Origin of the sequence: Roseateles noduli, from assembly GCF_050626985.1 — a bacterium.
Taxonomy (GTDB): domain Bacteria; phylum Pseudomonadota; class Gammaproteobacteria; order Burkholderiales; family Burkholderiaceae_C; genus Roseateles; species Roseateles noduli_A.
Genome location: NZ_CP192463.1, coordinates 1,576,235 through 1,631,685, shown reverse-complemented (window position 1 = coordinate 1,631,685; position 55,451 = coordinate 1,576,235). Strand labels below are relative to the sequence as shown.

At 69.3% G+C, this 55,451-nt stretch carries 56 protein-coding genes (1 of these 56 cut by a window edge); 31 read left to right on the top strand and 25 right to left on the bottom strand.

Going from position 1 to position 55,451, the window contains the following annotated elements:
• Window positions 1–104: 104 nt before the first annotated feature.
• From ACQ4L4_RS07270 to ACQ4L4_RS07250, 5 genes are all read left to right on the top strand, one after another.
• Entirely contained in the window at window positions 105–1,076 is a 972-nt protein-coding gene (locus tag ACQ4L4_RS07270; protein WP_431103557.1) for a c-type heme family protein, read from the top strand.
• Window positions 1,073–2,449 (top strand): serine/threonine-protein kinase, encoded by a 1,377-nt coding sequence (locus tag ACQ4L4_RS07265; protein WP_431103556.1) that lies wholly within the window; start codon window positions 1,073–1,075, stop codon window positions 2,447–2,449. The genes ACQ4L4_RS07270 and ACQ4L4_RS07265 overlap by 4 nt, the downstream gene beginning before the upstream one ends.
• Window positions 2,450–2,603: 154 nt before the next feature.
• Window positions 2,604–4,973 carry an ATP-dependent DNA helicase gene (locus ACQ4L4_RS07260; RefSeq protein WP_431103555.1) on the top strand — a complete coding sequence of 790 codons (2,370 nt, stop codon included), beginning with the start codon at window positions 2,604–2,606 and terminating at the stop codon, window positions 4,971–4,973.
• 115 nt (window positions 4,974–5,088) lie between these two features.
• Entirely contained in the window at window positions 5,089–6,171 is a 1,083-nt protein-coding gene (locus tag ACQ4L4_RS07255) for a zinc-binding metallopeptidase family protein (protein WP_431103554.1), read from the top strand.
• Window positions 6,168–7,061 (top strand): transglutaminase-like domain-containing protein, encoded by an 894-nt coding sequence (locus ACQ4L4_RS07250; RefSeq protein ID WP_431103553.1) that lies wholly within the window; start codon window positions 6,168–6,170, stop codon window positions 7,059–7,061. The genes ACQ4L4_RS07255 and ACQ4L4_RS07250 overlap by 4 nt, the downstream gene beginning before the upstream one ends.
• Before the next feature lie 34 nt (window positions 7,062–7,095).
• Here the strand turns inward: ACQ4L4_RS07250 and ACQ4L4_RS07245 are convergent, their stop codons facing one another.
• Complete coding sequence (locus tag ACQ4L4_RS07245; protein ID WP_431103552.1) at window positions 7,096–8,178, bottom strand: helix-turn-helix domain-containing protein; 1,083 nt, start codon at window positions 8,176–8,178, stop codon at window positions 7,096–7,098.
• Between ACQ4L4_RS07245 and ACQ4L4_RS07240 the strand changes: the two genes are divergently transcribed.
• The 8 genes from ACQ4L4_RS07240 to ACQ4L4_RS07205 all read left to right on the top strand — a co-directional run bounded on the left by ACQ4L4_RS07240 (window position 8,177) and on the right by ACQ4L4_RS07205 (window position 15,122).
• Window positions 8,177–9,202 carry an SDR family NAD(P)-dependent oxidoreductase gene (locus ACQ4L4_RS07240; protein ID WP_431103551.1) on the top strand — a complete coding sequence of 342 codons (1,026 nt, stop codon included), beginning with the start codon at window positions 8,177–8,179 and terminating at the stop codon, window positions 9,200–9,202. The genes ACQ4L4_RS07245 and ACQ4L4_RS07240 overlap by 2 nt on opposite strands.
• 11 nt (window positions 9,203–9,213) lie before the next feature.
• Window positions 9,214–9,510, top strand: a complete 297-nt coding sequence (locus tag ACQ4L4_RS07235) for a YciI family protein (protein ID WP_431103550.1) — start codon at window positions 9,214–9,216, stop codon at window positions 9,508–9,510.
• Window positions 9,511–9,699: 189 nt separating this feature from the next.
• On the top strand, window positions 9,700–10,428 hold the full coding sequence (locus ACQ4L4_RS07230) for a GntR family transcriptional regulator (protein WP_431103549.1): 729 nt from the start codon (window positions 9,700–9,702) through the stop codon (window positions 10,426–10,428).
• Window positions 10,429–10,556: 128 nt separating this feature from the next.
• A complete protein-coding gene (locus ACQ4L4_RS07225; protein WP_431103548.1) occupies window positions 10,557–11,531 on the top strand; it encodes a Bug family tripartite tricarboxylate transporter substrate binding protein in 975 nt (324 codons plus the stop codon).
• 96 nt (window positions 11,532–11,627) lie between these two features.
• On the top strand, window positions 11,628–12,998 hold the full coding sequence (locus ACQ4L4_RS07220) for an MmgE/PrpD family protein (protein WP_431103547.1): 1,371 nt from the start codon (window positions 11,628–11,630) through the stop codon (window positions 12,996–12,998).
• Window positions 12,999–13,071: 73 nt separating this feature from the next.
• A complete protein-coding gene (locus ACQ4L4_RS07215; RefSeq protein ID WP_431103546.1) occupies window positions 13,072–14,058 on the top strand; it encodes a zinc-binding dehydrogenase in 987 nt (328 codons plus the stop codon).
• Window positions 14,059–14,310: 252 nt separating this feature from the next.
• The gene (locus ACQ4L4_RS07210) at window positions 14,311–14,541 is read left to right on the top strand and encodes a DUF2789 domain-containing protein (RefSeq protein WP_377155107.1); all 231 of its coding nucleotides are present in this window, start codon (window positions 14,311–14,313) and stop codon (window positions 14,539–14,541) included.
• A 119-nt stretch (window positions 14,542–14,660) separates the two neighbouring features.
• On the top strand, window positions 14,661–15,122 hold the full coding sequence (locus ACQ4L4_RS07205) for a DUF421 domain-containing protein (RefSeq protein ID WP_431103545.1): 462 nt from the start codon (window positions 14,661–14,663) through the stop codon (window positions 15,120–15,122).
• Window positions 15,123–15,212: 90 nt separating this feature from the next.
• Here the strand turns inward: ACQ4L4_RS07205 and ACQ4L4_RS07200 are convergent, their stop codons facing one another.
• Window positions 15,213–15,599 (bottom strand): response regulator, encoded by a 387-nt coding sequence (locus tag ACQ4L4_RS07200; RefSeq protein WP_431103544.1) that lies wholly within the window; start codon window positions 15,597–15,599, stop codon window positions 15,213–15,215.
• A gap of 64 nt (window positions 15,600–15,663) precedes the next feature.
• Entirely contained in the window at window positions 15,664–16,647 is a 984-nt protein-coding gene (locus tag ACQ4L4_RS07195) for a YihY/virulence factor BrkB family protein (protein ID WP_431103543.1), read from the bottom strand.
• A 219-nt stretch (window positions 16,648–16,866) separates the two neighbouring features.
• Here ACQ4L4_RS07195 and yqhD point away from each other — a divergent pair, with 219 nt between their 5' ends.
• The 8 genes from yqhD (at window position 16,867) to ACQ4L4_RS07155 (ending at window position 23,789) form a co-directional block, all read left to right on the top strand.
• A complete protein-coding gene (gene yqhD, locus ACQ4L4_RS07190; RefSeq protein ID WP_431103542.1) occupies window positions 16,867–18,030 on the top strand; it encodes an alcohol dehydrogenase in 1,164 nt (387 codons plus the stop codon).
• Between the two features lie 98 nt (window positions 18,031–18,128).
• Window positions 18,129–19,046, top strand: coding sequence for an AraC family transcriptional regulator (locus ACQ4L4_RS07185; protein WP_431103541.1), 918 nt, complete (start codon window positions 18,129–18,131; stop codon window positions 19,044–19,046).
• 77 nt (window positions 19,047–19,123) lie between these two features.
• Window positions 19,124–19,450, top strand: a complete 327-nt coding sequence (locus tag ACQ4L4_RS07180) for an ArsR/SmtB family transcription factor (protein WP_431103540.1) — start codon at window positions 19,124–19,126, stop codon at window positions 19,448–19,450.
• 12 nt (window positions 19,451–19,462) lie between these two features.
• The gene (locus tag ACQ4L4_RS07175; RefSeq protein ID WP_431103539.1) at window positions 19,463–19,957 is read left to right on the top strand and encodes an arsenate reductase ArsC; all 495 of its coding nucleotides are present in this window, start codon (window positions 19,463–19,465) and stop codon (window positions 19,955–19,957) included.
• Window positions 19,958–19,960: 3 nt separating this feature from the next.
• Complete coding sequence (locus tag ACQ4L4_RS07170; protein WP_431103538.1) at window positions 19,961–20,449, top strand: arsenate reductase ArsC; 489 nt, start codon at window positions 19,961–19,963, stop codon at window positions 20,447–20,449.
• Between the two features lie 9 nt (window positions 20,450–20,458).
• On the top strand, window positions 20,459–21,538 hold the full coding sequence (gene arsB, locus ACQ4L4_RS07165) for an ACR3 family arsenite efflux transporter (protein ID WP_431103537.1): 1,080 nt from the start codon (window positions 20,459–20,461) through the stop codon (window positions 21,536–21,538).
• A complete protein-coding gene (arsH, locus tag ACQ4L4_RS07160; protein WP_431103536.1) occupies window positions 21,531–22,253 on the top strand; it encodes an arsenical resistance protein ArsH in 723 nt (240 codons plus the stop codon). Before arsB ends, arsH begins: the two co-directional genes overlap by 8 nt.
• A gap of 66 nt (window positions 22,254–22,319) precedes the next feature.
• Entirely contained in the window at window positions 22,320–23,789 is a 1,470-nt protein-coding gene (locus ACQ4L4_RS07155; RefSeq protein WP_431103535.1) for an NAD(P)-binding domain-containing protein, read from the top strand.
• A gap of 71 nt (window positions 23,790–23,860) precedes the next feature.
• Here the strand turns inward: ACQ4L4_RS07155 and ACQ4L4_RS07150 are convergent, their stop codons facing one another.
• Window positions 23,861–25,621: a methyl-accepting chemotaxis protein gene (locus ACQ4L4_RS07150; protein WP_431104896.1), complete on the bottom strand. Its 1,761-nt coding sequence runs from the start codon at window positions 25,619–25,621 to the stop codon at window positions 23,861–23,863.
• Window positions 25,622–25,972: 351 nt separating this feature from the next.
• Between ACQ4L4_RS07150 and ACQ4L4_RS07145 the strand changes: the two genes are divergently transcribed.
• Window positions 25,973–26,755 carry an ABC transporter substrate-binding protein gene (locus tag ACQ4L4_RS07145; RefSeq protein ID WP_431103534.1) on the top strand — a complete coding sequence of 261 codons (783 nt, stop codon included), beginning with the start codon at window positions 25,973–25,975 and terminating at the stop codon, window positions 26,753–26,755.
• 239 nt (window positions 26,756–26,994) lie between these two features.
• Here the strand turns inward: ACQ4L4_RS07145 and ACQ4L4_RS07140 are convergent, their stop codons facing one another.
• From ACQ4L4_RS07140 to ACQ4L4_RS07125, 4 genes are all read right to left on the bottom strand, one after another.
• Window positions 26,995–32,169 carry a hypothetical protein gene (locus tag ACQ4L4_RS07140; RefSeq protein WP_431103533.1) on the bottom strand — a complete coding sequence of 1,725 codons (5,175 nt, stop codon included), beginning with the start codon at window positions 32,167–32,169 and terminating at the stop codon, window positions 26,995–26,997.
• Window positions 32,170–32,282: 113 nt separating this feature from the next.
• A complete protein-coding gene (locus ACQ4L4_RS07135; RefSeq protein ID WP_431103532.1) occupies window positions 32,283–33,425 on the bottom strand; it encodes a hypothetical protein in 1,143 nt (380 codons plus the stop codon).
• A gap of 192 nt (window positions 33,426–33,617) precedes the next feature.
• Window positions 33,618–34,316 (bottom strand): hypothetical protein, encoded by a 699-nt coding sequence (locus tag ACQ4L4_RS07130; protein WP_431103531.1) that lies wholly within the window; start codon window positions 34,314–34,316, stop codon window positions 33,618–33,620.
• A 9-nt stretch (window positions 34,317–34,325) separates the two neighbouring features.
• Window positions 34,326–35,882 (bottom strand): helix-turn-helix domain-containing protein, encoded by a 1,557-nt coding sequence (locus ACQ4L4_RS07125; RefSeq protein ID WP_431103530.1) that lies wholly within the window; start codon window positions 35,880–35,882, stop codon window positions 34,326–34,328.
• 501 nt (window positions 35,883–36,383) lie between these two features.
• Between ACQ4L4_RS07125 and ACQ4L4_RS07120 the strand changes: the two genes are divergently transcribed.
• The 9 genes from ACQ4L4_RS07120 (at window position 36,384) to ACQ4L4_RS07080 (ending at window position 44,724) form a co-directional block, all read left to right on the top strand.
• The gene (locus ACQ4L4_RS07120; RefSeq protein WP_431103529.1) at window positions 36,384–37,130 is read left to right on the top strand and encodes a GNAT family N-acetyltransferase; all 747 of its coding nucleotides are present in this window, start codon (window positions 36,384–36,386) and stop codon (window positions 37,128–37,130) included.
• A 3-nt stretch (window positions 37,131–37,133) separates the two neighbouring features.
• Window positions 37,134–38,243 (top strand): type III secretion system export apparatus subunit SctU, encoded by a 1,110-nt coding sequence (gene sctU / locus ACQ4L4_RS07115; protein WP_431103528.1) that lies wholly within the window; start codon window positions 37,134–37,136, stop codon window positions 38,241–38,243.
• The gene (gene sctV / locus ACQ4L4_RS07110; protein WP_431103527.1) at window positions 38,240–40,306 is read left to right on the top strand and encodes a type III secretion system export apparatus subunit SctV; all 2,067 of its coding nucleotides are present in this window, start codon (window positions 38,240–38,242) and stop codon (window positions 40,304–40,306) included. The genes sctU and sctV overlap by 4 nt, the downstream gene beginning before the upstream one ends.
• A gap of 118 nt (window positions 40,307–40,424) precedes the next feature.
• Window positions 40,425–41,216: a type III secretion HpaP family protein gene (locus tag ACQ4L4_RS07105; RefSeq protein ID WP_431103526.1), complete on the top strand. Its 792-nt coding sequence runs from the start codon at window positions 40,425–40,427 to the stop codon at window positions 41,214–41,216.
• Window positions 41,213–42,385 (top strand): FliM/FliN family flagellar motor switch protein, encoded by a 1,173-nt coding sequence (locus tag ACQ4L4_RS07100; RefSeq protein ID WP_431103525.1) that lies wholly within the window; start codon window positions 41,213–41,215, stop codon window positions 42,383–42,385. Before ACQ4L4_RS07105 ends, ACQ4L4_RS07100 begins: the two co-directional genes overlap by 4 nt.
• A complete protein-coding gene (gene sctR / locus ACQ4L4_RS07095; protein WP_431103524.1) occupies window positions 42,363–43,031 on the top strand; it encodes a type III secretion system export apparatus subunit SctR in 669 nt (222 codons plus the stop codon). The genes ACQ4L4_RS07100 and sctR overlap by 23 nt, the downstream gene beginning before the upstream one ends.
• Before the next feature lie 102 nt (window positions 43,032–43,133).
• The gene (gene sctS / locus ACQ4L4_RS07090) at window positions 43,134–43,397 is read left to right on the top strand and encodes a type III secretion system export apparatus subunit SctS (RefSeq protein ID WP_088404105.1); all 264 of its coding nucleotides are present in this window, start codon (window positions 43,134–43,136) and stop codon (window positions 43,395–43,397) included.
• Complete coding sequence (locus tag ACQ4L4_RS07085) at window positions 43,394–44,272, top strand: hypothetical protein (protein ID WP_431103523.1); 879 nt, start codon at window positions 43,394–43,396, stop codon at window positions 44,270–44,272. The genes sctS and ACQ4L4_RS07085 overlap by 4 nt, the downstream gene beginning before the upstream one ends.
• Entirely contained in the window at window positions 44,269–44,724 is a 456-nt protein-coding gene (locus tag ACQ4L4_RS07080) for a CesT family type III secretion system chaperone (RefSeq protein WP_431103522.1), read from the top strand. Before ACQ4L4_RS07085 ends, ACQ4L4_RS07080 begins: the two co-directional genes overlap by 4 nt.
• Before the next feature lie 20 nt (window positions 44,725–44,744).
• On the opposite strand, the gene ACQ4L4_RS07075 is transcribed toward ACQ4L4_RS07080, so the two are convergent.
• The 17 genes from ACQ4L4_RS07075 to ACQ4L4_RS06995 form a co-directional block, all read right to left on the bottom strand.
• Window positions 44,745–45,110, bottom strand: a complete 366-nt coding sequence (locus ACQ4L4_RS07075; RefSeq protein WP_431103521.1) for a hypothetical protein — start codon at window positions 45,108–45,110, stop codon at window positions 44,745–44,747.
• A complete protein-coding gene (locus tag ACQ4L4_RS07070; RefSeq protein ID WP_431103520.1) occupies window positions 45,100–45,222 on the bottom strand; it encodes a hypothetical protein in 123 nt (40 codons plus the stop codon). Before ACQ4L4_RS07070 ends, ACQ4L4_RS07075 begins: the two co-directional genes overlap by 11 nt.
• Before the next feature lie 244 nt (window positions 45,223–45,466).
• Entirely contained in the window at window positions 45,467–46,150 is a 684-nt protein-coding gene (locus ACQ4L4_RS07065; protein WP_431103519.1) for a PEP-CTERM sorting domain-containing protein, read from the bottom strand.
• 108 nt (window positions 46,151–46,258) lie between these two features.
• Window positions 46,259–47,242, bottom strand: a complete 984-nt coding sequence (gene sctT, locus ACQ4L4_RS07060; RefSeq protein WP_431103518.1) for a type III secretion system export apparatus subunit SctT — start codon at window positions 47,240–47,242, stop codon at window positions 46,259–46,261.
• The gene (locus tag ACQ4L4_RS07055; protein ID WP_377155137.1) at window positions 47,239–47,772 is read right to left on the bottom strand and encodes a hypothetical protein; all 534 of its coding nucleotides are present in this window, start codon (window positions 47,770–47,772) and stop codon (window positions 47,239–47,241) included. The genes sctT and ACQ4L4_RS07055 overlap by 4 nt, the downstream gene beginning before the upstream one ends.
• Window positions 47,772–49,121: a type III secretion system ATPase SctN gene (gene sctN, locus ACQ4L4_RS07050; protein WP_377155138.1), complete on the bottom strand. Its 1,350-nt coding sequence runs from the start codon at window positions 49,119–49,121 to the stop codon at window positions 47,772–47,774. Before sctN ends, ACQ4L4_RS07055 begins: the two co-directional genes overlap by 1 nt.
• An 89-nt stretch (window positions 49,122–49,210) precedes the next feature.
• A complete protein-coding gene (gene sctL / locus ACQ4L4_RS07045) occupies window positions 49,211–49,918 on the bottom strand; it encodes a type III secretion system stator protein SctL (RefSeq protein WP_431103517.1) in 708 nt (235 codons plus the stop codon).
• Window positions 49,912–50,550: a type III secretion protein HrpB4 gene (locus ACQ4L4_RS07040; protein ID WP_431103516.1), complete on the bottom strand. Its 639-nt coding sequence runs from the start codon at window positions 50,548–50,550 to the stop codon at window positions 49,912–49,914. Before ACQ4L4_RS07040 ends, sctL begins: the two co-directional genes overlap by 7 nt.
• Window positions 50,547–51,461 carry a type III secretion system inner membrane ring lipoprotein SctJ gene (gene sctJ / locus ACQ4L4_RS07035; RefSeq protein ID WP_431103515.1) on the bottom strand — a complete coding sequence of 305 codons (915 nt, stop codon included), beginning with the start codon at window positions 51,459–51,461 and terminating at the stop codon, window positions 50,547–50,549. The genes ACQ4L4_RS07040 and sctJ overlap by 4 nt, the downstream gene beginning before the upstream one ends.
• Window position 51,462: 1 nt before the next feature.
• Window positions 51,463–51,849 carry a hypothetical protein gene (locus ACQ4L4_RS07030; RefSeq protein WP_431103514.1) on the bottom strand — a complete coding sequence of 129 codons (387 nt, stop codon included), beginning with the start codon at window positions 51,847–51,849 and terminating at the stop codon, window positions 51,463–51,465.
• Window positions 51,850–51,858: 9 nt separating this feature from the next.
• Complete coding sequence (locus ACQ4L4_RS07025; RefSeq protein ID WP_431103513.1) at window positions 51,859–52,335, bottom strand: HrpB1 family type III secretion system apparatus protein; 477 nt, start codon at window positions 52,333–52,335, stop codon at window positions 51,859–51,861.
• 201 nt (window positions 52,336–52,536) lie between these two features.
• The gene (locus ACQ4L4_RS07020; protein ID WP_431103512.1) at window positions 52,537–53,763 is read right to left on the bottom strand and encodes a hypothetical protein; all 1,227 of its coding nucleotides are present in this window, start codon (window positions 53,761–53,763) and stop codon (window positions 52,537–52,539) included.
• A gap of 55 nt (window positions 53,764–53,818) precedes the next feature.
• Window positions 53,819–54,034 (bottom strand): hypothetical protein, encoded by a 216-nt coding sequence (locus ACQ4L4_RS07015; protein WP_431103511.1) that lies wholly within the window; start codon window positions 54,032–54,034, stop codon window positions 53,819–53,821.
• Between the two features lie 69 nt (window positions 54,035–54,103).
• Window positions 54,104–54,301 (bottom strand): hypothetical protein, encoded by a 198-nt coding sequence (locus tag ACQ4L4_RS07010; protein WP_377155147.1) that lies wholly within the window; start codon window positions 54,299–54,301, stop codon window positions 54,104–54,106.
• A 158-nt stretch (window positions 54,302–54,459) separates the two neighbouring features.
• A complete protein-coding gene (locus ACQ4L4_RS07005) occupies window positions 54,460–54,885 on the bottom strand; it encodes a hypothetical protein (RefSeq protein WP_431103510.1) in 426 nt (141 codons plus the stop codon).
• Window positions 54,886–54,903: 18 nt separating this feature from the next.
• Entirely contained in the window at window positions 54,904–55,167 is a 264-nt protein-coding gene (locus tag ACQ4L4_RS07000; protein ID WP_297524110.1) for a hypothetical protein, read from the bottom strand.
• Window positions 55,167–55,451 carry the 3' end of a hypothetical protein gene (locus ACQ4L4_RS06995; protein WP_431103509.1) on the bottom strand. It continues 762 nt past the right edge of the window, so 285 of the gene's 1,047 nt are visible here — the last part of the coding sequence; its start codon lies beyond the right edge, outside the window — the gene reads right to left on this strand; the stop codon is at window positions 55,167–55,169. Before ACQ4L4_RS06995 ends, ACQ4L4_RS07000 begins: the two co-directional genes overlap by 1 nt.

Genomic DNA, 55,451 nt, shown 5'->3' with positions numbered 1-55,451 from the left:
GCCTGAAAGACTTTCCGCGTTGCCTGCATCCGTCCGGCGGCCGCCTCCGTAAGTCCCTGGGTTGAGACCGAACGCCCACCCTTCGGTCCGAACCCAGGACACCCATGAGCCGCATCGACACCCCCACCGGAACCCGTCCCACGGTCCCTCCCTCGCGGCGCGTCCCCGCGCGCGCCCTGCCCTGGTACCGCCTCCCGCACTTGAGCCTGCTGGCGAAGTTCAACCTGATCTTCCTGGCGGTGTTCCTGGTCGGACTGGCGGCCACGGGCTTCCTGGCGCGGCGATGGCTGCAGGACGGCGCGCAGGAGCAGGTCGCCGACCGCGCCCGGCTGCTGATGCGCAGCGCGGGCGCCGTCAACCAGTACACCGCGGACCACATCCGTCCGCTGCTGGAGGGCCAGCTGCGCGAGCGTTTCGTGCCCGAGGCCGTCCCTGCGTTCTCCGCGCACGAGGTGCTGGCCACGTTGTCCAAGGCCTATGAGGACTACAGCTACAAGGCGGCCATGCTCAATCCCACCAACCCGCGCAACCGGGCGGTGAGCTGGGAGGAGGACGTGATCTCGCAGTTCGCGCGCCGGCCCGCGCTGACGGAGTTCATCGGACGCCGCGAGACGCCCAGCGGCGAAGCGCTCTACATCGCGCGACCGATCCGGATCGGCAACGCGGCCTGCCTCGGTTGCCATGCGTCGCCGCAGACCGCGCCGCCGACGCTGGTGGCGCGCTACGGTCCTTCCAACGGCTTCGGCTGGCGGCTCAACGAGACGCTCGGCGCCGAGGTCGTGAGCGTGCCCATGACGCTGCCGCTGAAGCAGGCGTCGCAGACCTTCTGGCTGGTGATGGGCGCGCTGACGGCAGCCTTCCTCGTCATGGGCGCGGCGCTCAACCTGATGCTCTGGCACCTGGTGATCCGGCCGGTGACGAGCCTGGCGCGGATCGCGGTCCGGGTGTCGCTCGGCGAGGACGCACCGCCCTTCGAGGCCCGCTCGAATGACGAGATCGGCGTGCTGACCGTGTCCTTCGCGCGCATGCGCCGCAGCCTCGATCAGGCGATGGCGATGCTGGAGGGCGGCGCATGACGCGTTCGAACACCCCCGGTAGCAGCGACGTCGATCCTGGTCCGGAGCGCGGCGCCCAAGGCGGTCCTCAAAGCGGCTCACGAAGCGGCTCACAAAGCGGATTTCAAGGCGCCCCCGAGAAGGGCCCGGCCCGCATCGGCAAGTACCTGATCCGCGGCCGGCTCGGCGAAGGCGCGATGGGTGTGGTCTACCGCGCCTTCGATCCACACATCCAGCGCGAGGTCGCCATCAAGGTCCTGCGTCGCCAGTTCGAAGACATCGTCGGAGAGACGCCGCCCGAGGATTCGATCACCGCGCGCTTCCGCAACGAGGCGCGCGCGGTCGGGCGCATCGCGCATCCCGGGGTCGTGACCATCTACGACTTCGGCGAGGTCACCGAGGCGGCGGCTTCATCTCCGAATGCCGGCTCGGCTGCTGACACGGCGGCCAATGCCGGCGCGAGCATCGTCGCGGGTGCCGGCAGCTTCGCCTTCCTCGTCATGGAGCTGGTCGATGGCCGCGGGCTCGATCAGATGCTGAAGATCGCGCGGCCGCCGCTGGCCTGGTCGCTCGACGTGATGGACCAGTTGCTGGATGCGCTGGGCTGCGCGCACGATCGCGGCGTCTGGCACCGCGACATCAAGCCCGGCAATCTGCTCATCACGCGCGACAACCGGGTGAAGCTGACCGACTTCGGCATCGCACGCATCGCGGACCGGCACCTCACGCAGGTCGCCTCGCAGATCGGGACGCCGGGCTACATGGCGCCGGAGCAGTACCTGGGCGGTCCGATCGACCACCGCGCCGACCTTTTCGCCTGCGGCGTGCTGCTGTACCGGCTGACGACCGGACGCACGCCCTTCAGCGGCGCGCCCGAGGCGGTGATGTACCAGACGCTGCATCAGGAACCCGCAGCGCCGAGCGCGCTGCGTCCGGGAGAACTGCCACCGGCGCTCGATGCCGTCGTGCGGCGCGCGATGGCCCGGGACCCGCGTCATCGCTTCGCCGATGCGGCGGCCATGCGCGCCGCGCTCGCGGAACTCGCGATCGGCGGTCCGAGCACCGGGGCCGCCGACAGCTTCGACGATCGCACGCTGGTCCAGCCTCGCCACGGTTCGGCTGCAAACCCGATCGCAACGCCGACGGGAGGGTCCGGCGCAGGATCGAGCACAGGGCGCGGTCTCGATGCGGCCCTCGTCTCCCAGGTCGAGCGCGCCCTCGCGACGCACATCGGACCATTGGCCAGGCACCTCGTCTCGCGCGACCTCGCGCACAGCGCCAACGTCGAGGAACTCTCGCGATCCCTCGCGCGCCACATCGCCGACGCGCCGGAGCGGGAGCAGTTCATCGCGACTGCTGCCGCGCTGGCGGCCGCAGCCGGCAAGTCGCCATGAGGCTCCATGAGCGACCCTGAGAGTCCGCGAGGGGCGTGAGGCACGAGGCACGAGGCACGAGGCACGAGAAGGGCTTGGCAGAGACCGTGAACAAGGACAAGCGCCGATTTGAGATACTGTATGCATCAACAGTGATCAAGCCTGACCCCTCCCCGTGCCCTACACCGTCGCCGTCCGCGAGCTCTGCGAGTTCACCGCCAAGCAAGGCGACCTGGACCTGCGCTTCACGCCCGCGCCGACGGCGCAGGAAGGCATCGCCGGACATGCGCTCGTGTACGAGCGCCGGGGACCGAGCTATCGACGGGAACTGACGCTCAGCGGCGAGTTCGGCGAACTCCGCGTGCGAGGCCGCGCCGACGGCTTCGATCCTGATCGTCGACGCCTCGAAGAGATCAAGACCTTCCGCGGCAGCCTCGATCGCCAGCGGCCCACGCATCGCCGACTGCATTGGGCCCAGGCCAAGGTCTATGCCTGGCTGCTGTGCCAGGCCGAAACACTGCCCGACATCGAGGTCGCGCTCGTCTACCTCGACCTCGGCAGCCAGGAGGAGACGCTCCTGACCGAACGCTGCAGCGCGGAGGAACTGCGCGCGCACTTCGAGTCCCTGTGCGAGCGATTCCTCGCGTGGGCCGTCCTCGAGCTCGCACACCGGCAGCAACGCGACGCGGCGCTCCAGGCGCTGCGGTTCCCGTTCGGGGACTTCCGCGTCGGACAACGGCCGCTGGCCGAGGCGGTCTATCGCGCCGCCGCGACGGGCCGCTGCCTGCTCGCGCAGGCGCCGACCGGCATCGGTAAGACGATGGGCACGATCTTCCCGTTGCTGAAGGCCGCGCCTGGGCAGCGCATCGACAAGATCTTCTTCCTGGCGGCGAAGACCTCGGGACGGCAGACCGCGCTGGATGCGGTCGAGCGGCTGGTAGAGCGGCGGATCGAGCGCGACGACGCCTCGAAGCCATCGGTGCCGCTGCGCGTGCTCGAACTCGTGGCTCGCGACAAGTCCTGCGAGCACCCGGACAAGGCCTGCAACGGCGAGTCCTGTCCCCTGGCCAAGGGCTTCTACGACCGCCTGCCCGCAGCCCGTTCGGCCGCGCTGCAGGTCGACCGGGCGGCCGGCAGTGACGCCGGCGTCGCACTGACGCGGACCGCCGTGCGCGAAGCGGCCTTGGCACACGAGGTCTGCCCGTACTACCTGAGCCAGGAACTGGCGCGCTGGGCCGACGTGGTGGTCGGCGACTACAACTACTACTTCGACCACGGTGCCCTGCTGTACGGACTGACGCAGGTGAACCAATGGCGCATCGGCCTGCTCGTCGACGAGGCGCACAACCTCGTCGAACGCGGCCGCAAGATGTTCAGCGCGACGCTGTCGCCGGAGCGGCTGTTCCAGGCGCGACGGTCTTCCGGCGCGACGGCGTCGCCGCTCGTGCGCAAGGCGCTCGACAAGGTGCGTCGCGGCTGGCGCGCGATCGACAAGGCGCAGGCCGAGCCCTACGCGGCCTACGAGGCCTTCCCCGAAGCCTTGCTGAGCGCGCTCCAGCACAGCATCGGCGTGGTCTCGGAACACCTGCCCGCCCATCCCGACGAGATCGATCCCGCGCTGCTCGACTTCCATTTCGAGACGCTGCACGTGACCCGCGCGGTGGAGTCCTTCGGACCGCACTCGCTGGTGGACGTCCAGAAGCCGGCGGGCTTCGGCGCCAAACCGGGTCCGTCGGTCATCTGCATCCGCAACATCGTCCCCGCGCCGTTCCTGAAGCCGCGGCTGGCGGCCGCCCACACGAGCACGCTGTTCTCCGCCACGCTGCAGCCGCAGGCCTTCCACGCGGACCTGCTCGGGCTGCCGGAGAACCACGTGAGCATCGAGGTGCCCTCGCCCTTCGACGCGAGCCAGCTGCAGGTGCACGTGGCCTCGCACATCTCGACGCGCTACCAGCATCGGCGCGCCTCGCTGCAGCCGATCGCCGACCTGATCGCGGCGCAGTACCGCGTCGCGCCCGGCAACTACCTGGCCTTCCTCAGCAGCTACGACTACCTGGAACAGGTGGCGGAGCTGCTCGCGGAACGTCACCCGGACGTGCCGCAATGGCGCCAGTCGCGCCGCATGAGCGAGGGCGAACAGCGCCAGTTCCTCGATCGCTTCACCGACGAGGGTCGCGGCGTCGGCTTCGCGGTGCTGGGCGGCGCGTTCGCGGAGGGCGTCGACTTGCCGGGGCGCCGGCTCATCGGCGCTTTCCTGTCGACGCTCGGCCTGCCGCAGGTCAACGCGGTCAACGAGCAGATCCGCGCGCGCATGGACCGGCTCTTCGGCGCGGGCTACGACTACACCTACCTTTACCCCGGTTTGCAGAAAGTCGTGCAGGCGGCCGGCCGGGTGATCCGCACGACCGAGGACCGCGGCGTGGTCCACCTGATCGACGACCGCTTCGCGCGGGCGGAGGTGCAGCGGCTGCTGCCGGCGTGGTGGGCGCAAAACCATCGTGGGACCCCGACCTCCCTCCTCTCGCGCAAGCAGGAGAGGGAGTAAGAGGGCTTCGCGCACTTCCACCGCCGCTGGCCCTCACCCCCGCCCTCTCGCGCAAGCGGGTGAGGGGCATCCGCCCGCACCGGTCAGGCCCCATGCTTGCCAAGGGGAGGCTGACATGACCTCCCCCCGCGTCTACCGCTGCACCTGCGGCCACCGCCTCTACTTCCGCAACAGCGCCTGCCTGATGTGCAAGGCGCCGCTCGGCTTCCTGCCCGACGACCTGGTGCTGCACGCGCTGCTGCCCGGCCCGACCACCGCGACCTGGTGCATCGACGGCGTGGACGGCGTCTTCACCCGCTGCGCCAACTTCCACACCGCCGCCGGCTGCAACTGGCTGCTCCCGCTGGATGACCGGCGCAAGGGCCCGTTGTGCGTCGCCTGCGCGCTGAACCGCACCATTCCGAACCTATCGGATCCCATCAACGCCGAACTCTGGGGACGCATGGAGCGCGCCAAGCGGCGGCTGGTGTCGCAGCTCCTCGGGCTGCGCCTGCCGGTGGTGCCGAAATTCGAGGCACCGGACCGCGGGCTCGCCTTCGACTTCCTGCGCACCCTGCCCGGCCAGCCGCGCGTGATGACGGGACACGCCTGGGGCGTCATCACCATCAACATCGAGGAGGCCGACGACGCCAAGCGCGAAGCCGCCCGGCAGCGCATGGGCGAGTCCTACCGGACGCTGCTCGGGCATTTCCGCCACGAGATCGGTCATTACTACTGGGACCGGCTGGTCTCGGGCACGTCCTGGCACGAGCCCTTCCGCGCGCTGTTCGGCAACGAGCGCCAGCCCTACACCGACGCGCTTCAACGTCATCACCGCACCGGCCCGCCGCCGGACTGGTCGCAGCGCTTCATCACCTCGTACGCCAGCGCGCATCCGTGGGAGGATTGGGCGGAGACCTGGGCGCACTACCTGCACCTGCGCGACACCATCGATACTGCCGGCAGCTTCAAGCTGCTGAGCACCGTCGACGAGATGCGGCCCTGGCCCTACGGACTCGACGACCTCTGGTCGCCGGGCCACGCCACCGGACCCGCCTTCCTGCGCCTGCTGCGCGACTGGCTCGCCATCACCAGCGTGATGAACGAGATGTCCCGCGCGATGGGCCAGCCCGACTTCTACCCCTTCGTGCTGCAACGCCGGGTCGTCCCGAAGCTGCACTTCATCCATTGCGTCGTCGAGAACGGCAGGACCCCATGATTCGCCTCGATCTCCACTTCGAACTGGACTACCGGATCGACTCGCCGCACGGCGACTTCGTGTTCAACATCCAGCCGGCGCACACGGCGGCGCAACACGTCCTGCAGGAGAGCGTCGTCCTGACGCCCGAGGTGCCGTGGCGTTCGGAGACGGTCGCCAGCACGCGCAACCGCCTGCTGCGCCTGCGCGCGCCGCAGGGCGATCTGCACCTGACCTACACCGCCAGCGTCACGATCGAGCACGGCATCAGCGAACCGGCCTTCATCGACGAATGCCCGATCGATCAGTTGCCCGTCGAGCTGCTGTCCTACCTGGCGCCCAGCCGCTATTGCGAATCCGATCGCCTCATCCCCTGGGCCGAGGCCGAGTTCGGTCATCTGCCCTCGGGCTACGCGCGCGCCGCCGCGATCGCGGCGTGGGTGCAGCGGCACATCGCGTATTCCTCGTACGGATCGACCACGCAGACCACCGCGCTCGACACGCTGACGGACCGGGTCGGCGTCTGCCGCGACCAGGCGCACGTGATGATCGCGCTCTGCCGGGCGCTCTCGCTGCCGGCGCGTTACGTGACCGGCACCGACTACGGCGCCGACCCGACCAAGGCGCCGGACTTCCACGCCTACGTGGAGGTCTATCTCGGCCGGCGCTGGTACACCTTCGATGCGTCGGGCACCGGCATCCCGATGGGCTTCGTGCGCATCGGCACCGGACGCGACGCGGCGGACGTGCCGTTCGCCACCTTGTACGGCCAGGTCCAGGCGCCGTTCGCGCCGCTGGTGCGCGCGAGCGCGTGCGAAGGGCCGGGGCTGCGGCTGCCCGTCCACGTGAGCAGCGCCTTGTCCACCGATGGCGATTCAGCGGGGTGTCACCTCGCGCCCGCGGCCGCGTGATCGCCTTCGGCCGGCCCCCGTTTCCGCGCGGGTTTCACGCCTCGTTCGCCGCGCCCACGGACGCCAGGAAACTCGATCGCACCGCATGCGGCGTGCTGCCCGTCCAGCCTTGAAACGCACGGATGAAGGAATTGGGATCCTCGAAGCCCAGGAGGAAGGCGATCTCCGCGCCTGACAGCGAGGAGTTCTGAAGGTAGTGGTGCGCCAGCGCACTGCGCAAGCTGTCCAGGGTCTGCTGGAAGCTGCTGCCTTCTTCCTGGAGTCGCCGTTGCAACGTGCGGCTGCTGACCCCCAACTTGCGACAGATCGCCTGCATCGACAACTCCCCGGCGGGCAGCGCCTCGAGCAGCGCACTACGCACCCGCTCCGCGGTGGTCGCGTGCCGGTCCAGATCGGCGAGGCGTTGCCGCAAGGCGGGCTCGAAGAAGGACCACATGCCGTGATTGGCGGTCAGGAATGGACGTCGCGCGTCCTCTGCCGAGAACACGACCGTGGGCACCGGTGTTCTTTCGACCGGGACGCCGAAGTAGTCCGCGTAGGCCAGCGCCTCCGGTGCCGACTGCGGCGGCTGGGGCCATCCCACCCTCACCACGTGCAGCGGGCTCCGAGTGGCCAGTCGCGCCAGTTGGACGAGGAAAACAATCTTGAAGGCCATCAGCACGGGCGGGGGCGCCAAGGCGCGGTCCAGGAACTCCAGCTCCGCCGTCGTGCGACGCTCGGTGCGCTCGACATGCAGCGCCATCGGGCCACTCAGGCGTTTGTACTTGGCCAGGCGTGCGAGCGCGCCATCCATGTCGTCGCTGCACAGCGCCACGAAGAGTTCAGGCTCGAACCAGTCGGACGACATCCTCTGCGCCAGGCGCAAGGGCACGGGCAGTTGCCCGACCGTCGCCTCTGCCTCGATCGCCGCCCATAGCTTGAAGTAGGTCTCGGAGTCGAGGCGCGTGCTCGCGCGCCCGAACAGATCGCCGGGCAACTGGGCCCGGCGCAATACGTTGGCGCCATTGACGCCCGCGTCGTGCATCAGCAGCAGCCAGCCCGGCCAGATGGCAAAGGTGCCTGCGTGCGCCAAGCGGCTCCCTGGCAGTTTGGGGGCGACGGCGTTGTCGTCTTTCATGACTTCAGTTTACGAGCGGCCTTCGCCGGGCACACCAGCGGAACGCGCCAAGCTGCGCGGTCTTGCTGGCGGGTTTCGCATGTCGATTGGCGCGATGAGCGAGTGCGTTGGCGCCGATGCCTGGGCACAGTGGCCCTGTTCCTTGAACTCGTCCCCGGGCCCGTCGCCCGTCCACCCCACCGCTGGCAGAAGCCGACGGCTCGGCAGCAAGAAAGCAAAGACCATGAAAAAGACCGTTTTGATCACCGGCGCCTCGTCCGGCTTCGGCCTGATGCTCGCGACACGCCTGCATCAACAGGGTGTCGAGGTGATCGGCACCAGCCGCGATCCGGAGAAGGCGGCCAAGCTGCCGTTCAAACTGCTGCGGCTGGACATCGACGATGACGCGTCCATCGAGGCCTTCACGCGCGAGTTGTTCCGGCACGCCCCGCGGGTGGACGTGCTCGTGAACAACGCCGGCTACATGGTGACCGGCCTGGCTGAAGAGACGCCCTTGGCGCTCGGACGCCAGCAGTTCGAGACGAACTTCTGGGGCACGGTCAAGGTGACCAACGCCTTGCTCCCGCACTTCAGGGCGCAGAAGGCAGGCCAGGTCATCACCGTCAGTTCCATCGTGGGACTGATCGGTCCGCCGAATCTGTCCTACTACACCGCCTCCAAACATGCGGTGCAGGGCTATTTCAAATCCCTTCGCTTTGAACTGGACCAGTTCAACATCAGGGTCAGCATGGTCGAGCCCGTGTGGTTCAAGACCAATCTGAGTCACAACGCCGTCGCGGCCAAGACCGGCAGGATTGCGGACTACAACGACTATCGCAAGCAGGCGAACGCCGCCACGCAAAAGGGCATCGACGACGCGCAGTCGCCCGCCCCCGTCGTCGCGACCATCGAAAGGCTGATCAATACCCGGCACCCGAAGTTCAGCAACCCGGTCGGCAAGATGACGGGAATGATTCTCTTCCTGCAAAGCTACATGCCGAAGATGTTCGAGAGCGAGATTCACAAGAGCGTCCGCACGGCTTGATCGGGACCACGATGAAGTACTACCTCTGCAAATTCATTCCGCCGCGCACGGATTTTCTCGCCACGATGTCGGACGTCGAGAAAGATCTGATGAAGCGTCACGGCGCTTATCTGAACCGCCTGTTGGCGGAGGGATTGATCGTTGCGCACGGCCCGGTCATGGATCCGGCCGGCGGCTATGGCGTCTCGCTCTTCCGGATTGCCGACGAGCAGACCATCGAGGCCCTCACTGCCGAAGATCCCATCGTCAAGAACGGCGTGGGCCACTATGAGCACCACGTGATGCTCAGTCTGGCGGTGGGCGCCTGAGCTTTCATCGCCATCGATCACACGGACCCAAGCGCGACCCAGGCACCGTCGTGTGCCCCGCTGCCACGTGATCGTCGCGCGCCGTCGCGCCATGGCGCGCGGCGGCGCCGCAGACCGCAGTTCGCACCGTGACAGGCAAGGCCTGGATCCTGGCCTTGTCCATTTCGTCTGATCGTATACGATAGACGAATGCTGCCCTGGATCACCGACACCTCCCCCGACCTGCTCGCCGATGTGCGGGACACGTCGCTCGCCAAGCTCGTCCGCGACGAGGTGCTGAACGCCATCCTCCGCGGCGACCTGCCGCCGGGGCAGCGCATCAACGAACCCGATGTCGCGGCGCGCCTGCGCGTTTCCCGCGTCCCCGTGCGCGAGGCGCTGCGCGAGCTCGAAAGCACCGGCCTGGTCGCCGCGCGCAAGCACGCCGGCGTCTTCGTGCGCGTGCTCGATCCCAAGGAAGTCGCCAACCTCTACGAGCTGCGCAGCCTGCTGGACGGCCACGCCGGCCGCCGGGCCGCGGCGCTCGACCGCCCCCGGCGCGACGCGCTCGTGAAGCGGCTCGTGACGCTGGGCCGCGAGATGAAGTCGAATGCGCGCCGCCGCGACGTGCAGGCCTATTACGCCGCCAACCTGGCCTTCCACTGGGCCATCGTCGAGGCCACCGACAACGAGCCCCTGACGCGCACCTACCAGGGCATCGTCCAGCAGCTGCACCTGTCGCGGCTGCGGAACCTGTCGCGCGACGTGGGCATGAAGGTCTCGATCCTGGAGCACGACCAGATCGTCGCCGCGCTCGACGACGGCGACACCGCGCTGTGCCAGCGGCTGCAGGAACACCACGTCAACGCGGCGCACGGTCGGCTGCTGGAGACGGAAGGAAAGGGCGAGGACGCCAGCGGGAGCAACAGCAAGAGCTAGCAAAGGCCAGCCGGAGCAGGCAAGACCTGGCGCCAGCCTCCATCAAAGCAAGAACGAGGGCCGTCACAAGAGCCCCGCCCTACCCCGCCCTACCCCGCCTTACCCCGCTTCACCCCGGAGACAAACCGATGACCAACCGACGATCCGTGCTGATCGCCGCCCCCGCGCTGCTGCTCACCGCAGGACGCTCGTGGGCGGCGGACAGCTTCCCCAGCAAGCCGATCCGCTACATCGTGCCCGTGGCCGCGGGCGGCGGCAGCGACTTCATCGGCCGCGCCGTCTGCGAGCGCTGGGGCCATGCGCTCAACCAGACCTTCCTGGTCGACAACATCGGTGGCGGCGGCGGCGTGATTGCCACGCAGGCCACGGCCAAGGCGCCGCCCGACGGCTACACGCTGATGCAGGGCTACGTCGCCACGCACGGCACCAGCCCCGCCACGCGCAAGCTGCCCTACGACGCGGTCAAGGACTTCAGCCCCATCGGCATGATCGGCGGCACGCCCAACGTGCTGGTCGTCAACAGCGCGGTGCCGGTCAACGACCTCAAGGGCTTCATCGAGTACGCCCGCAAGAACCCCGGCAAGCTGAGCTACGGCTCCTCGGGCGTGGGTTCGCTCACGCAGCTCGTGATGGAGCTGTTCAAGCAGCAGTCCGGCATCTTCATGCTGCACGTGCCCTATCGCGGCATCTCGCCCGCCTTCACCGACCTGATGGGCGGCCAGACCCACGCGATGTTCCCGGGACTGGCCGCGGCGCTGCCGCATATCCGCTCGGGCCGCGTGAAGCCGCTGGCGGTGACCGGCACCGCGCGCAACCCGACGCTCAAGGACGTGCCCACGCTGATCGAGGCCGGCTTCAAGGGCTTCGACGCGATGCAGTGGTACGGCGTCGTCGGGCCGGCGGGCATCCCCGCGCCGCTGGTCAAGCAGCTCAACGCGACGCTGAACACGGTGCTCAAGGCGCCGGACATGCGCGACAAGCTGGCCGCCGAGGCCGTCGATCCGACGGCCATGAGCCCCGAGCAGTTCGGGCATCACATCCAGGCCGAGGTGGCCCGTTGGACCGCGCTGGCGCGCGACCGGAAGATCCACGTCGACGACTGACACACCCGATGAACAGACGGCTCCAAGCCGATCGGACCGCCGACCGGACCACCGACTGAAGAGCCCCCCTACACGACTGAAGGACGATTGAACCCCATGGCACGCAATACCCAGGTCGCCGCCGACCACAACGCCCCGCCCATCACCCAGATCCTCGCCCGCTACGTGGCCACGCATCCGTCGCGCGGCTGGAGCGACGCGGTGGACCACGAGGCCCACCGCACCTTCATGAACTGGGCGGGCTGCGCCGTCGGCGCCGCCGGTCACGAGGCGATGCACGCGGCGCTGGCCGCCGTGCAGATGCTCGAACCGTCGGCGCAGGCGAGCATCCTCGGCCGCGCCGAGAAGGTCGACATGGCCGGCGCGGCGCTGCTCAACGGCATCAGCTCGCACACCTTCGACTTCGACGACACCCACCTGAAGACCATCATCCATCCGGCGGGCCCGGTGGCCTCGGCGGCGCTCGCGCTGGCCGAGCACCTCGGCCTGTCGGGCCGGCAGCTGATCGACGCGATGGTCCTGGGCATCGACGTGTCCTGCCGCATGGGCAACCTCGTCTATCCCGAGCACTACGACCGCGGCTGGCACATCACCGGCTCCACCGGCACGCTGGGCGCCGCGGCGGCCTGCGCGCGGCTGCTGGCCCTGGACGAGCACCAGACCCGGATGGCGCTGGGCATCGCCGCCTCGCAGCCCGTGGGCCTGCGCGAGCAGTTCGGGACCATGACCAAGCCCTTCCACCCGGGCGGCGCGGCGCGCGCCGGGCTGCTGTCGGCGCTGCTGGCCAAGCACGGCTACACCGCCAGCCCGCGGGCGCTGGAGGCGCCGCGCGGCTTCGCGCAGGTCGTCTCGACGAAGTACGCCTGGAACGAGGCCACCGATGAGCTCGGCCAGCGCTTCGAGATCTCCTTCAACACCTACAAGCCCTTCGCCTGCGGCATCGTCATCCATCCGAGCATCGACGCCGCCGTGCAGCTGCGCGAACAGGGCGTGCGGCCCGAGGACGTCGAGCGCATCGAGCTGAAGGTGCACTCGCTCGTGCTGGAGCTCACCGGGAAGAAGGAGCCGGCGGACGGCCTGCAGGGCAAGTTCAGCGTCTATCACGGCGTGTCGGCCGGCCTGATCTTCGGCCGCGCCGGCGAGCCCGAGTACGACGATGCGATCGTCAACCGCGAGGACGTCGTGGCGCTGCGCCGCAAGGTGGTGGCGACGGTGGACGACGGCATCGACGAGGCCTCGGTCGACATGACGGCGGTGCTGCGCGACGGCCGCCGCGTCCACGTGTTCGTCGAGCATGCGATCGGCTCGCTGCACAAGCCGATGAGCGACGCGGCGCTGGACGCGAAGTTCCACTCGCAGTCGGATGTCGTCATCGGCGCCGCGCGCAGCGACGCGTTGATCGCAGCCTGCTGGCGGCTCGGCGAGCTGGCCGACGTGCGCGAGCTGACCGCGCTGGCGCGGCCTTGAGGCCGCGTTCCCAGGTCAGTACACGAATCACGACACGCGTCACGACACGCGTCACATCACCGGCGACGACACGATGCGCGGCTACTGCCTCCAGCACCGGGACGGCCACGCGGAGCTGCTGCTCCGCGACGACCTGCCCCGCCCTTCCCCCGGTCCCGGTCAACTGCTCGTCCGCGTCCGCGCGGCGGGCTTGAACCGCGGTGAATTCCTGGCCGGCCATGGCCTTCACGGCGCCGGCGGCGCGCCGAAGCCGGTGGGCGCGGAAGCGGCCGGCGACGTGGTTGCCGTCGGTGACGGCATCCAGGGCTGGCGGCCCGGCGATCGCGTGATGGGCCGCTGCGCCGGCGGCTTCGCCGACTTCGCGCTGATCAGCGAGGCGGAGGCGCTGCATGTGCCCGAGGCCCTCGATTGGGCCGAAGCGGGTGCGATCCCGCTGACCTTCCTCGTCGTCTACGACATGCTCGTGGTCCAGGGCCGGCTGAAGGCGGGCGAGACCCTGCTCGTGGCGGGCGGCAGCTCTGGTGTCGGCGTCGCGGCGCTGTCGGCGGCCAAGGCCATCGGCGCGCGCGTGATCGCCACCTCGGGCAGCGCGGCCAAGCTGGCGCGGCTGATGACGCTGGGCTTGGACCTGGGCCTCGAGACCCGCGCGCCGGACTTCGCGGCCGCAGTGCGCGAGGCCACCGACGGTCGTGGCGCGGACCTCGCGATCGACACCGTCGGCGGCAGCGTGTTCGCCGAATGCGTGCGGGCGCTGGGCTTCCAGGGTCGTCTCGCGATGGTGGGCTACGTGGATGGCGTGCTCCAGGCCGAGCTCGATCTCGAAGCGCTGCATGCGCGGCGTCTCCATCTCTTCGGCGTCTCGAACAAGCTCCGCACGCCGCAGCAGCGCGCGGAACCCGTGCCCGGCTTCCGGACCGACTGGCTGCCGCTGTTCGCCGACGGCCGCCTGCGGCCGGTGGTGGACCGCGTCTTCCGCTTCGAGGACCTGGCGCAGGCCAAGGCCTCGATGGAGCAGGCCGAGCACCTCGGCAAGATCGTGCTGGCGGGCAGCGAGGATTGATCAACCCCAAGGACATCGACACGAACGTTCAACGTCGTGAACTCTGCGCGGCGTGTCGGCCGACCTCGCGCGAGGCGGCTCGTCGACTGGGCGTGAACATCGAGCTCGTCGCATGAGATCGAAGGCGCGCTCGTGGCGCCGCCGAGGTAACAACAGCGGTGTCCTGAATGGAACACTGTCCTACACCGTCGCGATTCGCTTGGCGTTAATCTCAAGGGCGACAGTACCTGACAGTACCTTGAAGGAGCCCCCATGGAAGCGACCAACCACCAGTTCCACGAGCTGTTCGACCAGCTCGGCCTGCCCTCCTCCGAGGCCGAGATCCGCGAGTTCATCGGCCAGCACCGCCCCCTGCCCGGCGACGTCAAGATCACCGAGGCGCCGTTCTGGTCCGAGCAGCAGTCGCGCCTGCTCAAGGAGCTGCTGCTGCAGGACGCGGATTGGGCGGAGGTCGTCGACCAGCTGAACGTCGCGCTTCACTGAACTTCCGGGGCCACGCGCGTCGCTGGTCTCGACGGGCTCAAGGCGATCGACGCGATCGGCCCCTCGCGCTCCGAGCGCCCGCCTCCGGAGCGCCGACGAATCGCAAGGAGGCATGCCTCATGTTCGACCTGCACGTCCCATGGTGGGAGCTGCTCGCCCGCGCGGCGCTCATCTACCTGGCGCTGTTCCTGATGGTGCGCTTGTCGGGCAAGCGGACCATCGGGCAGTTCACCCCGTTCGACCTGCTGGTCGTGATGCTGCTGAGCGAGGCCGTGAGCAACGGCCTGAGCGGCGGCGAGGACTCGGTCACCGGCGCGTGGGTCCTTGCCGCGACCCTGATCGTGATGAACGCCTTCATCGGCTTCCTGGGCTCCCGGAGCAAGCGCCTGGAGGCGCTGCTGGAAGGGTCCCCCGTGCTCATCGGACGCGACGGTGAATGGTTCCCGCAGGCGCTCCGCCGCCATCGGCTCGGCACGGCGGATGTCGAGAAGGCGCTGCGCGAGGCGGACTGCGAGCTCGAGGAGCTGCACATGGGCGTGCTCGAAAGCGATGGCAGCATCAGCATCCTCAAGCGCAAGTAGATTTGCCTGAACTTCGGCATGCCGAGTGCGGCAACCCCCGACGTCTCAAGTCCGCCTTCCGGGCTGGCGCCTGCGCTGATCCGCTGCCGTTCACCGATAGGCGGCCTCCGCCAGCTCGCACAGCTGCCCGCAGCCGATGGGCTTGCTGACGTGCAGATCGAAGCCGGCGCTGGCGACCAGGACGCGGTCGCTCTCCTGGTTCCGGGCGGTCAGCGCAACGAGCCTGGCGGGCGCCCGATCCTCGGTGCCCCGGATGCACGCCGCGGTCTCGTAGCCGTCCATGCCGGGCATGTCGATGTCGAGCAGGACCAGGCGGGGCCGCAGCAGCTCCGCCAGCAGCACGGCCTCGCTGCCGCTGTAGACGGCGCAGGCACAGAAGCCGTAGGCGTCCAGCAGCGCGACGAGGGTATCGGCCGCATCCCTGTTGTCGTCGACCACCAGGATGCGGCACGGGGCGGTCGAATGCTTGGGATCCATGCCTCCACAGGGCAAGGCGCGGGCCACGCCCCGCCGCTCGCGAAGCCGGCCGGCACGGAAGCGATCAAGGCGCTGATGGCGTCGAACGTCCCGGGGCCGTGCGATCCCGCGCGGCCACACCCCGTCGCGAGCCCAGCCGCTGCGCATAGAGCCAGGTGAATTCGGCGCCGACCAGGAACACCTGGGCCGAGTAGTAGACCCAGACGAACACGACAGCCACGGAGCCGGCCGCGCCGAAGCCGCTCGCCACGCCGGTCTTGCCGATGTACAGGCTGATGAGGATGCGACCGATGGTGAACAGCGTCGCCGTGACCGCGGCGCCGACCCAGACGTCCGACCAGGCCACCTTCACGCGCGGCATGACCTTGTAGATCAAGGCGAAGACCGCCGCGGTCATGGCGAAGCCGACGACGGCGTTGAGGCTCTGCAGCAGCCATTCCCAGCCGCCGAACCAGCCGCCCCACCACTTGCCGAGCGCCGCGACCACGGCGCCGGTCACCAGCGAGACCAGCAGCAGGAAGGCCACGCCCACGATCATCCCGAAGCTGAGCAGACGGGCGCGCACCAGCGTCCACACGCCGCTCGTCCCATGGCGCACCGGCGCGCGCCAGATCCGGTCGAGCGCGTCCTGCAGTTCGCCGAAGACGGTCGTCGCGCCGATCAGCAGCACCCCGACGCCGAGCACGGTGCCCAGGATGCCGGTGCTGGGCTTGCTGACGTTGCTGAGCACCTCCTGGATGCCCTTGGCCGCCTCGGGCCCCATCACGCCCTCGATCTGGCCGAACAGCTCGCCGCGCACGGCGTCCTCGCCGAAGACCAGCCCCGCGATCGAGATGACGATCACCAGCAACGGCCCCAGCGAGAACACGGTGTAGTACGACAGCGCCGCCCCCATGCTGGGCGCGTAATCGTCGATCCAGGCCGACAGGGAATCCGCCATCAGCGACCACCAGGTCTTGAGCGACCGGCCCGACCAGGAAGGGACGGCGTGCGCGGCGCCCGCGGCATGGCGGATGTCCTCGGCGCGCGCGGCGTCCGCGATGTTCACGGAGAGGGGCGATGGGTCCGGCGATGGCGGCGTCATTCCTTCCCCCGGCAACGGGCGCGCCCAGCCTGGACCTCGGTCGATTTCTTGCCCATTCATCGCCTCCGCAGCAGGATTGGGCAAAAAAAAGGCAGCATCGTGCGTTGCCCCGGGAGCGGGCGGCGACGAACAATTCATCCCATCGACACGAATCCTCGTTCACCCCTTGCGGAGCCGACAGCCATGAACAACTTCAGCCTCAACACGCCCACCAAGATCCTGTTCGGGAAGGGCCAGATCGCCGAGCTCGGCCGGGAGATCCCCGCGGACGCCCGCATCCTCGTCACCTACGGCGGCGGCAGCATCAAGAAGAACGGCGTGCTCGACCAGGTGCGTCAGGCGCTGGCCGGCCGCACGGTGGTCGAGTTCGGCGGCATCGAGCCCAACCCCACCTTCGAAACGCTGATGAAGGCCGTGGAGGTCGTCAAGGCCGAGCGGATCGACTTCCTGCTGGCCGTCGGCGGCGGCTCCGTCGCGGACGGCACGAAGTTCATCGCCGCCGCCGCGCTGTACGACGCGGCCCGCGACCCGTGGGAGATCCTGCTGACCCGCGGGGCCAAGGTCACCGGCGCCGTGAAGATGGGCGTCGTGCTGACGCTGCCGGCCACGGGCTCGGAATCCAACAACGGCGCCGTCATCAGCCGTCAGGCGACGGGCGACAAGCTGCCCTTCTTCTCGGCCTTCACCTACCCGGTGTTCGCGGTCCTCGACCCGGTGACGACCTACAGCCTGCCCGCGCGCCAGGTGGCCAACGGCGTCGTGGACGCCTTCGTCCACACGGTCGAGCAGTACCTGACCTACCCGGCGGAAGGCCGGATCCAGGACCGCTTCTCCGAAGGCATCCTGCTCACGCTGATCGAGGAAGGTCCGCGGGCGCTCACCGAGCCGGAGAACTACGACGTCCGCGCCAACGTGATGTGGAGCGCGACGCAGGCGCTGAACGGCCTGATCGGTGCCGGTGTTCCGCAGGATTGGGCAACGCACATGATCGGCCACGAGCTGACCGCGATGCATGGGCTCGACCATGCGCAGACGCTGGCGATCGTGCTGCCGTCGGTGCTCGAGTACAAGAAGGAACAGAAACGCGCGAAGCTGCTGCAATACGCGGACCGCGTCTGGGGCCTGCGCGACGGCAGCGAAGCGGCGCGCATCGACGGCGCGATCGCGGCCACGCGGGCCTTCTTCGAGCAGCTGGGCGTCGGCACGCGCCTGTCCGCTTACGGGCTGGACGGCAGTTCCATCCCGGCGATGATCGCCAAGCTGAAGGAACACGGCGGCACCGCGCTGGGCGAGCACCAGGACATCCGGATCGAGGACAGCCAACGCATCCTCGAAGCCGCCCGCTGATCGCCGGCTGACACCTCACCGAGCCTTCGCTGGCTCCCCTGCTTTCGTGGCGCACGCGGCCTGCAGACCGCGTGCGCCCGAAGCCTTTTGAAGCACCCATGGCGACCACCCTCAACGACAGCATCCGCCAGCGGATCATCGACGCCGCGACCCGCTACCGGTCGACGTCCTTCTCCACGCCGTCGCCGGTGGCCGGCGTCCGGATCCTTTATTCCGAGACCTCTCACCCGCGCACGCCGGTGCTCTACGAGCCGTCCATCGTCATCGTGGCGCAGGGCGCGAAGGTGGGTTTCGTCGGCGAGAAGACCTTCCGCTACGACGCGGACAACTACCTGCTGCTGACGGTCCCCCTGCCCTTCGAATGCCAGACGATCGCGAGCAAGGCCAAGCCCTTCGTCGGCGTATCGATCGACATCGACACGGCGGTGCTGCAGGAGTTGCTGATCGACCTCGAGGACGAGGGCCTCGACCGCCGCGCGAGCCTGGAGTGCACCGGCGTCAACAGCGCGGCGTTCACCGAGGAAGTGCTCTGCGCCATCGAACGCCTGTTCGACGCGATGCACCAGCCGCGCGACGCGAAGGTGCTGGGCAAGCTCATCCTCAAGGAAATCATCTATCACGTGCTGTGCGGCGAGAGCGGCGCGGCGCTCCAGGCGCTGGCCAACCGGCACACGCATTTCGCGCAGGTGACGAAGGCGCTGCAGCACATCGAGTCCCACTACGCCAAGCCGCTCAGCGTCGAGCAACTGGCGGGCCTGGTGAACATGAGCGTGTCCGCCTTCCATCACAACTTCAAGGCGGTGACCAACACCTCGCCGCTGCAGTACGTGAAGAGCTACAAGCTGCACAAGGCGCGCCTGATCATGCTCAACGAGGGCGTGAAGGCCGGCGTCGCGGCCACGCGCGTGGGCTACGAGAGCCCGTCCCAGTTCAGCCGCGAGTTCAAGCGCTACTTCGGCGCCACGCCGGTGGATGAGGTGGCGCGGCTGAGGGCGTTCAGTCCGTCGGTCAGTTGACCCGCAAGCGCTAGCGCCAGCAAGCGGCCTTCGCCAAGCCCTTGCCATTCATTACAAGTTTTGTTGTAATGTCAACCATGGACAAGACCACCGCCCTGGCCGGACTCGGCGCACTCGCTCATCCCATTCGACTCGACGCGTTCCGCGCCTTGGTGGTGGCCGGCGAGCACGGCCTGACCCCGGGCGCCCTCGTCGAGATGCTCGGCATCGCCTATGCCAAGCTGGGCTTCCATCTGAAGGACCTCGCCGAGGCGGGGCTGGTGACCTCCGAGCAGGTCGGACGCAACGTGGTCTATCGGGCCGTGTACCCGCAGATGAACGCGCTCCTGGCCTACCTCACCGAGAACTGCTGCCAGGGCGCCGCGTGCGCCGTGGACTCCACATCGACCAGCTGCGACTGCTGAAAGGAAATTTGCATGGCATCGAAGGTCTACAACGTGCTGTTCATCTGCACGGGCAACTCCGCTCGGTCCATCCTCGCCGAGGGCCTGCTCAACCACCTGGGGCAAGGTCGCTTCCAGGCGTATTCGGCGGGCAGTCATCCCAAGGGCGAGGTCCATCCGCTCGCGCTGAACGAGCTGCGCAAGCTCGACATCCCGACGGACGGCTTCCGCAGCAAGAGCTGGGAGGAGTTCGCCAAGGCCGGCGCTCCCGAGATGGACTTCGTGTTCACCGTCTGCGACCAGGCTGCCGGCGAGGTGTGTCCGATCTGGCCCGGACAGCCTCTCACCGCGCACTGGGGCATGCCGGATCCGGCGGCCGTCGAGGGCGGCGAAGACACGAAGCAGCAAGCCTTCCGCGCCGCTGCCGTGACGATGAAGCGCCGCCTCGAACTGATGATGTCCCTGCCGCTGCAGAGCCTGGACGCCATGGCCATCCACAGGGAAGTCAAAGACATCGGGACCCGCTGAACCATGACCACCAACGTTCTCATCTTGTGCACCCACAACTCGGCGCGAAGCGTGCTGAGCGAGGGCATGTTGAATCATTGGGCCCACCGCCTGGACAAGGACATCAAGGCCTTCAGCGCCGGTAGCGCGCCGAGCGGCCGCATCAACCCGTACGCCCTGCAAGCGCTGGGCAGCGCGGGCATCGACACGAGCGCCTGTCGCAGCAAGAGCTGGGACGAGTTCGTGGCCGACGGCGCGCCGGAGATGCGTGTCGTCATCACAGTGTGCGACAGCGCCGCGGCTGAGCAATGTCCGTACTGGCCTGGCAGCCCGGTCAAGGTCCATTGGGGCTACGCCGACCCGTCGAACGCGCCCGAGGCCGACAAGCCACAGGCGTTCGAATTGACCCGGCAAGCCATCGGCTACCGGATGCTCCAGCTGGCGCAGCTGCCGCTGGCATCCATGAGCAATGCCGAGCTGCAGCAGGCGCTGGATGCCATCTCGAAGTCCTGAAGCCCTGCCATGACCACCGCAACTCTCAAGTCCTCCGCCGGCGTGGCGAAGCCGGCCATCAGCTTCTTCGAGCGCTACCTCAGCGTCTGGGTGACCCTGTGCATCGTCGTGGGCGTCGCGCTGGGACAGTTCTTCCCCGGCGCGTTCAAGGCGGTCGCCGCGCTCGAGGTGGCCCAGGTCAACATTCCCGTGGGCCTGCTCATCTGGGTGATGATCGTCCCGATGCTGCTGAAGATCGACTTCGCGGCGCTCGGCCAGGTCAAGGCGCACGCCAGGGGCATTGGCGTCACGCTCTTCATCAACTGGGCGGTGAAGCCCTTCTCCATGGCGCTGCTGGGCTGGATCTTCATCCGCCACCTGTTCGCCCCCTGGCTGCCGGCGGATCAGCTCGACAGCTACATCGCCGGGCTCATCCTGCTGGCCGCGGCGCCGTGCACGGCCATGGTCTTCGTGTGGAGCCAGCTCTGCAAGGGAGACCCCTACTTCACGCTGTCCCAGGTGGCGCTCAACGACGCCATCATGATCGTCGCCTTCGCGCCGATCGTCGCGCTGCTGCTGGGCCTGTCCGCCATCACGGTGCCCTGGGACACGCTGATGACCTCGGTCGGCCTGTACATCGTCGTCCCGGTCATCCTGTCGCAGCTGTGGCGCAAGCTGCTGCTGACGCGTGGCGTCGGCCATTTCCAGGCCGTCGCGGCGAAGCTGGGCCCGCTCTCCATCTCGGCGTTGCTGCTGACGCTGGTGCTGCTGTTCGCCTTCCAGGGTGACCGCATCATCGAGCAGCCGCTGGTCATCGCCTTGCTGGCCGTGCCGATCCTCATCCAGGTCGTCCTGAACTCAGGCCTGGCCTACTGGCTCAACCGGCGGATGGGCGTGCAGCACTGCGTTGCCGGTCCGTCGGCGTTGATCGGTGCCAGCAATTTCTTCGAGCTGGCCGTGGCCACCGCCATCAGCCTCTTCGGCTTCCAATCCGGCGCCGCGTTGGCCACCGTGGTCGGCGTGCTGATCGAAGTGCCGGTGATGCTGGCGGTCGTCGCCATCGTGAACCGCTCGCAAGCCTGGTACGAACAAGGAGCGCAACGTGCTTGAGCTGGACCCGACCTTCCCGGCGCTGCAGTCGGACCTCTTCGATGTGCCGGATCAGCAGCGGCTGACGGTGCGCGAGCCGTCGAAACATCGCCCGCGCTTCCTGATGCTGTATGGCTCGCTGCGCGACCGGTCCTACAGCCGGCTCCTGAGCGTCGAAGCGGCCCGCCTGCTGGAGGCCATGGGCGGCGAGGTGCAGATCTTCGATCCGTCCGGTCTGCCGCTGCCGGACGACGCGGCCGACACCCATCCCAAGGTCCAGGAGCTGCGCCGGTTGGCCGACTGGTCCGAAGGCATGGTGTGGTGCTCCCCCGAGCGCCACGGCGCGATGACCGGCGTGATGAAGGCGCAGATCGACTGGATCCCGCTCACCTCCGGCGCCGTCCGGCCGACGCAGGGCAAGACGCTGGCGGTGATGCAGGTCTCGGGCGGCTCGCAGAGCTTCAACGCGGTGAACCAGATGCGCGTGCTCGGCCGCTGGATGCGGATGCTGACCATCCCGAACCAGTCGTCGGTCGCCAAGGCCTTCGCGGAGTTCACCGAGGAGGGACGCATGAAGCCGTCCGCGTACTACGACCGCGTGGTCGACGTGATGGAGGAGCTGTTCAAGTTCACGCTGCTCACGCGCGACCTGGGCGACTACCTGGTCGATCGTTACAGCGAGCGCAAGGAGACGGCGGAGAAGCTGTCCGCGCGAGTCAATCAGAGCGCCATCTGAGCGCTGGAACACGGGGCTTGGCCCCATACGCTTCCTGCCGCACCCCGACGCCAAGGACATCAGATCATGTTGCCGAACACGAACATTCCCCTGCGCCAGGCCACGCCAGCTGACTCGGGACTGCCGGTCGCCGTACTTGGCGCGGGCCCCGTCGGTCTGGCGGCTGCAGCGAAGCTCATCGAGCGAGGTCTGCCGTTCGTGCTGCTTGAGGCCGGCAGCCGTGTGGGCAGCAGCCTGGAGGACTACGGCCATGTGCGGCTGTTCTCGCCCTGGCGCTACAACATCGACCATTCGATGGCCGCACTGCTGAAGCCGACCGGCTGGACCGCGCCGCAACCTGACGGCCTGCCATTGGCAAGGGACGTCGTGCGGCAGGTGCTGGCACCGTTCGCGAAGCTGCCACAGATCGCGGCGGCACTGCAGCTCCACACCAGGGTCCTGGCCGTGAGCCGGGAAGGCTTCGACAAGGTCAAGAGCGTCGGCCGCGACCGGGCCCCTTTCGTCATCCGCGCACAGCGGGGTGCCGAGCGCTTCCAGATTCGGGCCCGCGCCGTCATCGACGCTACCGGGACGTGGGGAACGCCCAACCCGCTCGGTGCCGACGGCCTGCCAGCCCTCGGCGAGGCCGAGGCCGCCTCGCGTGTCTTCTATGGCATCCCTGATGTGCTGGGTGCGCATCGCCATCGCTATGAGGCCCGGCGCACGCTGGTGGTCGGCGCGGGGCATTCCGCTGCGAACGCGCTGCTTGCGCTGGCTGAGCTCGCCAAGACCGTGCCGAGCACCAGCCTCGCTTGGGCCGTGCGCTCGCCTGTGCTCACCCGCGTCTTCGGCGGAGGCAATGCTGACGCGCTCCCAGCTCGCGGGCAGCTCGGCGCATCGCTTCGGCGCCTGCGCGACGCCGGGCAGTTGGAGTTCTTCGGCGGTCTGCGCATCACGGAGGTCCGCGAGCAGGACGATGCGGTTACGGTGATCGGGTTGGACGCCGACGGCCGACAGGTCCAGGTGGATGGCGTTGATGAGATCATCTGCGCGACCGGCCAGCGCCCCGACCTGTCGCTGACCAGCGAGCTGCGGGTCAAGCTCGATCCCTGGCTGGAATCGACCGAGGCGCTCGGCCCGCTGATTGACCCGAACGTTCACAGCTGCGGGACGGTTCGACCCCATGGACATCGGGAGCTCGCACATCCAGAACCAGGCTTCTACACGCTGGGGGTGAAGAGCTACGGCCGCGCGCCAACCTTCCTGATGGCGACGGGCTTCGAACAAGCGCGGTCCGTGGTGGCCGCGATTGCAGGCGACGTCGAAGCGGCCGATCGCGTGGAACTCGATCTGCCCGAGACGGGCGTCTGCGGCATCGGCGTGCCGGGCATCGCGGCCGCGGGCGGTGATTGTTGCGGTGAACCGGCCCAGCCGGCGACACAGCAGGCGACACAGCCGGCGGCGCCTGCGACGATCACGCGCGGCGGCTGTGGGCCGAAGTCATGCGGCCCTGCCGCCCAGCCTCCGGTCCCCTCCGCACCGCGCTGCTGCGGCTGAGACAAGGGCCGTTCAGCGGATTGCGGAACGCCGCCCACCTGCACTGAACGCGCGCTCCCGTCCACGCCCTGTCAGAAGTCGCTCCATTCATCGCTGGCGCCTGCCGCCACTGCCGTGCGGCGGGGTGTCGGGGCGTGGTGTGACGCCCCCGACTGCCGGACAGCCTGAGGCAATCGCGCCGGCCCCGAGTGACGATCGATGGCAAGCTGCCCCCTGCGATTCGACTGCTGCGTCGCACGGTCCGCGACCGACGGACGTCCGCCCTTGTCCAGCGAGAAGACCGAGACGGCCTGCACCAGTTGAGAGGCCTGGACGCGCAGGCTCTCCGCGGCCGCGGCGCTCTGCTCGACCAGCGCGGCATTCTGCTGGGTCACCTGGTCCATCTGGGTGACGGCCTGACCCACTTGACCCACACCGGCGCTTTGCTCATGGCTGGCGGAGCTGATCTCGCCCACGATGTCGCTGACCCGTCGGACGGCTCCGACCACCTCTTCCATCGTCTGTCCCGCGCGATCCACCAGGATCGAGCCCTGCTCGACCTCATCGACGCTCGCGGAAATGAGGGTCTTGATCTCCTTCGCCGCCTGCGCGCTGCGCTGGGCGAGATTGCGGACCTCGCTGGCCACCACGGCAAAACCGCGCCCCTGCTCGCCAGCCCGGGCGGCCTCGACGGCCGCATTGAGCGCCAGGATGTTGGTCTGGAACGCGATGCTGTCGATCACCCCGATGATGTCCGAGATCTTGCGGGAGCTCTCGTTGATGCCCTTCATCTTGCTGACGACCTCGCTGACCACCTCGCCCCCCTTGATCGCCACGGTGGACGCCCCCAGCGCCAGCTGGTTGGCCTGGTGCGCGTTGTCCGCGTTGTTGCGCACCGTGGTGCCGAGCTGGTCCATCGTCGCCGCCGTCTGCTGCAGGGCGCTCGCCTGTTCCTCGGTACGCTGGCTGAGATCCGCGTTCCCGGTCGCGATCTCCGACGACCCGTTGGCAATGGAGTCCGACACGTCGCGCACCTGCGCGACGATGGCCGAGAGGCTCGCCTGCATGGCGCCGAGCGAGGCCAGCACACTGCCCGCCGGCGCCACGTCCGCGCCGACGACCGGACTCAGATCGCCCTCGGCGACCTTGCGCGCGGCGATGCTCAGATCGGCCGGTTCGGCGCCAAGGGCGCGCGACAGGCTTCTGACGATGAACAGGCCGGCAAACGCCGCCGCCGCGAAGGCGATGGCACACGCCACCAGCAACAGGTTCCTCTCCATGTCGAACTGCCGCGCGGCCGCCTGAATCATCTGCTCCGCGCGTCGCTCCGTGTACTGGGAATACGCGTTCGTCTCGTTGACCAAGGCGGCCAGGAGAGGACGGCATTCCTCATTCATCTTGAGCACCGCCTGCTCCGTCTGCTTCTTGAGCGCAAGATCCACGATCGCGAGGGCGACCGGTGCGTACTTCTCCTCGATGCGGACCATGCCCTGGACGAGGTCGTGCGCCTTGTCCGACACGCCCTCCGCCGCGCCCATCTGCACCAGCTTGGCCATGTACTCGGTGACGTCCTTGTGAGCCCGCAGGACGTCGTTCTTCTCTGCCTCGAGATCCTCGGGCTTGGTCACCAGCACCAGATTGCGGGCGGCGATGGCACGCCGATCGACGGCGGTGCGCACGTGTTCCGCCACGGCGGCCCGGGCATTGATGCCCTGGACGAAGCTGACGAAGTGCTGGTTCGCGTCATGGAGCGCCTTCAGCGACAACCCGGCCACCAGCAGCATCAGCAGCGCGAGGCCAGTGAATGCCGCGATCAATTGCGTCCGTACGGTCAGATGCCTGCGGCCGACCATCGTTGAATCCGACGTCATTTGTTGCGCTCCTCTTTCGTTTCGATGGGCGCCAGTGTCCGACGCTACACAATGGAAATAAAGCGTTTCAATCACTTTCAATGTGATCAATTCGATACTTTCTCACACCAGAGAGCGCCTGAAGACGGAACCCATATCGCAATCGGGCATCGCACAGGACAAGCGACTGTCCCTCGCTTACGCGAGAATTACGGGGAACCACGGCGGATTCGGGCCGTTTTCAACGCATCCTGTGCGAACCTTCTATCAATCGCCAATGACCACGTCATCCCGGCGGTTGAATGCTAAAACTGAAACCCCTACAGTGCATTCACGGCATGAAGGAGGTGGGGAATGAAGAAGCTCCTGATGGTGATCTCCTGGTGCTTCGCCGCGGCATCGGCCGCGCAGGCCGACTCGACGCTCTCCAAGGTCCGCGAGTCGGGAGAGCTTCGCGTGTGCATCTGGCCGGACTACTACGGCATCACGTTCCGGCATCCGCGCAGTGGGCAACTGGTCGGCATCGACATCGACCTCTCCGCGGAACTGGCCAAGGACCTGTCGGTCAAGCTCCGATACGTGGAGTCGTCCTTCACCGCGCTGATCGACGATGTCACGCAGGGCCGTTGCGACGTGGCGATGTTCGCGGTGGGCATCACGTCTCAGCGCCGCGAGAAGCTGGCGTTCAGTGCGCCCTACCTTCAGAGCGACATCTATGCGATCACCACCCGATCCAACCGCGTCGTCAAGCGGTGGGAAGACATCGATCGACCGGGCGTCGTGGTCGCGGTGCAGGCGGGCACCTTCATGGAACCCGTCATGGCCTCGCGCCTGCGCCACGCCAGCTTGCAGATCGTGCGACCGCCCGCCCGGCGCGAGGCGGAACTTGAATCCGGCCGGGTCGATGTCTTCATGACCGACTATCCGTACAGCAGGCGCCTGCTGGACAACGCCGACTGGATGCGGCTGCTGACGCCGCCGACGCCGTTCCACGTGCTGCCGTACGGGTATGCGGTGAGATTGGGGGACCCGGCCTGGCTGTCACGCATCGACGAGTTCGTCGCGGCGATCAAACGCGATGGCCGACTGGCGTCGGCGGCCCGCCGCCACGGTCTGACGGACATCGTGGTGCGCTGAAGCACGCCGCTGACCTTCACCCCATCGACCCGGTTGACGCGCTCGGTCCGGCTGACTGGGGGACTGCTGGCGCTTGCGGCGTTGCCGGGCATGGCGCTCATCCCCTGGAAGACCAGGTCGAACGCCCTCGAGGTGGCCACCGGCCGGCCCCGCCTGCTGGCTCGCGTGCTGGAAGACCAGGCCACGCGCACCATCGACTCCGCGGCGTCCGACCGGGCCCGGGACCGCGTCCCGCCGCCTCAGAGCCTCACCGGCTGCGCATCGATCGTGATCAGGTCCCGCCCGCCGTGGGCGGTGTTGATCTTCCCGCCCAGCGTGACCTTGCCGCCGCCGAGGAAGCGTTCCGCGAAGCCTTGCGGGCCGGCCTCCTTGTCCTCTGCCGCCTTCGGCGTCGCGCGGAACTCGCCGCTCGCCACCGACGAGTCCCGCGCGCGCTGATTCAACTCGTTGACGAACAGCCGGAACGGCTGCCAGCTCGCCTCCGCCTCGACATGCGCCGCGATCTGCTTCTGCAGGTCCTTGATCTGCGTCGCCGCGCCCTCGTCCACCGGCGCGCCCGGCCGCTGCAGCACGTTGATCCGCTCCAGGCAGGCGTTGATCGTGTCCGCCGCCTCCGGCGTCAGGCACTTGCGTTCGATGAACAGGCGGTTGTTGCCCGGCGGCAGGTTGACCATCTGCTGGAGGAAACCCTTCAGCGCCTCGTCGCCGCCGCGCAGCACGCCGTCCGGGCCGCGCTGGCCCAGCCGCGCCTGCCACTGGCCGCTCTCCTTGTTCACCAGCTTGATGAAGTCGTCCTGCACGGCGTATTCGCGGTGCTTGTACGAGATGTTCGGCTTGACCTTGCCATCCTCCGTGGTGATGCGCACGAAGCCGTTCTTCGCCTGGATCACCAGCTCCGTCTCCACGCCGACCTTGTGCCGCGCAAAGGCGCCGACGTCGGGCTGGTCGTCGCGCTTGATGGTGGGATGCGAGACGCCGAAGCTCGCCGCCGCGCCCACCGAGGTGCGCGAGCCGCTGCCTGCCTGCACCGTCCGCGTCGCGCCGGCCACGTCCTTGGCCTTGCTGCGGGTCGCGACGTGCTTGAGCCCGATGCCGAGCGTGCCGGACGCGCTCCACGACCCGGGCGTGTCGACGAACTTGCCGCCGCCCGCACCGTCCACCCCCAGCGATGCGCTGAACTGATGGGTCTTGCCCTCGTTCCAGCCGAATGAAATGTCCCGGTAGTCGCCGACCTTGTCCACCATCTGCGCCCACATCTCGCCGCCGTTGGCAGGCTTGCGCGGGCCGCCATTCGCGCCGTCCCGGGCAGCGAGCTCGAAGACCGAGTTCACCACCAGTTCGCTCATGCGCTTCCAGCTGCCCTCCGGCGCCCGCATGTGCTGCGTCTGCGCCTCGGTCAGGTCCTTGTGCTCCACGCCCGTCTTGTTGGTGCGGATCATCAGCCCCTTGCTGAACAGGTGCGATCCGCCGAGCCGCGCCATCGCCTGCACCGAGCCGCCCAGGTCCCCCACCTTGGCGCCGATGCGCACGCCGCCGCCCAGCATCTCGCTCACCTTGGTCTCGTTGCCGAGGAAGATCACGCCGGTGTTGGAGGCCACCCCTGCCTTCAGCACCGCCGTGCGAGTGTGATCGACATTGAATTCGCCCACCGGCGTGATGCCGGTGGTCACGTCGGCGATCCCCTTCACGCTGGCCACGCCGTAGCCGAACACGCCGCCGATGCCGTTCTTGCGGCCGTCGCTGTAGTCCGTCATGTCGCCGCCGGCGACGACGGAGTTCATCACCTGCCTCAGGATCTCCGGGCGCTGCGCCGGCTCGTTGTCGAAGCGGGACTGCAGCGCCGCCAGCTCACTGTCCATCGCCGCCTTGCCGCGCAGGATCTTCAGCTTGTCCCGGAGCGCGGCGGTATCCGTGGCCGCCTGTGCGCGCGCCGCCGCCAGCGCCTCGGGCGCAATCGCTGCAGTCCCTGCAGTGGGCGCATTTGAGGGCTCCGCCGGAATTGCCGGATCCGTCGCCGGCGCGCTCAAGTGGCCTTCCTTGATCCATCCGTTCAGCGTGTCGGGCATCAGCCTCTGGCCCGCATGCGCGCCCACCGCCGCGTCGACGATCCCCGGGGTCAGCGCTGGCGCGGCCGGCTGGGGCGCGCCCTGCGCGGAGGGTGCGGACGCCGTGGCAAGTTCCGTGTTGATGCGGGTGGCCGCCGCGCGGATCTCGGCGTCGGTGACGCGCGTGCCCTGCGTCAGATCGATCAAGGGATCGGCCCCCGCCGGCACCTTGGCATTCCAGGCTTCCATCACCGCCAGTCGCATCACCGCGCGGGTACGGTCATCGGCGCCCATGCCCGCGAGGTTCCGGTTCAGGTCCTCCCGCAGCAGCCGGCTGCTCTCGTTCAGGGCGCCCTTGAGCCGCTTGGCGTGTTCGCCCGGCACGGTGCCCAGCTCGGAACCGAGCGGCCCGGCCTGCAACAGCGTCTTCAACGGCGTCTTGTCCTTGCCCACCAGGCGCCGCGCCATGCTGACCATGTTGAATGCGCTGGGCCCGGAGGTCTTGGACTTGCAGGCGAGATCGATGTAGGTGGTGAACTTGTGCAGCCGCTTGGCCATCAGGTGGAAGTCGGTCTTGGCCCCGCTTTCCGTGAAGCCGTTGCGCAGCGCGACGTACGCGGGTTTCATCGCCGGGTTGCGGTCCGGCGTGGTCCGCGCGCGCAGCAGGTTGTCGTCGGCGTAGAGGAAGGCCTGGGCGGGCAGCGTGGACTTGTGCTCCGCATTGGGACCGCGTCCCGGCGGGCGCGGCTTCGTGCCGCTGCCCAGCCGGCTCGGCTCGTTCAAGGCGGCACCGTGCGCGACGATGGCATTGCGGAAGTCCAGCGGCGTCTGATCGCCGCCCACTGCCAGCCCCTGGCTCAGCAACGCCGTCTCGGCGCGCAGGCCCAGCTTGTAGTGCTCCACCGCCTGCTCGGCGTGCTTGCGATCCGCCGTGGCCGTCGCGGCCGCCGCGACGATCGCCTCCGGCGCATCCGGGGCCGGCGTCGGCGGCAGCGGCGGAAGGCTGAGCCCCTGAAGATCCAGCAGGGCCTGCATGCCGCCGGCGGTGGCCGCCAGCGCACGCTTGGCGGCGTTGACCTGCCTGGGCAAGTCCCTGTCGGGCGGCGCCGTCGTCACCTGGGCCAGCGGCGACGCTGTCGCGTCGCGCCGTTCCATGCCCGGCAACTGCGGCCCGCCGCTGCTCCAGAGCGAGTTGTAGATCTGCGCCGCGACGTGCGGGTCGCTGGTCACCGAACGCAGCGTCGTGGCGATGAGCAGGGCCTGCTCGTGCCGCAGCGGGTGTCCATCGGGTCGCCCGGTCGGGTCGGGATTGGGATGTTGCAGCAGCGCCTGTGCCAGCACCGTCGCCACCGGCGTGGATTCGGCGGCATGCGCCGGACCGGCGAACATGCGACCGATCTCGGCGCTGAAATCCTTGGCGCTGCCGAAGGCCGTCGGCGTCTGCGCCGCGCGGTGGGTCCGGATCGACGCCTCCGCGAGGAGGTTCGCCGCCCCGGCGCCCGCCACGCCCGCGTGCTTGTCGACCGCCTTCAGGCCCTTGTCGCTCAAGACCTTCGCGGTCGGCCGCTGCACCGGCGGCAGGCCGTCGTGGAAGCCGGTGGGGGCCGAGCCGCTCCTCGATCCGCTCAGCGGCCCCACGCTGAAGTCGACCTTGAGCGGCGCTGTCCGGTTCTGCAGCGTGGCCAGAGGCTGCCGCCACAGCGTGTCCTTCGCCCGATCGCCGGTCGTGCGCTCGTCCCGCTCCGGGACCGCGGGCGCAGGGAGCAAGACCTGGCACAGGCGATCCACGGCTTGCCCGATCTCACGGTGCGCCTCGTCGGCGGGAGCTTTCAGCGCGTCACGCTTCCCGGCCAGGTCGCTGGCGGCGTCGTCGGTCCTCTTGGCGTGGTCGGCGCGGGTCGTGCGCTGGCGGATTGCCGCGGTCTCTGCCGGCTCCGCGCGCTCCAATGCCGTGCGCTTCGCCTCCAGCGATGCGGTTTCCGCGTCGAGATGCCTCTGCTGGCGATTCAGCTCCTCGCGTTGAGTCTCGACATCGCGCCGGGCGTTCGTCAACTGCTGTTCGGCCCACCTCCTCTGCTGGCGTTGCAGGGCCGTCGGCGGCGGCACGGCCGCGCCTGGGGTGGACGCGGGGGCCAGCGCGTCCCCGGCGTGGCCCACGGCTTGCTCGAGCGGCCCCACGCGTGCCTCGAGGGATCGGAGTTTTCTGTGCGCGGCCTCGCAATGTTCCGTCGCCGTGTCGACCCGGGCCTGCAGCGTGCGCACCTCGTCGCGCAGCGTCGCCGCCGTGCGGGTGTGCTCGGCGGCCGTCGCAGTCGCTTCGGCGAGCTCCCGCTGCGGCTGCAGGGTCGCGGTCGCGGCGGTCAGCGCCTCGTCTGCCGCCTTCTCGTGGCGCTGCAGGGCTGGTTCATGGTGATTGGAGGCGTCGGTCAGCGCTCGTCGGGCATCGACCAACTGCTTGACGGCGGCGTTCGCAGCAGTCAGGCGCTGGTTCGCGGCGGTATGGGCGTCTTTCCCGGCCTGTTCGTTGCCCTCGGCCGCCTTCAGATTGCCCTCGAGCGTGAGGAGGCGCTCTTCGTGGGTCTTCAGCGCTTCTTCCCTCAGGGTCACGGCCTTGTTCAAGGATTCAACCGCCGGAGCTGTCCGTGCCAACCGTTCCCGCGCACCGGCGATCAGCTCGCTGCGGGTTGGCGGTACGGGCTGCGCCTGCCCGCCTGCGGTGGCAGGTTGCGCCCTGGCCGGCGGCGCCGTCTCGGGCAGGCGCTGGGCGGCTTTCAGATCTTCGACTGCCTTTGCGTGGTCCTGGAACTGGACACTGTCATGACGCGCCTGCTTCGCCGCGGCCACCGCGCGCTCCAGCGGCTCGGTGTCGAGCCGCGCGGCCGTCAACTGCTCTCCATGGTGCCTGACCTGTTCATTGAGTCCGGGCAGCGCGTCGCGCGTGTGCTGCTCCGCCGCAGCAGCGGCCTTCTGCTCGGCGTCGCGGACGAGATGCTCCGCGGCAGCCGCGTTCTCCGCGCCGCTGGTGCGCTGCCGGAGGGCCTGGGTCGACTGCTGACGCGTCCTCAATGCTGCACGCGCGGAAGCGTCGCCATCGACGCGCGCAGCCACCTCCTGATGCGCCTGGTGGGCATCGGCGAGCGCATGAGCGATCTCGGGCAGGACCGGCGGCGGTCCGGGGCGCGTCAGGCCGGCCAGCCGCGGGCGCTGGCTCTGCCTGGCGGCCGCGTTGCCGCCGGCGGCGATGGGCAGGATCGGGATGGCTTGGGGCGTCGCGGCGGTCCCCGTGGCGCTGGTCCCGTTGCCGGAGTCGTTGCCGATCGTGTTCGGCGTGGGTTGAGCTGAGCTTCTGCGGGCGAAGAAGTTGACCATCGACCGTCCCCTGATGTGTTTCACAACACTGTGGGGCGCAGTCCGTTCGGGCCATCTCCTCGAGCCGAAGCGTCGATCGACGAAGCGAAGCGCCTCGGGGAGTGGCGCCGCGATCAGGCCCGGGGCAGCAGATCGGTCAGGACCTCGCGCAGCCGGTGGATCGCCCGTTCGATCGTGGCCGCGGCCACGTCGGCCGTCTCGCGCCGGTCGTCGAAGACCCGCGCGCTGATCTCGGCGCGTTGGTCCGCCTTGGCCGCCGCGCCCCGGCGCGCGGCTCGGTTCTGGACGGCCGCGACCTCGGCGCCCTGGTGGCGCATCAGGTCGTTGCGCCGCATCACCACGACGATGTGCTCCGCGTCGACCTCGCCGGCGAGGCGGCGGATCCCCGCCCGCTGCATCGCGATCGCCGCCCCGCAGTCCTGCGCCTGCCACTGCAGCCGCGCGCCGGGCGCGATGGCGGCCACCGCGTCGGCATGCGCCCGGACGCAACGCGCGTGTTGCGCCAGTTGCGCCGTCAACGCGTCGCTGGCCGCGTCGGTGTGGCCGATGTCCTCGACCACCCGCGCCGCGGCGCCGACCGCGCGACGGTGCTCGGACAGCGCCTTCCTCGCATCGTCGAGCGCGATCTCGGCCGCGCCGCCCAGCGCGGCCAGGGCCAGCGAATGCGGGCGGACCGTCCGGTTCATCGCGCCGATCGCGTCGCGCAGCCGCATCTCCGCCGCCCGCGCCGCGTCACGACGCGTCAGCGCGGCCGCCTGCGCTTCCCGGTAGGCGCCGGTCGCCCGCGCCAGCGCGGCGGCATGTTCGGACAGCGCGGGCGAGCGCCGGCGCATCCGTTCCTCGCTGCGCCGCAGGCTCCCGGCGGCGTCATCCAGGGCCTCCTGGGCCTTGTTGCTCACGGCCTGCCGGGCGGCCAGTTCAGTCGCGGCGGCGGCGAGCGCGGCCGTCACCTGCTGCTGGATCGCCAGGATCGCGGCCTCGCAGTCGGCCTGGGCGGCTTCGGCCGCCAGCACCCGATCCATGCGCAGCGGCAGCGCCTGACGGGCGTCGCGCATCGCCTCGATGGCGGCGGCCAGCTCCTTCACGCGTGCCGCCTTGCGGGCCTGCAACGCCTGTGCGGCCTGCCGCGCGCGCAGCCGGGCGCTGACGGCGGGCTGCGGCGTATTGGAAATGACGAAGAGTTCCGCGGCGTCGGTTCCCGCCGCGCCGCCCGGCATCGGCAGCGGCTGCGCACGCCCCTGGTAGACATCGAACATCAACCTTCCTCCTGATACGTTTTCACACCACTGTGGAGGGATTCGCATCGGGAGGTAACCGCGGAACGAAGGGCCCTTCGACGATGCGAAGGGGGTCTCCCGCTTGCGGAAGAGGAAGCAAGAAGAGCATCGATCGAACGCCCTCTCCCGCTTGCGGGAGAGGGCGGGGGTGAGGGCCAGCGGACTCGGCAGTCAACGGGCCTCGCCATTCGGGTGACTGATACGGCCGCTCTCCCCGGCCGCCTCGTCGGACGATCCATGAGGCGCGATGTCCAGCCAGCCCGCCGCGATCATCACGACCAGCGCCGCGACCGCCGCCAGCACCGCGCCCCAGCTCGCGATGCGCATGCGCGGCGATCGGCCGACGCGCTCCGTCGCCTCGGGCCGCACGCCCTCGATGCGCGCCGTGCTGCGCCCCGGCTGGATGCGAGATTCGGGACCGACGACGCGACCGGTGCCATCCGCCGCGTCGACGCTCTGCGCCCACACGTCGTCCTCCGGCGGCGGGCGGCGCGCCGACGACGCGCCGCGACGCACGACCGGCCCCGGCGTTCCGCGCGGCGGCGCCTTGCCCTTGCCGCCCCCGGCCGACGCACGCGCGCTCGCTTTCGCGACGCCGTCCGACCCCGAGTTCGGCGCCGCCGGTGCCAGGTCTGAACCCCGGTCGTGCGAAGCGTCTCCGGCGACGCGTTCCTCCTCGTCATCGAGCAGATGCCGCGTCACCACGCCCATCAACCGGCTGGCCGAGGCCTGGCGACGACCGCTGGCCTCATCGCGCCGGCGTGCCGACGGATCTCCGGGCAGCGGACGGACCTCCTCGGCCGAGGCCGCCGAGGAACTGGCCGACGCCGATGCCGGCCGCGCCGGGAGCCGTGGCGGATCGCCGCGCATGGCGCGTGCTCAGACGCCGTCGACGGAGAACACGCGTCGACCGGCGTCGGCGCTCATCCCCACGCCCGTTCCCGAGCCGCTGCCGGCGACCGCCGCCGCCACGGTGGCCGCGATGGACGGCAGCTCCGCGAAACTCGGCAGGCTCGCCGTGGCGCTCGGGGTCTCGCCGAACTGCTGGCGATAGTTGTGGGCCAGCGTCGAGCGATTGGCCATGCCCCATCGCGCCGCGACCGCCAGCACGCTGTCGCGCCCGGCCATCTGCTGCAGCTCGGTCCGGATGCAGGCCATGCGCAGCTTGCGGATCACCTCCGCCGGCGTCAGGGCGAGGTTGGCGCGGAAGGCCATCTGCAGCGCGCGCTCGGTGACGTCGATCTCCGCGGCGATGCGACGGACCGACAACGCCCGGTCGTGCAAGTGGTCCAGGATGAATTGATAGGCGCGGCGATAACGCGGGGGCAGGCGCAGCTGATCGGCGTCGGCCTGCTCGGCGCGCTCCTGTTGCTCGAGGAAGCGCGAGTACGGCACCCGCGTCAGCTCGAAGCGCAAGCGCGCCAGCGACAGCTGCGCATGCTGGCGATAGCAGCGCAGCGCGTCGGAGTGACGGCCGTTCATCGCATGCAGCTTCGACGCGCAGTAGCGCAGCTCGATCGCATGGCGGTGGTGGAGCTGGCGCGCATCGTCGATGGCCAGCGGACCCAGGATGTCGTAGGCCGTGCGCGCCTGGCCGCGGTCCAGCAGCGCCAGCGCGGCTTCGACGCGGGCGCGCTCTTCCATCGGTGCGAGGCGGCGGTCGCGATACCAGCGCACGCCGTCGAAGAGACCATCCACGCTCTCTCCGCCCTGCCCACCCTGGCCGCCGATCAACGCGGGCTCGGGCGCCACCAGCGCGACCAGGAACTCGAGTCGCGCCACCACGCCCGGCAGCGCCGCCAGCGCGAGCGCCGACGATCGCAACGCCGCGCGCACGTCGCGGTCCCGCGGCAGCTCTGCGCCGGCGAGGTCGTCGTAGTGCCGCAGCGCGCGGCAGACCTGGACCTCCAGCTCGATCGCCGTCAGCAGCGGCATCATCAGCGCGGGCGCGTCCATCGCGTCGGCCAGCGCCATCGCGAAGGCCAGCGTGCGCGCCGCGCGGCGGTGCTCGCCCATGGACTGCATCGCCTGCGCCATGCCGGCCAGCGCCTCGACCCGCAGCGTCGGCGGCGCGTCGTCCGCATCGGCCACCACGTTGAAGGTCTCCGCCGCGCGGCCCGGCTTGTTCAGGTGCAGGAACAGGAAGCCCCGGTCCATCGACGACAACCAACGCACCTGCGCGCGCGGCAGTCCCTCGTACATCTTGAGCTGCTTCTGGAAGAGCTCCTCCGCCTGCTCGTCGCGCCCGGCGGCCAGCAGCGCCTGCCCCAGCACCTGGCCCAGCGCCGCGAGCCGCTCGGGATCGCCGCCTGCCCCACGATCAAGCCGGCCCAGCCCGAGCCGCAAGGCCTCCTGCACATCACCGCGCGCCACCGCGGCGGCGACGTCTCCATCCTGCTCGGCAAGCCTCAGGCTGCCCAAGGTCAGCAACAACATGTGAACTCCCCTTCCATGCGTATCGAGTGCGTTGTCGGATACATCCGGATGCGCCTGAACGTGCATTGATCACGTATTCATCGCGGCCGTATCGCCCGCCGTGTGCGTTTCGGCGTGGGCTCATGCTAGGCAGCCGTCCGCTTCGGCGGCCTCATGTCTTCACGATGAAATCCTCAACAATCCTCAACACGAAGTGATGGGGAGCGGGCGTCACCAGGCTGTCTCACTTCCACCGCCGCCAGCCCTCACCCCGACCCTCTCCCGCAAGCGGGAGATGGAGATGGAGATGGAGTGGAGATCGAGATGGAGAAAGAGGAGCCATCGCTGCGAGAAGCGCCGGTCGGACTCCCTCTCCCGCAACGCGGGAGAGGGTCGGGGTGAGGGCCAGCGGCGGTGGAAGTGAGACAGCCTCTTTTCGCCCCGGCGCAAATCGCTTCGCCCCCTCCTTGCCCGCCGCCTGCGCCCGCAGGGACAGTGCGCCTCAACCCCGAGGAGCCCCCTGTGTCCCTAGCCCTTCCTCTCGCCGAGAAGAACGCCAACGCGATCTCCGAGCTCATCGCGTTGCGGCCCGCCACGACGCAGGACGCCACCTCGGTCGCGGCGATCTACAACGCCTCGCTGCGCACGCAGCCTTATCAGCCCGCCGGCGTGAGCGAGGCCGACGGCGCGCGCTGGGTGGCGGAGGAGCTCGCCAAGGTCAAGGACAAGGACGCGGTGAAGGACGCCAACTACATCGGCCCGATGAGCGTGCCGATGGCCAAGCTGCAGATCGAGCTCCACCAGTTCTACCGACGCCCGATGGTGATCGCGACGCAGCGCGGCGAGACCGTCGGCTGGATGGGATCGCTGGGCCTGCATGACCGGCCCGGCCTGTCGTCGTTGTTCGAGCTGGCCTACTACGTCGCGCCGCGCTGGCGCGGACGCGGCGTCGGCACGCGGCTCATCAAGCACCTGATCACGCAGGCGCCGGTATGGCGCGTGGACCGGCTGCTGGCCATGGTCTGGAGCGACAACGCCGCCAGCCTGTCGGTGCTGCGGCGGGCCGGTTTCAGCGCCTGGGGCGAACTGCCCGGCGCGGTCACCGCCTTCGGCAAGCGGCGCGACATGGTGCTGCTCGGGATGACGCTGGCGGACATCGCGCGCGACTTCGACGACACGCAACCCGCGGAGGCCCTGGACGCACCGGCGGTCGCGGCCGGCGTGCCCGCAGCGGAAGCGGCGAACGCGCCGAACGCCACGGCCCCCTGAGCCATGGGGGAAAAGACCGAACAACCCAGCCAGAAGAAGCTGGACGATGCGAAGAAGAAGGGCCAGTCGCCCAAGAGCCAGGACATCAACGCCGCGGCCGGCCTGCTGGTGATCACCGTCTGCCTGAGCGCCGCCAGCGCCACCGCGCTCAGCCATCTGGAGCGGCTGTTCTCGCTGGCCAGCGGCGTCGGGCTGCAGGCCAAGACGGACAGCGACGTCTTCGCCGTGGCCTACGACATCGCCATCGAGGGCTTGTGGATCGTGCTGCCCTTCGTCGTCGCGGCGATCTTCGTCGGCCTGATCGCGTCCTTCGCGCAGGTCGGCTTCAACATCACCTTCGAGCCGCTCACGCCCAACTTCGACAAGGTCAACCCGGGCTCCGGGCTGAAGAAGCTGATCTCGCTGCGCTCGATCATCGAGTTCGTGAAGACCGTGTTCAAGGCCATCCTGGTCGGCTGCGTGATCGCGATCATCACCATGGGCCTGATCCCGCTGATGGTCGGCGCCGCGACGCAGACGCCCACGGGCGTGGCCACGGTCGCATGGACGGCGATGCTCAAGCTTTTCGTCGCGGCGGTGATCGCGCTGGTCGTGCTGGGTCCTGTCGACTTCGCGCTGCAGCGCTGGCTGTTCATCCGCGACCAGCGCATGGACAAGGACGAGCTCAAGCGCGAATACAAGGAAATGGAAGGCGATCCGATGGTCAAGGGCCAGCGCAAGCGCCTGGCCTTCGAGATGGCCAACAGCGATCCGAAGAAGACGGTGCCCAACGCGACCGTCGTCGTCACCAACCCGACGCACTACGCGGTCGCGCTGCGCTACCAGCCCGGCGTGACGCCGCTGCCGCTGATCGTCGCCAAGGGCGCGGACGCGCAGGCGATGGAGATCCGCCGCATCGCGGAAGCCTCGGGCGTGCCCATCGTCGGCGATCCGCCGCTGGCACGCGCGCTGTTCAAGATGCCGGTCAACGAGACGGTGCCCGAGGCGCTCTTCGAGGCCGTGGCCACGGTGCTGCGCTGGGTGGCGATGCTCGACGGCGTCGGCGCGAAGAGCGGTGGCGGTAGCGGTGGCGGTGGTGGCAGCGGCGGCAAACCAGGCGGGAGCACGACATGAGCAAGGCACTGGGTGACAAGAGCACCCTCGGCAACGACCTCGCGATGAGCTTCCTGGTGGTGGCGATCGTCGGCCTGATGATCCTGCCGCTGCCCACGGTGGCCATCGACACGCTGCTGGCGGTCAACCTGGCGGTGAGCGTGCTGCTGCTGATGACCTCGCTGTTCATCCCGAACGCGGTGGCGCTGTCCTCGTTCCCGTCGCTGCTGCTGTTCACGACGCTGTTCCGCCTGTCGCTGAACATCGCGTCGACCAAGTCCATCCTGCTGCACGCCGACGCCGGTCACCTGATCGAGAGCTTCGGCGAGCTGGTCGTCGGCGGCAACCTGGTCGTGGGCATCGTGGTGTTCATCATCATCACGGTGGTGCAGTTCATCGTGATCTCCAAGGGCTCGGAGCGCGTGGCCGAGGTCGGCGCGCGTTTCACGCTGGACGCGATGCCGGGCAAGCAGATGAGCATCGACGCCGACCTGCGCGCGGGCCTGCTCACCGGCGACGAGGCGCGCCGCAAGCGCGCGCTGCTCGGCATGGAGAGCCAGATGCACGGCGGCATGGACGGCGCGATGAAGTTCGTCAAGGGCGACGCCATCGCGGGCCTGATCATCACGCTGGTCAACATCCTGGCGGGCATCGTCGTCGGGATCATGTACCACGGCATGACGGCGGGCGAGGCGGCCAACCGCTTCGCGGTGCTGTCGATCGGCGACGCGATGGTGTCGCAGATCCCGTCGCTGTTCATCTGCGTGGCCGCCGGCGTGCTGATCACCCGCGTGGCCGACGAGCACCAGAAGAAGCCGCGCTCGCTGGGCCAGGAGATCGTCGCGCAGATGACCGCCAACGTGCGGGCGATGTACCTCGCGGCGGGGCTGACGGTGGCCTTCGCGGCGGTGCCGGGTTTCCCGGCGCTGCAGTTCCTGGCGCTGGGCATCGGCCTGGCGCTCGCCGGGCGCTACCTGGCGCGCCAGCGCAAGAGCGGCGAGGCGCAGAGCGTCTCCGCCCCGATCGCCGCGCTGCAGCGCGAGGGCGCCAAGGGCGACGCGCCGTCGATCATGCAGGAGGCGCCGCACTTCTCGCGGCCGCTGGCCGTGCGCATGTCGCCGGCGCTGGCCGCGCTGCTGCTGCCGCACATGCTGGACCAGGCGATGGAGCGCGAGCGGCTGCAGCTGCAGGCCATGCTGGGCGTGCCCTTCCCCGGCGTGTGCATGTGGGTCGAACCGACCTTGGAGGACCTGCGCTTCGAGGTGCTGATCAACGACGTGCCGGTGCGGCACGTCGAGCTGCCGGGCCGCCTGCTGCTGGTGCCCGCGGCGCTGGCGGGCGAGCCGTGGGCCGCGTCCGCGGCGACGCACGGAGCCCTGCTCGATCAAGCGCAATCGCAGTGGCTGCCGCCCGCGCAGGTGCCCGACGCGGAGCGCGCGAAGTGCCTGGACATCGAGCAGGTGATGGCGCGCCAGGTGATGCTGCTGCTGCGCCGCAACGCCCACCAGTTCATGGGCGTGCAGGAGATCCAGTGGATCGTCGACAAGGCCACGGCGGACTACCCGGGCCTGGTCGCCGAGGTGCAGAAGATCCTGCCGGTGCAGCGCATCGCCGAGGTGATGCGGCGGCTGCTCGAGGAGCAGGTGCCGATCCGCAACGTGCGCACGATCTTCGAGAGCCTGATCACCTGGGGCCCGAAGGAGAAGGACATGCTGCTGCTGACCGAGTACGTGCGCGGCGACCTCGGGCGCTACCTCGCGTTCGAGGCCAGCGGCGGACGCAACTACGTGTCGGCGATCCTGCTGGACGCGGGCGTCGAGCAGGCGATCCGCCAGTGCATCAAGGCGACGCCCACCGGCAACTACCTGGCGATGCCGCCGGAGAGCGCCGCGGCGATCACCGAGAAGGTGCTGCGCATCGCGGGCGAGACGCCCGAGGCGGGCGTGGCGGTGATCACGTCGATGGACATCCGGCGCTACGTCAAGAAGATCATCGAGTCGCGCCTGGAGGGACTGCGCGTCTACTCGTACCAGGAGCTGGGCAACCAGGTCGAGCTGCGGCCGCTGGGCCGCGTGGCGGCCTGAGTGTGGCGGCCGGCGCGCGACGTGATGGTCATGGTCGTCAGACCACGGCGCGGACTCCCATGAGCCCGTCGCCAGGGCGCGCCTCGTTTTGGGGGCGCTTGCCATGGGGTCGCTTGCCATGAACGACGAAGAGATCCGTCGCATCCGACGCCTCGTGGTCGCGGATCCGCAGATCCCGACCTTGCCGCTTGCGGTTGATTCGCGCCAGGCGGAGCGCTTCCACCGTGCGCTCGGTGCGGTGCGGCGCGCGACGTCCACGACTGATGCCGCGCCCGAGTCGCCGGCGCCAGCGCCACCGCCGCCTTCGGAGCATGCGGCGGCGCCTCGGCACGAGGCGACGCACGCATCGGCCCTGGCAGTCGCCGTGCCGTCGCGCGAGCGCTCGGACCGCGCTGAACGCCACGACAGGAAAGAGTCCGGCTCGCCGTCCCGGAAGAAGGACGCGTCGCGCAACGACGCTGCCCTCCTCGTCGACGGCCATCGTCCGCGACCGCCCGTGATCCCCGCGGCGGAGACCGGCGCGCGCGAGGCCGGCGAAGCGCAGGAGGCCGAAGCCGAGCAGGACGCCGCGCTCGACCTGACCGTCACCGCGCCGACCATGCCCATCCCGCACGTGGCATGGACGCCGCTGCCCGAGGGCTGGGAGCGCGAACTCGCCGACACGGTCGCGACCTTGTGCCGCAGCAGCGAGCCCAACTTCCACAGCTGGACCATCCAGGTGCCGGTCGACGCCGAGACCCTGCCCCACACCGAGCTTCGTCTCACGTTTTCGCCTCACCAACTGACGCTTCGCTTCAGCACGCAATCGACGCGCTCGCTCGCCCTAATTTCGGCCCACCAGTCGCAGCTGCGCGCCTTGCTGGTCCGCGCGCTGCCCGGCGACCGGCACATCGAGATCGACATCACATGAACCGGCCGACCTCCTTCGCATCGATGCCTCCTGCGAGCGCCGCCACCACTGGCGTCGCTGGCGATGCCGCCTTGGCGGACTCGACGACGCTGGCCGGCCGCCTGCCCGCGATGAGTGCCGCCGACGCCGCGCTGTCCCGAATGGCACACGATGCGCGCTTCGTCGACTGGCTGCGTGCCACGCTCCAGCATGCGGGCATCGGCATCACGCGACAGCGCGAGGCGATGCCATGGCGCCTCACCGTCGAGTCGGCGCAGGGCCGTTTCCAGCTCGGGCTGGACGCGGCGGATTCGCCCGCGTTGGAGCTCGCCTGCGCCCACCAGCCGCGCGACACGGCCTGCGCGGTCGTGACGCTGCTGCTGGCCGGCTGGGCCGAGGCCTTCGCGCCGATGCTCGGAACGCTGCGCGTCGTGGACATCGCGCCGCTGGCGGACGTGATCCCCGAGCCGGCCGCCCACGCCGACGCCGTCGCCGAGCCGCATTCCTCAACGCACGGCGTGGCGCTCGAGGCGCCGCGCCGCGTGCCGATCGTTCTCGGCGGCGCCATGCCCGTCGCCCTGCTGGATGCCGATCCCGCCGTGCTGGAGCGCGTCATCGCGACCGTCGCCGCCTCCGGCACCGACCTGACCCCGCTCGCGCAACTCCCGTTGCGGCCGGTGATCCGCCTCTTCGCGCGGACCTTCCCGCTGCGGGTGCTGCGCGGACTGCGTCCGGGCGACACCGTCCTCGCCGGCGGCCAACCCGCGGTGCTGCGCTGCGGCGTGGGCCGCGCGCTGCGCGCTTCCCTTCACATCGATCCCCAGGAGTTCACCGTGCACCTTGCCGAGCCGCCCGCCCTCACCGACGACCCGGCCGCCCACGAGGCCGGGCACATGGCCGCACAGATGTCCGGAGAAAGCACGGAAGCGCCGCAATCCGCCGGCTCGCTCGACGAGCTGCAGCTGCCGGTGGCCTTCGAGCTGGACACCGCGCGCGTCAGCCTCGCCGAGCTGGCCAGCATGCAGCCGGGCTATGCCGTCGAGCTCGACGTGCCGCTGCGCGAGGCCACGGTGCGCCTGGTCTGCCACGGCCGCACGCTGGGCCAGGGGCAGCTGATCGCCATCGGCGACCACCTCGGCGTGCGCATCACCCGGCTGGAGTTCGCGCATGACGCCGCTGCAGCACGCTGATCCGGTCGCGCTCTTCCTGGTGCTGCTGGCGCTGGCGGCGCTGCCGTTCGCGGCGATGGTGGTCACCTCGTACACCAAGATCTCGATCGTGCTGGGCCTGCTGCGCAATGCGATCGGCGTGCAGCAGGTGCCGCCGAACATGGTGCTCAACGGCGTGGCGATCATCATCTCCTGCTACATCATGGCGCCGGTCTTCATCGAGGCGACCAAGGGCATGAGCGCCGCTTCCGCCGCCAATCCGGCCGGCGGCTCCAGCACGCAGACGCTGATGGAGGCGGCCGATTCGGCGCGCGAGCCCTTCCGCAAGTTCCTCGACAAACACGCCGAGGAGCGCGAGAAGCAGTTCTTCCTGAAGTCCGCCGCGATCATCTGGCCGGCCGACAAGGCCGCGACGCTGAAGAAGGACGACCTGATCGTGCTGGCGCCGGCCTTCCTGCTGAGCGAGCTGACGGCGGCCTTCCGCATCGGCTTCCTGCTCTACCTGGCCTTCATCGTGATCGACATCGTCATCGCCAACGTGCTGCTGGCGATGGGGCTGTCGCAGGTGACGCCGAGCAACGTCGCCATCCCGTTCAAGCTGCTGCTGTTCGTCACGCTGGACGGCTGGTCGCGGCTGGTGCACGGGCTGGTGCTGACTTATCGATGAGCGACCGATGAGCACGCTGAACACGATGAGCACGATGAAGACGCCGCCGACGCGCCAGACGCGCCAGACGCGCGCGACATGCGGGCGTGAGGAGGACCACCCATGAACTACGACGTGGTGGTGCAGCTGACGTCCGAGGCGCTGATGATGTGCGTGCTGCTGTCGCTGCCGGCGGTGGTGGTGTCGGCGCTGATCGGGCTGATCGTGTCGTTCTTCCAGGCGATCACGTCGCTGCAGGATTCGAGCATCTCGCAGGGCATCAAGCTGCTGGCGGTGACGGGCGTGGTCGTGGTGACGGCGCCGTGGGCGGGCTCGACGCTGATGAAGTTCAGCGAGAACCTCTTCACGGCGGTGTTCCAGAAATGAAGCTCGACCGCGCGCGCCAGGGCGCCGAGGCCCAGCAGGCGCGGGAAGCACAGGAGGCCGCGGGCAAGGGCCAGGCGCGCGGCAGCGGCTCGTCCGGGTATGCGGGCGGGATGCACAAGGGGAACGCGTACCGGCACGCGCCGCGGGCACAGGTGCCGGCGCGACGCAACACCGGGCCGGCGCCCAAGCCGCGACCCCGGCCGCCATCCACCGGCGCGCAGGGGGCGCACCCCGAGGACGAGCATCCGCAGATGCCGATGGACGATCCGCGGCAGATGGCTGCGGGCGGCGCGGGCGCGAACACGATGCGACCGGTGCAGGGTGCCGGCGGCAAGCAGCAGAAGCCGGATGCGGGGGAGCGTCAGGAGCAGGGATCGCTGAGCTCGCCGCCGCGCACGCGCATGCCGCCCCCACCCCCCGAGGTCCGCGAAGGCGCGGCCCTGCGCCGCAGCGCGCTGCCGGCGGCGGTGATGCTGCGATCGATGCCGACACCGGAGGGCAAGCCCCCGACGGTGCTGCTCGATGCCTTGGCGTCGCTGTACTTCAAAGGCGGCGGCGCCGGCACCGCGGTCGGCGCGATGCGGCTCGCGGCGATGACCGCAGTGGCCCGACATCTGCCGGCGGACGCGACGCCGTCGCTGTCCGTCGTCAAGGCGGCGGCGGTGGCCTGGTGCGCGGCCAACGGTCCGCCGCCGTCGGCGACCGAGGCTCAGCAGAACGCCAACCTGCTGTTCCCGCTGAACGGCCTGCGCGCCCTCTTCCGCCCGCTCGACGCGCTGCGCGACGGCGTCGAGGCGCGCAGCAGTCAACTGCAACGGGCGCTCACGCCGCTCCCCGCCGCCGAAGCCGCCCGCACGAAGGACTCTCAGTCATGAACGTCGAGCACTACCAGCAGCTCATCGTCGGCCTGTGCGAAGCCGTCGGACTGCCCGACGCCGAGGCCGCGCTCACACGCAGCGCGATCGAGGTCGAGGGCTTCGAAGTGCTGCTCGGCTACTACGACAACGACCCCGAGGCGATGTACCTGAACTTCACCTTCGGCAGCGTGACGTCGGGGCGCAGCCTGCGTGTCTATCGCTTGATGCTGGAGGCCAACCTGAGCCTGTATGCGCAGGACCAGGCGCAGCTCGGCCTGGACGCCGATTCAGGCGTGGTGCTGCTGGTGGTGCGGGTGCCGATGCTCGACGGCGTCGATGGGCCCTACCTCGCGGACACCATCAACCATTACATCGAGCACGGCCGGTACTGGCGGGAAAACATCCTGCTGGCGGAGGATGAGATGTTCGAGAGCTTGTCGTTGGGGGAGTACACGTGGATGAGGGCGTGAGGTCCCTCATCTACTGAACCTCACTGCGCTGCCGGGGCCGCGTCCTCATCCACTTGATCGACCGGACTCAACCGATATCCAGCGCGCCGCAGATCTGAAAGAAGGCCCTCACATTGCTGCGCGGTTTGACCAGCTTGCAGTCGACGCAACGCATCGGGCAACTGCTCCAGGAAGATCCCGAGGTCGCACGACTCGTCGACCGGCCAGCGTTGCTGACCAAAGCCGGACACACGGAACTCGCTCCGAGTGTCGAGCGCGCGGCAAATGTCCATCAGGATCGAGCGGACGTCATCCTCTTCGGCTCGGTAGTTGCGAACCGTGAAGCGAACCGTGAAGCGCAGCGGCGCAATCAGGTGGAGCTCGATGCGCCTGTCGTCATGGCTCACCAAGCACGGCCTTCCTGATCTTCAAGACCAGTTCCTCCGGTCCGTCCATGGAAAGCCCGATGTAGGTCTCCGACTCCACCGTCAACACCTCACCATCGACGATGAAGCTCATGGACTCGAGCTCCTGAGAGCCAGCGATTCCGCGAGTCTCTGTCGCTTCCTTGCGAGCTCCGAATTGGCGCAGCACATCGCCGAGCTTCAGGCGAAGCGCGCCATCGAACTCGTCGCCAAGGAAGTGGGTGGCCAAAGGAAAGCGGGGGCATCAGGGCGAGTCGATTCTCTGTGCGCTCGCGCACATGCCCACCACGGGAGTTCCCTTGGTGGGCATCCGAAGACAACCAGAAAGCGGATGAGCGCTATCGCCGCGGCGCAGACCGCCGCCGCGCCACCAACGCCAGCAGCCCCACCCCCGCCATCATCAACCCATACGTCGCGGGCTCCGGCACGACCGCCAGCGTCCAGACGCCGCGCGATCCGCTCAGTTGACCGGTGGAGTTGGTGAAGGTCTCGTAGAAGCCATAGAGCTGCTCCTGCGAATCGGTGCTCCCAAGCCCCAGATAGTCATGCCGTCCGGTGGGCAGGATGTAGCGCCGTGACATGGACAGGTCCCAGTCGGTCGGCAACGCGAACATGCCGATGGCCCCGATCGTCAGCGATGCCTCCATCTCCCGCTGCACCGGGCACTGGTCGCAGTACGGCACGAAGGGATAGACCAGTGTCTCGCTGTAGCGCGAGCCGTTGTCGTTGACGTTCAGCGTCATGGTGAAGCGCGACACGTCCTCCAGCGTGTCCCCCGCCGCCAGCAGGCGCGTGACAGGCATGTAGATGTCGGCATTCAGCACCACGTCCATGAACCGGTACTGGTCAGGATCCCCGGGATTGGCGCGCACGTTCTCCACGCGCATCTGGAAGACATTGCTGACGTAGTGATAGCGGAGTTCTTCCGCAGCGGCAGGCGATGCGCCTATCGACAGCATCGCTGCGAGCGCCAGCGCACACAGCAGGCGACAACGGGAAAGGAACGATGACAGTGCGTTCATGACGACTCCCTGTGAGACTGATCGTCGGCCGCATCGCGGTCGCGGCAGGAAGCCTAAGCGGGCTGTCGACGCCTTTCCATCCGTGAAGCCGGGATCAGGGGCGCATGATCAAGGCGGGAACGCCAACGTGCGATCCGGTTCCGACGCCGACGCTGCCGATGCCGATGCCGATGCCGATGCCGATGCCGCCGGCAGCGTCGCACCCGTGGAGGCGGCGGTGGCAGGTCGTGCGGCCGCCGGTGCCGAACCCGCTTCCGGCGCCGCCTTCGCCACCTCGGCCGCCCTCGCCCACTTCGCCATCTCCGCCGACAGGTTCTGCATCGACAGCGCCGGCCGGACCTGCTCGAAGAACACCGCCACCAGCAGCGACAACAGCGCGATCGCGACCGCCCCCTTCACCGGCTGCGCCAGGTTGTTGGGCTCGAGCTTCTCCGCCGTCTTCGACAGGATGCCGAAGCCCAGGTCGATCAGCATCAGCACCAGCAGCGCCGGCGCGGCGATCTTGATCATCAGCTCCAGGTAGTGCCCCGTCTGCACACGGACGAAGTCCTCCAGGATCGTCCCCCATGCCGGCGACAGGCTGCCGATCGGCCACCAGTGGAAGGAGTCGAACAGGATGCCCGTCAGCATCAGCATCCCGCCCAGCAGGTAGAAACCGCTGATCGCCAGTTGCGACAGCAGGTTGCCGATCGGCGTGCTCTGCTCGCCGCTGAGCGGGTTGGTCTGCTGGACGTTGTTGTAGCCGGCCTGGTTGTCGATCAACACCCCCACGCCCTCCGCCACCCAGAACACCGTCGACGCGGCGAAGCCGAGCACCACGCCGATCAGCGCCTCCTTCGCGATCGTGGCCACCAGCTGGACCATGTCCATGCCGTGCACCAGCCCCGCCGGCTGGCCCCACGCGATGAACAGCGCCAGGCAGATGCACACGCCGTTGCGGATCGGCCCCTGCAGCACCTGGTCCGTCGTCGCCGGCAGCACCAGGAAGACCGCGTAGACGCGCAGCAGGCACACCGCCAGCAGCATCACGCCGTCCTGCAGCGTCGTGCCGAAGCCGATCACGCCGGCGAAGGTGTTGAACATCTCGTTCATGCGCCGGCCTCCGCCGCCACCGCCCTGGCCGCCGCTTCGGTCGCGCGCCGCTGTGCAACGCGGCGCGCGACCGCGGCCTCCTCGCTCTCTTCGTCCTGCGTGTCCTCGGCCTCCTGGTCGATCTCGACGAGCCGCTTGCGCCGGCGTTCCTCGAGCTGCTCGATCTGCTGCTCGGCGCGCTGCAACGCCTGCTTCGCGGCCAGCACGCGAGCCTCGGCCTGCGCCACCTGCGCGACAGCCGTCCGCACGCCCTCCTCGGCCTGGCGGACCAGATCCTGCAAACCCTCGCGGACATAGGTCAGCGTCACCGCGTCCTGCGGGCTGAACGATGCCGAGGTGGCCAGCGCCTCGATCTGCGCCGCGCAGGCCTCCTCATCGGCGACGCAGCCCTCGTGGCGCGCCTGCGCCGCCTGCTGCGCCGCCACCGCGGCGTCACGCTGCGCGGACTCGGCCTTGACCTGCTGCTCCATCGGTTCGAGCCGACGGCGCTTGGCCCACAGCAGCAGCTTGAGCGAACGCAGGTCTTTCATCAACCGTTCACCAGCGCCTGCAGCTCGGCCACGGTCTGCTCGATCGGCCGCAGGTCCGAGGTCGCCTGGTTGAGGAACTCGCGGATCGCGCCGTGCTTGCGCACCGCCTCGTCGGCGAACGGGTCGTTGCCGGGCTTGTACTCGCCCATCTGGATCAGCAGCTCCATCTCGTCGTACTTCGCCATCAGCTTGCGCAGCCCGCCGTTGGCGGCCTGATGGTCCTTGGGCACGATCTGCGACATCACCCGGCTCAGGCTGCCCAGCACGTCGATCGCCGGGTACTGGTTGCGCGCCGCGATCTTGCGCGACAGGATCAGGTGGCCGTCCAGGATGCCGCGCACCTCCTCGGCGATCGGGTCGCTGCCGCTGTCGTCCTCGGCCAGCACCGTGTAGAGCGCGGTGATCGAGCCCTTCGCGCCCATGCCCGTGCGCTCCAGCAGGCGCGGGATCTCCGCGAAGACCGACGGCGGATAACCGCGCCGCGCCGGCGACTCGCCCGCCGCCAGGCCGATCTCGCGCTGCGCGCGGGCGAAGCGGGTCAGCGAGTCCATCATCAGCAGCACCCGCAGCCCGCGGTCGCGGAAGTACTCGGCGATCGCCGTGGCGACGTGCGCCGCCTTCGCGCGCTCGATCGAGGAGCGGTCCGAGGTCGCGCACACCACCACCGAGCGCGCCATCCCCTCCTTGCCCATGATGATCTCGATGAACTCGCGCACCTCGCGGCCGCGCTCGCCGATCAGCGCGATGACGCTGATGTCGCACTGCGTGCCGCGGGCGAGCATGCCCATCAAGGTGCTCTTGCCGACGCCCGCCGGCGCGAAGATGCCCATGCGCTGACCCTCGCCCAGCGTGATCATCCCGTCGATGATCTTCACGCCGGTCGGCAGCGGATGCTCGATCATTTCCCGGTCCATCGGACTGGGCGGCATCGCGAAGACCGGCCGGCGCTCCTCGCAGACGATCGCCGGTCCGCCGTCCACCGGCTGGCCGAGGCTGTCGACCACGCGCCCCAGCAGCGCGTCGCCGACGGCGATGCTCTGGATCTCGCCTAGCCCGACGACCTGCGTCTGACCCGCCGCCACCCCGAGGATCGAGCCGAACGGCGACAGGATGGTCTGGCCGTTGGAGAAGCCGATCACCTCCGCCACCTGCAGCAGCCCGCCGTTGGCGTCGAGCAGGTGGCACATCTCGCCGAGCTTGGCCGACAGGCCGCTCGCGCGCACCAGCGTGCCGATCACCTCCACGACCTTGCCGGTGCGGTTCAGCGTCTCGGCGCCGGCGAGCTCGAGCTCCATCCAGCGACCAAGCTCATCCAGGTTCATCGAGGCGAGGCGGTCAGGAGCGTTCATCGCAAGGGACAGTCTCTAGGGGAAGCACTGGGGATGCACTCGGGGCGAGTCGGCATTGAACGGGGGTTGAGCGAGGGCTGCCCAGAGGTTCAACTCTCGGCGACCGCGCGCTTGACGGCGCGCGACATTGCCGCGCGCAGCGCGTCGAGCTGCGTGCTCAGGCTCGCATCGACCACGCCCATGTCCGATTCGAAGAGGCAGCTGCCCGCGGGCAGCGCCGGATCGACGACGACCTCGACGGACAGTCCGGCCGACTGCAGTTCGGGCACGGCGGCGATGCCGTCGCGCGCGGCGTCGAAGTCGGCGTGGCTGACCTTCAGCGTCAACGCCGTCGCCGAACGCGACAGCGCCTGCACGCTGCGCAGCGCGCGCTGGTACAGCGCGGCGCGGCCCTCGGTCTGCACGATGCGCTCGACGGCGCTGGTGACCACCTCGGCCATGCGTTCATGCAGGCCCCGCACCGCGTCGGCCTGATCGACCGCGCGACCGGCCTGGCGTTCGTGCCAGGCGAGCGCGGCCTGCCGTTCGCCCTCGGCGCGTCCGGCCTCGCAGGCGGCGTCGATCTGCTCCTGCGCGTCGCGCAGCAGCGCCTCGGCCCGCGCCTGCGCATCGGACACGATGCGTTCCGCGTCCGCCTGCGCCTGCGCGACCAGCGCCTCGGCACGCGCGGTCGCCGCGCGGCGGATCTCGTCGTCGTGCCGCAGCAGCGTGACGTCGCCCGCGCGCAGGATGCCATGAGGCGATGCCGCGGCGGCGCCGTCGTCCGTGTGCGTCGATGTCTTCACCCAGATCAGCATGGCCACTCCACATCCGCTTCCGCGAGCGCCGACAGCGACGCGGCCACGTTCCGTTCCGCCGCGACGGGCGAGGCGAGCACCTCGTCCACCGCCGTGCGCGGCAGCGACCAGCGCACCATCTGCCGCACCGGACCGTCGTCCGCCGACAAGGCCGCGGACCAGTCGGCGAAGCCGACGCACGCCCATTGCACCGGCGTCCAGGCGGCCTGTCCGGCCTCGACCGGCCGGCCGCGCGCACTCATGGCCGCCAGCGGCGCGAAGTGCTCACCGAGCGCGCGTTGCAGCGGCGCGCGCACCGTGCGGTCGATGCAGCAGCGCAGCACGCCCGGACGACGGGCCAGCGCCAGCGTGCACAGACCCTGCAGCAGTTCACCCCGCGGCAGCAGGCCCAGCCGCGGCAGCGGATCCGCGAATCGGCCCAGCGCGGGCAGTCCGCCGCCCGACGCCATGCGGTCGCGCCACAAGCGCGGCCACAACGACGCGGCACTCTCCGGCGGCAGCGCCTCCAGGAAGGCCCAGGGGCCGAGCAGTTCGTCCTGCCAGCTCGCATCCAGGTCGTCGACCAGGCCGCGCAGCTTGCCGTCGAAACTGACGGCCCAGGCCGCGAGCTGCTCGGGCGCGGCCATGGTCATGCGCCGCCGGCGTCGGCCACGGGCACCGCGGCTCCGGCGGCGGCGCCCGGCGCCAGTCGACGGCCCAGTCCCCGCGGCAGCAGACCCGGCTTCTTCCAGGCGATCACGCCGATCACCGCGCCCACCAGCAGCAGCACCGCCAGCACGCCGCCGGCGACCCACGCCCAGGTGGCGTCCGCCACCGCGTGACGCGGCGACGTCGGCAGCATCGCGCCCGGCACCAGCGTCACCGTGACGTTCTCGTAGGTCAGGCCCTCGACACTGCGCGCGACCATGCTCTTGATCGACGGCGCCAGCTGCGGCACGTCGATCTCCGGCCGGTACTTGACGAACACCGACGCGCTGGACGGTTTCACCGTCGTGGCCATCGGGTCGTTGTTGGGCAGCACGATGTGCACCTTGGCCACGATCACGCCGTCGATCTTGGACAGCGTGCTGGAGAGCTCCTGCGACACGCCGTGGATGAAGCGCACCCGCTCCTCCGTCGGCGTGGAGATCAGCCCTTCCTTCTTGAACATGTCGCCCAGCGACACGTACTTGTCCGACGGCAGGCCGTTGGCGCGCAGGATGTCCAGCGCGTTCACCACCTCCTGCTCGTCGACGGCGACGTTCCAGGTCTTGCCCCCGTCGCCGCTTTTCTTCTCCGCTTCCACGCCCCGCTGCAGCAGCGCGGCGACCATGTCGTTGGCCTCCGCCTCGGTGCGCTTGGTGTAGAGATCGGTCTTGCATCCGGCCAGCAGCGTGATGAGCAGGACCAGCGCCAGCAGGTAGACCACGTGCCAGGAGGCCCTGGAGCGATCGGACGCGGCGGCGTCCGAGCCCTCCACCGCCCTCGCCGCGCTGGCTCTGTTCGCCCCGCGCGTCGCATGCGCCGCGTTCCCGAAGGGATCCGCCTGAGGATGGGCGCTCATGTCACTGGTTCTTCATCAGCGTCTGCAGGCCGTTCTTGCTGCTCTGCGCGACGGAGGTGCAGGCCGAGAACTGCAGGCCCTGCGTGGCGACCTGCAGGTTCAGCTCCATCGAGCGCGCGGTCAGCTCCTGCAGGTTCATGTTGGGGGCATCGGCGACGTAGCGCTGCATGTCCGCCGTGACCTGGCGCGACGCGTCGTCCAGCGTGTGCAGCGTCTTCGTCATGGTCGAGTCCGCAGGGCCGACGGCGTGCGTCGCCGACGGATCGGGCTGCGGCTCGCGCGCCATCAGCTGCTCGAACTTCTGCGTCTGCGCCTGCAGATCCGGCGTCGGCGTCGCGGCCTGCCGGATCATCTCGTGCGCGGAGATCGCTTGGATGGGGTCGGTCATGGCTGCTCCTCAGGCCCGCATGTAGGCCATCTGCGAGAGGTCGATCGTCAGCGCGGGCGGCGTGGTGGGCTCGGCCTGCGCGTCATCGCCGCCCGACTCCGCGTTCGCTTCGTCGGGATTCAGCAGCGAGCGCACCATGTCCAGCGCCTCGGCATTGGTGGAGGTGTGCAGCACGTCCTCCGCGGTCGCGCGCCATCCCGCGTCGCCGGTGGCGAACTGGCAATAGGCGAGGAAGGCCTTGGCCGTCGACCATTCGGGCGCGGTGGCATCGAGGTTGCGCAGCGTGCGCATCGCGTCGGCCCAATGACCGCGTTTCATCGCGATCCAGGCTTCGAAGAAGTCGAGCTGGGACACCTTGGGGCGCAGCAGGCGCACGGCGCCCAACAGGGTTTCGGCGTCGTCCAGCAGCTCGCGGTCCACCGCCAGGCTCACCAGGCCGACCAGGCCGGAGACGAAGTCTTTGCGTTGCAACGAGGAATCGATCATGTCTGCTCCATGGCTCGTGCCGTGCACGGCCGGTCTCAGAAAAGCGTTGGGGGCTCGGAGTCAAAAGATGCTCAGTGACCCATGGCTGCCGAGGCCCTGATTGGGGATGCAGCGCTAGGCGCAGACCGGAGACATAGCGGCGCTATGTCGAGGATCTGCAACGACGCGCTGCGCCCCAATCGGGGTCTCGGCGGCCGTGGGTCAGCCGCGGGCGAGGGTTTTCTCGAGATCGCTCTTGCTGTACTTGTTGTCGCCCTGCTGGTCGAACTTGCCGTCGGCGGTCTGCCGCGCGACGTCCGTGCCCTTGTTGAGCGCGGTGTCGTTCACGAACTTCTGGGCGGCGGCCTGCAGCTCGAACGACGGCAGGAGGCCGTTGGGCATCTGCTTGCCCTGGGCGACGTCCTTCATCGTGTCCAGGTCGAAGGTCTTGCCGTCCTTGGACAGCGCGTCGAAGTTGTTCTTCAACGTCGAGATCGTCGAGTGCTGGTCGGCGTTCAGACCCTGCTTCTGGATGGAAGCGGTCAGGTCTCCGATGCCGATCTTGTCGTCGCCGCCCTTGTCCTTCAGGGCGAGGCCCATCTTGCCGAGCGCGTTGTCGCGGTCCGCCGTGTCCAGCTGACCCATCTTCTTCTCGCCGGCTTCGCTGCGCAGGAACTTCGCGGCCTGCTGGAACTCAGGCGTGAAGTCCTGGGGACGCATGCCCTTCGGGCAGATGCCGTTGGCGGCGTCGTCCAGTTCCTTGCCGCTGATCATCTTCATGCCGGAGTCGGTCATGGCCTTGAACAGCGCGCGTTCCGCACGATTGCCGTCCATCGGACCGGTCTCGCCCTGCGGGCTGATCGATCCGCCCAGCGGAGCCGCACCGGCGCCGACCAGCGAGCCCGCGGCGCCCAGCGCATTGCCCAGACCGCCGATGGCCTGGCTCAGTCCGCCCAGCAGCTGCTGCGCGCCGCCGCCGAGGCCGCCTTGTGCCAGACCGCCCAGGCCGCCCGCCGCCTGACCCAGTCCGCCCAGGGCCTGGTTCAGTCCGTTGAGGCCTTGCGACAGGCCGCCCAGTGCGCCCAGCGCGCCGGCGAGCGGGCCGCCCTGGCCGCCCTGCAGCGCGTTCAGGCCTTGCGTCAGGCCGCCCAGCGCCTGGCCGATGCCGCCGAGGCTCTGGCCGATGCCGCCCAGCGCCTGGCCCAGTCCGCCCAGCGGCGAATTCGCCAGCTGGCCCATCTGGCCGATGGCCTGACCGATCGCCTGACCCGCGCCGCTCATCGCAGCCTGGATCGGGTTCTGCAGCAGCTGTTCCAGCGGCCGCAGCAGCTGGGTCAGGCCCTGCAATCCTTGTTGAAGTCCCTGAAGCGCCTGCTGGATGCCGGCCAGGGGGCTCTGCAGCCCCTGCAGCATGTTCAGCGGCGATTGTTGGAGAAGTTGAATGCTCATCTAATTCGCTCCGACAGAGGTTGGATGCGGTGACGCGTCGTGCGCGCAGCGCGGGTCACACCAGTCCCTTGACGCTGTCGCCGCCGGCCTTGAACTTCTTGCCCAGCGCCTCCGACATGGACGCCATCTGGCTCATGCGGCCCATCTCCAGGTTGTTGGCGATGGTCTGCTTGCTCTGGGCCTTCAGCTCGGCCATGAACATCTGCGACGACGCGGAGGCTTCGGCCGACTGGGCCTGAGCCATCGGCGCCCCCGGGAGGGTTGCGGACATGGGGTTCTCCTTGCGGGGCACGGAGCGACCGCGCCGGACCCGGACGGGACCGGCGCGGCCGCCGCGGCGTCAGACCAGGCCTTTGACGCTGTCGCCGGAAGCCTTGAACTTCTTGCCCAGCGCTTCCGACATGGAAGCCTGCTGGCTCATGCGGCCCATTTCCAGGTTGTTGCGCATCTGCTCGGCGTTCTGGGCGCGCATTTCGCCCATCATCTGTTGCATGTCGGCGGAAGCGCCAGCGCCTTGGGAATTGACTTGACCTGCCATGTTTCTCTCCTGGTGATACGGAAGACAACTTCCGGAATGAAAGTGCACGAGGCACTGCTTGCCCGTGGGACGAACCCTTCGCCCCATCGGATCCTGGGATCGACCGCCCCGCCGCGCGGGCCGGTCGACATGAATCGATCGACGTCCCGTGGGGGACGTCACTGCAAGGTGGCGGCGTACTCCAGCACGCCGTTGGCGGCCTGCCGCACGTTGGGGTCGGCGCTGGTGGCCAGCACCTCGTCGAGCACGCCCTTCCAGCGCGCGTCGCGCGCCAGCAGGAAGGCCGTGGCCAGCGCGACCTTGGCGCCCTCGTCCTGCGGGTGGTCCTCGACGTGCTGCACCAGCGTGGCCGACGCGTACTCGGCGTCGCCGCCGATGCTGTGCGCGATGGCGCGGCAGATGCGGAACGGCGACGGATCGGCCATCGTCAGCTCCACCGCCGCGCTCACCACGGCGGCGTCGTCGCGGGCGCGGTACACGGCGCCCAGCAGGCCCACCGCCATGAGGTTGCGGTAGACCAGCGGGTAGCTGGCGGACGCGCCGGCGGCGTCCAGGGTCGAGGCATCAATGGGCAACGCGGACATGGGGCGCTCCTTGTGCGCTCAGGCGGGCAGCGACGCGGTGTGGATGGTTTCCCACACGTGCCGCACGATGCGCTGCGAGGCGCGGAAGCCTTCGATCAGCTGCGAGCTCAGCTGGCGCTCCGCATCGGCCAGCGGCGTCTGCAGGTGGGCCTCGGTGCTCTGCGCGACCTGGTCGAAGTAGCTCAGCATCGCGCGGGTGCGCTCACCGCTGAGGTCGTCGGTCAGGGTCTTCTCGATGTGCGCGAGATCCGCGAACACGGTCTGTTCCAAGGGGTTGTCCATCACGGTTCTCCGGTGGGGGATGAGGAAGACGGATCCCCGGCGACGGCGGCGCCGTCGTCCACGGGGGTCCGGAGCGAAAGGTGCTTCGTGCCGTCGGCCGTCTGCACGTACTGCAGGCCGTCGTCGCCGGCCAGCATGGAACCGACGCGCACGCGCGCCGTGGGCAGCGTCTGCTCGACGGCGATGTCGATGCGACGCACCAGCGGGCCGATGTCGCCGGCGATGCGGCGGACCTCGTCCTGCAGGTCTGCGGGATCGGCCGCCTGGCCTTCGACGGCGAAGAC

Coding starts and splice junctions, on each gene's coding strand:
- ACQ4L4_RS07140 (WP_431103533.1), bottom strand. CDS start 32,169: ATGGTCAACTTCTTCGCCCGCAGAAGCTCAGCTCAACCCACGCCGAAC.
- ACQ4L4_RS07015 (WP_431103511.1), bottom strand. CDS start 54,034: ATGTCCGCAACCCTCCCGGGGGCGCCGATGGCTCAGGCCCAGTCGGCC.
- ACQ4L4_RS07010 (WP_377155147.1), bottom strand. CDS start 54,301: ATGGCAGGTCAAGTCAATTCCCAAGGCGCTGGCGCTTCCGCCGACATG.
- ACQ4L4_RS07065 (WP_431103519.1), bottom strand. CDS start 46,150: ATGAACGCACTGTCATCGTTCCTTTCCCGTTGTCGCCTGCTGTGTGCG.
- ACQ4L4_RS07005 (WP_431103510.1), bottom strand. CDS start 54,885: ATGTCCGCGTTGCCCATTGATGCCTCGACCCTGGACGCCGCCGGCGCG.
- ACQ4L4_RS07030 (WP_431103514.1), bottom strand. CDS start 51,849: ATGACCGACCCCATCCAAGCGATCTCCGCGCACGAGATGATCCGGCAG.
- ACQ4L4_RS07180 (WP_431103540.1), top strand. CDS start 19,124: ATGGACAAGACCACCGCCCTGGCCGGACTCGGCGCACTCGCTCATCCC.
- ACQ4L4_RS07070 (WP_431103520.1), bottom strand. CDS start 45,222: ATGAGCTTCATCGTCGATGGTGAGGTGTTGACGGTGGAGTCGGAGACC.
- ACQ4L4_RS07080 (WP_431103522.1), top strand. CDS start 44,269: ATGAACGTCGAGCACTACCAGCAGCTCATCGTCGGCCTGTGCGAAGCC.
- ACQ4L4_RS07265 (WP_431103556.1), top strand. CDS start 1,073: ATGACGCGTTCGAACACCCCCGGTAGCAGCGACGTCGATCCTGGTCCG.
- ACQ4L4_RS07170 (WP_431103538.1), top strand. CDS start 19,961: ATGACCACCAACGTTCTCATCTTGTGCACCCACAACTCGGCGCGAAGC.
- sctS (WP_088404105.1), top strand. CDS start 43,134: ATGAACTACGACGTGGTGGTGCAGCTGACGTCCGAGGCGCTGATGATG.
- ACQ4L4_RS07210 (WP_377155107.1), top strand. CDS start 14,311: ATGGAAGCGACCAACCACCAGTTCCACGAGCTGTTCGACCAGCTCGGC.
- ACQ4L4_RS07025 (WP_431103513.1), bottom strand. CDS start 52,335: ATGATCGATTCCTCGTTGCAACGCAAAGACTTCGTCTCCGGCCTGGTC.
- ACQ4L4_RS07185 (WP_431103541.1), top strand. CDS start 18,129: ATGGCGACCACCCTCAACGACAGCATCCGCCAGCGGATCATCGACGCC.
- ACQ4L4_RS07235 (WP_431103550.1), top strand. CDS start 9,214: ATGAAGTACTACCTCTGCAAATTCATTCCGCCGCGCACGGATTTTCTC.
- ACQ4L4_RS07250 (WP_431103553.1), top strand. CDS start 6,168: ATGATTCGCCTCGATCTCCACTTCGAACTGGACTACCGGATCGACTCG.
- ACQ4L4_RS07205 (WP_431103545.1), top strand. CDS start 14,661: ATGTTCGACCTGCACGTCCCATGGTGGGAGCTGCTCGCCCGCGCGGCG.
- ACQ4L4_RS07255 (WP_431103554.1), top strand. CDS start 5,089: ATGACCTCCCCCCGCGTCTACCGCTGCACCTGCGGCCACCGCCTCTAC.
- ACQ4L4_RS07215 (WP_431103546.1), top strand. CDS start 13,072: ATGCGCGGCTACTGCCTCCAGCACCGGGACGGCCACGCGGAGCTGCTG.
- ACQ4L4_RS07220 (WP_431103547.1), top strand. CDS start 11,628: ATGGCACGCAATACCCAGGTCGCCGCCGACCACAACGCCCCGCCCATC.
- ACQ4L4_RS07145 (WP_431103534.1), top strand. CDS start 25,973: ATGAAGAAGCTCCTGATGGTGATCTCCTGGTGCTTCGCCGCGGCATCG.
- ACQ4L4_RS07020 (WP_431103512.1), bottom strand. CDS start 53,763: ATGAGCATTCAACTTCTCCAACAATCGCCGCTGAACATGCTGCAGGGG.
- sctU (WP_431103528.1), top strand. CDS start 37,134: ATGGGGGAAAAGACCGAACAACCCAGCCAGAAGAAGCTGGACGATGCG.
- ACQ4L4_RS07000 (WP_297524110.1), bottom strand. CDS start 55,167: ATGGACAACCCCTTGGAACAGACCGTGTTCGCGGATCTCGCGCACATC.
- ACQ4L4_RS07270 (WP_431103557.1), top strand. CDS start 105: ATGAGCCGCATCGACACCCCCACCGGAACCCGTCCCACGGTCCCTCCC.
- ACQ4L4_RS07100 (WP_431103525.1), top strand. CDS start 41,213: ATGAACCGGCCGACCTCCTTCGCATCGATGCCTCCTGCGAGCGCCGCC.
- ACQ4L4_RS07150 (WP_431104896.1), bottom strand. CDS start 25,621: ATGGTCGGCCGCAGGCATCTGACCGTACGGACGCAATTGATCGCGGCA.
- ACQ4L4_RS07130 (WP_431103531.1), bottom strand. CDS start 34,316: ATGCGCGGCGATCCGCCACGGCTCCCGGCGCGGCCGGCATCGGCGTCG.
- sctJ (WP_431103515.1), bottom strand. CDS start 51,461: ATGAGCGCCCATCCTCAGGCGGATCCCTTCGGGAACGCGGCGCATGCG.
- ACQ4L4_RS07200 (WP_431103544.1), bottom strand. CDS start 15,599: ATGGATCCCAAGCATTCGACCGCCCCGTGCCGCATCCTGGTGGTCGAC.
- ACQ4L4_RS07085 (WP_431103523.1), top strand. CDS start 43,394: ATGAAGCTCGACCGCGCGCGCCAGGGCGCCGAGGCCCAGCAGGCGCGG.
- yqhD (WP_431103542.1), top strand. CDS start 16,867: ATGAACAACTTCAGCCTCAACACGCCCACCAAGATCCTGTTCGGGAAG.
- ACQ4L4_RS07040 (WP_431103516.1), bottom strand. CDS start 50,550: ATGACCATGGCCGCGCCCGAGCAGCTCGCGGCCTGGGCCGTCAGTTTC.
- arsB (WP_431103537.1), top strand. CDS start 20,459: ATGACCACCGCAACTCTCAAGTCCTCCGCCGGCGTGGCGAAGCCGGCC.
- sctV (WP_431103527.1), top strand. CDS start 38,240: ATGAGCAAGGCACTGGGTGACAAGAGCACCCTCGGCAACGACCTCGCG.
- ACQ4L4_RS07125 (WP_431103530.1), bottom strand. CDS start 35,882: ATGTTGTTGCTGACCTTGGGCAGCCTGAGGCTTGCCGAGCAGGATGGA.
- ACQ4L4_RS07055 (WP_377155137.1), bottom strand. CDS start 47,772: ATGAAAGACCTGCGTTCGCTCAAGCTGCTGCTGTGGGCCAAGCGCCGT.
- ACQ4L4_RS07135 (WP_431103532.1), bottom strand. CDS start 33,425: ATGTTCGATGTCTACCAGGGGCGTGCGCAGCCGCTGCCGATGCCGGGC.
- ACQ4L4_RS07175 (WP_431103539.1), top strand. CDS start 19,463: ATGGCATCGAAGGTCTACAACGTGCTGTTCATCTGCACGGGCAACTCC.
- ACQ4L4_RS07105 (WP_431103526.1), top strand. CDS start 40,425: ATGAACGACGAAGAGATCCGTCGCATCCGACGCCTCGTGGTCGCGGAT.
- ACQ4L4_RS07155 (WP_431103535.1), top strand. CDS start 22,320: ATGTTGCCGAACACGAACATTCCCCTGCGCCAGGCCACGCCAGCTGAC.
- sctL (WP_431103517.1), bottom strand. CDS start 49,918: ATGCTGATCTGGGTGAAGACATCGACGCACACGGACGACGGCGCCGCC.
- ACQ4L4_RS07225 (WP_431103548.1), top strand. CDS start 10,557: ATGACCAACCGACGATCCGTGCTGATCGCCGCCCCCGCGCTGCTGCTC.
- sctN (WP_377155138.1), bottom strand. CDS start 49,121: ATGAACGCTCCTGACCGCCTCGCCTCGATGAACCTGGATGAGCTTGGT.
- sctT (WP_431103518.1), bottom strand. CDS start 47,242: ATGAACGAGATGTTCAACACCTTCGCCGGCGTGATCGGCTTCGGCACG.
- ACQ4L4_RS07245 (WP_431103552.1), bottom strand. CDS start 8,178: ATGAAAGACGACAACGCCGTCGCCCCCAAACTGCCAGGGAGCCGCTTG.
- ACQ4L4_RS07230 (WP_431103549.1), top strand. CDS start 9,700: ATGCTGCCCTGGATCACCGACACCTCCCCCGACCTGCTCGCCGATGTG.
- sctR (WP_431103524.1), top strand. CDS start 42,363: ATGACGCCGCTGCAGCACGCTGATCCGGTCGCGCTCTTCCTGGTGCTG.
- ACQ4L4_RS07240 (WP_431103551.1), top strand. CDS start 8,177: ATGACTTCAGTTTACGAGCGGCCTTCGCCGGGCACACCAGCGGAACGC.